The sequence below is a fragment of the Candidatus Persebacteraceae bacterium Df01 genome, from assembly GCA_030386295.1.
GTDB lineage: Bacteria > Pseudomonadota > Gammaproteobacteria > Tethybacterales > Persebacteraceae > Doriopsillibacter > Doriopsillibacter californiensis.
The window spans coordinates 230687-288357 of sequence record JANQAO010000002.1 but is presented as its reverse complement, the minus strand read 5'-3'; the positions used below and the strand labels follow the sequence as shown (position 1 = coordinate 288357).

The 57671-nt window shown below is 45.7% G+C and carries 44 protein-coding genes, 1 tRNA gene and 1 CRISPR repeat array (1 of these 46 cut by a window edge); of the genes, 21 read left to right on the top strand and 24 right to left on the bottom strand.

Translation table 11 applies throughout. The features are described from left to right. The 5 genes from NQX30_04470 to uvrB all read right to left on the bottom strand — a co-directional run. Nucleotides 1–51, bottom strand: partial view of a Na+/proline symporter gene (locus tag NQX30_04470; GenBank protein MDM5147624.1) — the 5' portion only. Its footprint begins 1344 nt before the window's first position; the window shows 51 of its 1395 coding nt (coding positions 1–51); its start codon is at nucleotides 49–51; its stop codon lies beyond the left edge, outside the window. 102 nt (nucleotides 52–153) lie between these two features. After that, nucleotides 154–2100 carry an acetoacetate--CoA ligase gene (locus NQX30_04465; GenBank protein MDM5147623.1) on the bottom strand — a complete coding sequence of 649 codons (1947 nt, stop codon included), beginning with the start codon at nucleotides 2098–2100 and terminating at the stop codon, nucleotides 154–156. 160 nt (nucleotides 2101–2260) lie between these two features. Further along, on the bottom strand, nucleotides 2261–2869 hold the full coding sequence (locus NQX30_04460) for a DUF924 domain-containing protein (protein MDM5147622.1): 609 nt from the start codon (nucleotides 2867–2869) through the stop codon (nucleotides 2261–2263). A gap of 191 nt (nucleotides 2870–3060) precedes the next feature. Next, complete coding sequence (locus tag NQX30_04455) at nucleotides 3061–3249, bottom strand: DUF2065 family protein (GenBank protein ID MDM5147621.1); 189 nt, start codon at nucleotides 3247–3249, stop codon at nucleotides 3061–3063. Nucleotides 3250–3264: 15 nt separating this feature from the next. Beyond that, nucleotides 3265–5295 (bottom strand): excinuclease ABC subunit UvrB, encoded by a 2031-nt coding sequence (gene uvrB, locus NQX30_04450; protein ID MDM5147620.1) that lies wholly within the window; start codon nucleotides 5293–5295, stop codon nucleotides 3265–3267. A gap of 131 nt (nucleotides 5296–5426) precedes the next feature. Between uvrB and fdhF the strand changes: the two genes are divergently transcribed. From fdhF to NQX30_04430, 4 genes are all read left to right on the top strand, one after another. Continuing rightward, a complete protein-coding gene (fdhF, locus tag NQX30_04445) occupies nucleotides 5427–8231 on the top strand; it encodes a formate dehydrogenase subunit alpha (protein ID MDM5147619.1) in 2805 nt (934 codons plus the stop codon). Nucleotides 8232–8411: 180 nt separating this feature from the next. Beyond that, a complete protein-coding gene (dctP, locus tag NQX30_04440; protein MDM5147618.1) occupies nucleotides 8412–9506 on the top strand; it encodes a TRAP transporter substrate-binding protein DctP in 1095 nt (364 codons plus the stop codon). A gap of 86 nt (nucleotides 9507–9592) precedes the next feature. After that, nucleotides 9593–10669 (top strand): TRAP transporter small permease subunit, encoded by a 1077-nt coding sequence (locus NQX30_04435; protein ID MDM5147617.1) that lies wholly within the window; start codon nucleotides 9593–9595, stop codon nucleotides 10667–10669. 3 nt (nucleotides 10670–10672) lie between these two features. Continuing rightward, nucleotides 10673–12037 (top strand): TRAP transporter large permease subunit, encoded by a 1365-nt coding sequence (locus tag NQX30_04430; GenBank protein ID MDM5147616.1) that lies wholly within the window; start codon nucleotides 10673–10675, stop codon nucleotides 12035–12037. 147 nt (nucleotides 12038–12184) lie between these two features. Here the strand turns inward: NQX30_04430 and NQX30_04425 are convergent, their stop codons facing one another. Beyond that, nucleotides 12185–13126 (bottom strand): c-type cytochrome, encoded by a 942-nt coding sequence (locus tag NQX30_04425; protein ID MDM5147615.1) that lies wholly within the window; start codon nucleotides 13124–13126, stop codon nucleotides 12185–12187. Further along, a complete protein-coding gene (soxC, locus tag NQX30_04420; protein ID MDM5147614.1) occupies nucleotides 13092–14399 on the bottom strand; it encodes a sulfite dehydrogenase in 1308 nt (435 codons plus the stop codon). The genes NQX30_04425 and soxC overlap by 35 nt, the downstream gene beginning before the upstream one ends. Before the next feature lie 391 nt (nucleotides 14400–14790). On the opposite strand from soxC, the gene NQX30_04415 reads away from it, so the two are divergent. The 3 genes from NQX30_04415 to NQX30_04405 all read left to right on the top strand — a co-directional run bounded on the left by NQX30_04415 (nucleotide 14791) and on the right by NQX30_04405 (nucleotide 17070). Beyond that, nucleotides 14791–14952, top strand: a complete 162-nt coding sequence (locus tag NQX30_04415; GenBank protein ID MDM5147613.1) for a hypothetical protein — start codon at nucleotides 14791–14793, stop codon at nucleotides 14950–14952. 83 nt (nucleotides 14953–15035) lie between these two features. Beyond that, nucleotides 15036–15749, top strand: coding sequence for a response regulator transcription factor (locus tag NQX30_04410; protein MDM5147612.1), 714 nt, complete (start codon nucleotides 15036–15038; stop codon nucleotides 15747–15749). 1 nt (nucleotide 15750) lies between these two features. Continuing rightward, on the top strand, nucleotides 15751–17070 hold the full coding sequence (locus NQX30_04405; protein MDM5147611.1) for a HAMP domain-containing histidine kinase: 1320 nt from the start codon (nucleotides 15751–15753) through the stop codon (nucleotides 17068–17070). A 13-nt stretch (nucleotides 17071–17083) separates the two neighbouring features. Here NQX30_04405 and NQX30_04400 read toward each other — a convergent pair whose 3' ends face one another. From NQX30_04400 to NQX30_04370, 7 genes are all read right to left on the bottom strand, one after another. Then, nucleotides 17084–17971, bottom strand: a complete 888-nt coding sequence (locus NQX30_04400; GenBank protein ID MDM5147610.1) for a phosphoribosylaminoimidazolesuccinocarboxamide synthase — start codon at nucleotides 17969–17971, stop codon at nucleotides 17084–17086. Next, nucleotides 17968–18471 carry a 5-(carboxyamino)imidazole ribonucleotide mutase gene (purE, locus tag NQX30_04395; GenBank protein ID MDM5147609.1) on the bottom strand — a complete coding sequence of 168 codons (504 nt, stop codon included), beginning with the start codon at nucleotides 18469–18471 and terminating at the stop codon, nucleotides 17968–17970. The genes NQX30_04400 and purE overlap by 4 nt, the downstream gene beginning before the upstream one ends. An 86-nt stretch (nucleotides 18472–18557) precedes the next feature. Continuing rightward, nucleotides 18558–20015, bottom strand: a complete 1458-nt coding sequence (locus tag NQX30_04390; GenBank protein ID MDM5147608.1) for a mannose-1-phosphate guanylyltransferase/mannose-6-phosphate isomerase — start codon at nucleotides 20013–20015, stop codon at nucleotides 18558–18560. A gap of 213 nt (nucleotides 20016–20228) precedes the next feature. Further along, nucleotides 20229–20837, bottom strand: coding sequence for a hypothetical protein (locus NQX30_04385; GenBank protein MDM5147607.1), 609 nt, complete (start codon nucleotides 20835–20837; stop codon nucleotides 20229–20231). Then, nucleotides 20834–23566 carry a 2Fe-2S iron-sulfur cluster-binding protein gene (locus tag NQX30_04380; protein MDM5147606.1) on the bottom strand — a complete coding sequence of 911 codons (2733 nt, stop codon included), beginning with the start codon at nucleotides 23564–23566 and terminating at the stop codon, nucleotides 20834–20836. Before NQX30_04380 ends, NQX30_04385 begins: the two co-directional genes overlap by 4 nt. Then, the gene (locus NQX30_04375; GenBank protein ID MDM5147605.1) at nucleotides 23563–23841 is read right to left on the bottom strand and encodes a sarcosine oxidase subunit delta; all 279 of its coding nucleotides are present in this window, start codon (nucleotides 23839–23841) and stop codon (nucleotides 23563–23565) included. The genes NQX30_04380 and NQX30_04375 overlap by 4 nt, the downstream gene beginning before the upstream one ends. Nucleotides 23842–23844: 3 nt before the next feature. After that, nucleotides 23845–25086, bottom strand: a complete 1242-nt coding sequence (locus tag NQX30_04370) for an FAD-dependent oxidoreductase (GenBank protein MDM5147604.1) — start codon at nucleotides 25084–25086, stop codon at nucleotides 23845–23847. 179 nt (nucleotides 25087–25265) lie between these two features. On the opposite strand from NQX30_04370, the gene NQX30_04365 reads away from it, so the two are divergent. After that, nucleotides 25266–26873, top strand: coding sequence for a GMC family oxidoreductase N-terminal domain-containing protein (locus NQX30_04365; GenBank protein MDM5147603.1), 1608 nt, complete (start codon nucleotides 25266–25268; stop codon nucleotides 26871–26873). 155 nt (nucleotides 26874–27028) lie between these two features. On the opposite strand, the gene NQX30_04360 is transcribed toward NQX30_04365, so the two are convergent. From NQX30_04360 to NQX30_04340, 5 genes are all read right to left on the bottom strand, one after another. Next, nucleotides 27029–28516, bottom strand: a complete 1488-nt coding sequence (locus NQX30_04360; GenBank protein MDM5147602.1) for a glycosyltransferase family 39 protein — start codon at nucleotides 28514–28516, stop codon at nucleotides 27029–27031. Nucleotides 28517–28519: 3 nt separating this feature from the next. Beyond that, nucleotides 28520–30259 (bottom strand): ATP-binding cassette domain-containing protein, encoded by a 1740-nt coding sequence (locus NQX30_04355; protein ID MDM5147601.1) that lies wholly within the window; start codon nucleotides 30257–30259, stop codon nucleotides 28520–28522. Next, complete coding sequence (locus NQX30_04350; protein MDM5147600.1) at nucleotides 30250–31005, bottom strand: glycosyl transferase; 756 nt, start codon at nucleotides 31003–31005, stop codon at nucleotides 30250–30252. The genes NQX30_04355 and NQX30_04350 overlap by 10 nt, the downstream gene beginning before the upstream one ends. Nucleotides 31006–31016: 11 nt before the next feature. Further along, nucleotides 31017–31091: transfer RNA gene (locus NQX30_04345), tRNA-Val, on the bottom strand. Between the two features lie 68 nt (nucleotides 31092–31159). Next, on the bottom strand, nucleotides 31160–32311 hold the full coding sequence (locus NQX30_04340) for a putative manganese transporter (GenBank protein ID MDM5147599.1): 1152 nt from the start codon (nucleotides 32309–32311) through the stop codon (nucleotides 31160–31162). 89 nt (nucleotides 32312–32400) lie between these two features. Between NQX30_04340 and NQX30_04335 the strand changes: the two genes are divergently transcribed. The 3 genes from NQX30_04335 to trpC all read left to right on the top strand — a co-directional run bounded on the left by NQX30_04335 (nucleotide 32401) and on the right by trpC (nucleotide 35112). Continuing rightward, the gene (locus NQX30_04335) at nucleotides 32401–33219 is read left to right on the top strand and encodes a hypothetical protein (GenBank protein ID MDM5147598.1); all 819 of its coding nucleotides are present in this window, start codon (nucleotides 32401–32403) and stop codon (nucleotides 33217–33219) included. Nucleotides 33220–33281: 62 nt separating this feature from the next. Continuing rightward, nucleotides 33282–34304, top strand: coding sequence for an anthranilate phosphoribosyltransferase (trpD, locus tag NQX30_04330; protein MDM5147597.1), 1023 nt, complete (start codon nucleotides 33282–33284; stop codon nucleotides 34302–34304). Further along, the gene (gene trpC / locus NQX30_04325; protein ID MDM5147596.1) at nucleotides 34285–35112 is read left to right on the top strand and encodes an indole-3-glycerol phosphate synthase TrpC; all 828 of its coding nucleotides are present in this window, start codon (nucleotides 34285–34287) and stop codon (nucleotides 35110–35112) included. Before trpD ends, trpC begins: the two co-directional genes overlap by 20 nt. A gap of 59 nt (nucleotides 35113–35171) precedes the next feature. Here trpC and hemH read toward each other — a convergent pair whose 3' ends face one another. Continuing rightward, a complete protein-coding gene (gene hemH, locus NQX30_04320; protein MDM5147595.1) occupies nucleotides 35172–36278 on the bottom strand; it encodes a ferrochelatase in 1107 nt (368 codons plus the stop codon). Nucleotides 36279–36494: 216 nt separating this feature from the next. On the opposite strand from hemH, the gene cas12a reads away from it, so the two are divergent. From cas12a to cas2, 4 genes are read left to right on the top strand one after another with little or no spacing between them, the layout of a single operon-like run. Further along, nucleotides 36495–40727, top strand: coding sequence for a type V CRISPR-associated protein Cas12a/Cpf1 (gene cas12a, locus NQX30_04315; GenBank protein MDM5147594.1), 4233 nt, complete (start codon nucleotides 36495–36497; stop codon nucleotides 40725–40727). Between the two features lie 45 nt (nucleotides 40728–40772). After that, a complete protein-coding gene (gene cas4, locus NQX30_04310) occupies nucleotides 40773–41333 on the top strand; it encodes a type V CRISPR-associated protein Cas4 (GenBank protein MDM5147593.1) in 561 nt (186 codons plus the stop codon). 15 nt (nucleotides 41334–41348) lie between these two features. Further along, the gene (gene cas1 / locus NQX30_04305) at nucleotides 41349–42329 is read left to right on the top strand and encodes a type V CRISPR-associated endonuclease Cas1 (protein MDM5147592.1); all 981 of its coding nucleotides are present in this window, start codon (nucleotides 41349–41351) and stop codon (nucleotides 42327–42329) included. Next, the gene (gene cas2 / locus NQX30_04300; GenBank protein MDM5147591.1) at nucleotides 42323–42595 is read left to right on the top strand and encodes a CRISPR-associated endonuclease Cas2; all 273 of its coding nucleotides are present in this window, start codon (nucleotides 42323–42325) and stop codon (nucleotides 42593–42595) included. Before cas1 ends, cas2 begins: the two co-directional genes overlap by 7 nt. A 153-nt stretch (nucleotides 42596–42748) precedes the next feature. Beyond that, nucleotides 42749–44374: direct repeats of the CRISPR family, unit length 36 nt; unit sequence GTCTAATAGGCACATATAATTTCTACTATCGTAGAT. Between the two features lie 125 nt (nucleotides 44375–44499). On the opposite strand, the gene NQX30_04295 is transcribed toward cas2, so the two are convergent. Further along, nucleotides 44500–45564, bottom strand: coding sequence for a homocysteine S-methyltransferase family protein (locus NQX30_04295; GenBank protein MDM5147590.1), 1065 nt, complete (start codon nucleotides 45562–45564; stop codon nucleotides 44500–44502). A gap of 272 nt (nucleotides 45565–45836) precedes the next feature. Continuing rightward, on the bottom strand, nucleotides 45837–46937 hold the full coding sequence (locus NQX30_04290) for an alcohol dehydrogenase family protein (protein ID MDM5147589.1): 1101 nt from the start codon (nucleotides 46935–46937) through the stop codon (nucleotides 45837–45839). Between the two features lie 505 nt (nucleotides 46938–47442). Here NQX30_04290 and NQX30_04285 point away from each other — a divergent pair. From NQX30_04285 to NQX30_04260, 6 genes are all read left to right on the top strand, one after another. Further along, nucleotides 47443–48006 carry a YqgE/AlgH family protein gene (locus NQX30_04285; GenBank protein MDM5147588.1) on the top strand — a complete coding sequence of 188 codons (564 nt, stop codon included), beginning with the start codon at nucleotides 47443–47445 and terminating at the stop codon, nucleotides 48004–48006. Between the two features lie 15 nt (nucleotides 48007–48021). Continuing rightward, complete coding sequence (gene ruvX / locus NQX30_04280) at nucleotides 48022–48429, top strand: Holliday junction resolvase RuvX (protein ID MDM5147587.1); 408 nt, start codon at nucleotides 48022–48024, stop codon at nucleotides 48427–48429. Between the two features lie 22 nt (nucleotides 48430–48451). Further along, the gene (locus NQX30_04275; protein ID MDM5147586.1) at nucleotides 48452–49780 is read left to right on the top strand and encodes an aspartate aminotransferase family protein; all 1329 of its coding nucleotides are present in this window, start codon (nucleotides 48452–48454) and stop codon (nucleotides 49778–49780) included. A 29-nt stretch (nucleotides 49781–49809) separates the two neighbouring features. After that, nucleotides 49810–52005 carry a DNA translocase FtsK 4TM domain-containing protein gene (locus tag NQX30_04270; protein MDM5147585.1) on the top strand — a complete coding sequence of 732 codons (2196 nt, stop codon included), beginning with the start codon at nucleotides 49810–49812 and terminating at the stop codon, nucleotides 52003–52005. A gap of 76 nt (nucleotides 52006–52081) precedes the next feature. Next, the gene (locus tag NQX30_04265; GenBank protein ID MDM5147584.1) at nucleotides 52082–53578 is read left to right on the top strand and encodes an aldehyde dehydrogenase family protein; all 1497 of its coding nucleotides are present in this window, start codon (nucleotides 52082–52084) and stop codon (nucleotides 53576–53578) included. A 19-nt stretch (nucleotides 53579–53597) separates the two neighbouring features. Then, nucleotides 53598–54488, top strand: a complete 891-nt coding sequence (locus tag NQX30_04260; GenBank protein MDM5147583.1) for a DMT family transporter — start codon at nucleotides 53598–53600, stop codon at nucleotides 54486–54488. 243 nt (nucleotides 54489–54731) lie between these two features. On the opposite strand, the gene NQX30_04255 is transcribed toward NQX30_04260, so the two are convergent. After that, complete coding sequence (locus tag NQX30_04255) at nucleotides 54732–56066, bottom strand: aminomethyl transferase family protein (GenBank protein MDM5147582.1); 1335 nt, start codon at nucleotides 56064–56066, stop codon at nucleotides 54732–54734. Nucleotides 56067–56105: 39 nt separating this feature from the next. After that, the gene (gene betI / locus NQX30_04250) at nucleotides 56106–57620 is read right to left on the bottom strand and encodes a transcriptional regulator BetI (GenBank protein ID MDM5147581.1); all 1515 of its coding nucleotides are present in this window, start codon (nucleotides 57618–57620) and stop codon (nucleotides 56106–56108) included. Nucleotides 57621–57671 lie beyond the last annotated feature (51 nt).

Here is a 57671-nt window from a genome sequence, read left to right as displayed (position 1 = left end):
GACAACCAGCATGTAGAAAAGACCTGAGGTAGCCAAAAAACCGATATTCATAAGTGAGAACTTTCGTTTAGTATCGTGATAATTTGATGAGATAGTAGCGCGTTGTAAGGGTGTTTGAATTTATAACAACGTGCAAAATATTTTATTTTTCGTTTAACCTTGCAATTCTGACAGGTTTTTAAAATAATCTAGCGTTTCCGGATTTGTCAGCGCTTCTAAATTTTTAATTGAACGATTGTGAATAATATCTCTAACTGCAATTTCGCTAATTTTTCCTGAGCGAGTGCGGGGCATGTCGGCAACGGCGATAATTTTGGCTGGTACATGGCGGGGGCTAGCACTTTGGCGAATGGCGGTGCGTAACCGTTCGCGCAATATATCATCTAGTACCGTTTCCACAGCCAAACGCACAAATAATATCACCCGCTGGTCATCCTGCCATTCTTGTCCCACCGCCAAGGCTTCGGCGATTTCATCAAAGGCTTCTACAGGGCGATAAATTTCTGCCGTGCCAATGCGCACTCCGCTGGGATTAAGTGTGGCGTCTGAACGTCCGTGAATTACAAGGCTACCGTGAGCAGTGAGCGTTGCCCAATCGCCGTGCGCCCACACATTTTGAAAACGGGAAAAGTAAGCGTTATAGTATTTTGTGCCATCTTCATCATCCCAAAACATAACCGGCATACTGGGAAAAGGTGTTGTGCACACAAATTCTCCCGGCGCATTGCGTAATGGTTGCCCAGCATCGTCGTACACATCTACCGTCATGCCCAGCCCTCGGCATTGAATCTCTCCCAATCGCACTTTATCTAGCGGATTGCCCAAAACGAAACATGACACAATGTCAGTTCCGCCAGAAATAGACGCCAATTGTACGTCTGCTTTAATGTTGCTGTACACATATTTAAAGCTGTCGGCTAGTAGCGGTGATCCAGTAGAACAAATTGTGCGCAACATTTTCAATTGGTGAGTATGTCGTGGGGCGATACTCGCTTTGCGTAACGTGTCTACATATTTGGCAGAAGCACCAAATACCGTTACCGAACAGGCATCCGCCATGTCCCATAATACCGCCGGTGATGGGTGTGTGGGATCCCCCTCAAAAAGCACCGGCGTCGCTTGTAAAGCGAGTGAACTCACTAACCAATTCCACATCATCCAGCCGCACGTAGTGAAGTAAAAAATACTTTCATTAGCGTGTAAATCGGTGTGTAACCCTAACTCTTTAAGATGTTGCAATAAAACGCCACCTACATTGTGAACGATACATTTAGGCGCACCGGTGGTTCCTGATGAAAATAAAATGACCAGTGGGTCGTTGAACGCACACGGATAAAAATCTGTTATCGGTTCGGTAGTTAAAGCGTCTTGCCAAAGACACCCCCCCGCTATTGGCGCGGCATTTTTGTGTAAATAGGGAACGGTTAAGACGGCACGTACGGAAGGAATGCGCGCCATAATATCGGCAACGGTGTCTTGCCGAGAAATGTCTCGACCAGCATAACGATAACCGTCAGCGGTAATTAATATGGTGGGTGTGATTTGTCCTAGCCTAGAAGTTACGCCGTCAGCACCGAAATCCATGGAGCAGGAAGAAAATATGGCTCCTAGCGATGTTGTTGCCAAAAAAGCGACGACAGTTTCAGGAATATTTGGCAGATAGGCACCCACGCGGTCACCGGGACCAACGCCATTGAGCCGCAACCAGCCGGCCAGTTGTTGTGCCTGCGTTAGCAGGTCGGCACGGTTGAGTGTTTGTGCTTGCCCGTTTTCGTTCCAAGCGATGAGTGCAGGACGCTCGTCCGCATGGGTAAGCAAGTTTTCAGCAAAATTTAATTTCGCATCGGGAAAAAACTGTGCACCGAACATGGATTTGGGATGTATCAGCCGCCGCTCGCCTTTATCGCCAATAACACCAAAGAAATCCCATACAGCCTCCCAAAATAATGCAGGTTCATTTACTGACCATTCCCATAGTGGCGCATATTGGCGAGGCAAGCATAAATTGTATCGCTGATTTATAGCATCAATAAATTCCACCATGCGGCTGTTTTGTTGACGTGCTTCCGAAGGTTCCCATAAAATAGGCGTGCTTGTCATTTGCGAATTATCAATACGTGGTATTTTGTGAAATTTACATTATCACTTTATTATTTTTTATTGAAGTGACTAAATAATGTGATAACCGCATTAAAAAAACGGTTGTCATAGTCATTGACTTTTTATTTCATTCAGTTGGCGAACAGAAAATCTGTCACAGTTATTTTGCTTGCTGACCAAAGCGTTCGTCAGTGCTTTCCAGGTACGTTCTTTCTTCTACTGTGTCGGTGCGGTTTAGTACTTCATTGCGGTGTGGGAAGCGACCGAATTGGGCGATGATATCACGGTGTTTGAGTGCGTAAACGTATGTTTGGGCAAGTTCACTTTCCCGTTCCGGCGTGCTTTGTCGCAAGGTGGCGTACAACGCAACACAGCGTTCCTGATGGGCAAGATTTTCACTGTGCTCTAGTGGCAGATAAAAGAAAATTCGGTACACTGGTGGTAGTTTTTGATCACTACCCGCGGTGATACCATCTTGACAAATTTGCAATGCCCGTGCATCGCCGGCAAACGCTGTTACCGTGCCGCGGCGTGTTGCGCGTGTCATCTGATCCAGTAAAAGGATAAGTGCCAACGTGCCTTCAGGTGTTTGTAGCCATTCCTCAAAATCGCCGTTTATGGCGCGAATAATGTCATTGCCAAAGCGTGCGAAAATGCGCGCATCATCATCAGCGCGTCCTAGGAACCAAAGTGTGCTGTGGTCTTCTGTTGTCCAGCCGTCAGCTATGTCGCCGAACCAAAAATCAAGAATATCCTGTGGTGTAGTCATGTTGCGATTGTATCCATTTTTTGTATAAGTTCAACGTGACTTGATATGGGATATAGGTAGGTTGTTCAGAAATATTTAAAAAATTTCCGGATTTGTAAAGATAGGGTAAGATAAAAAGTAGGTTAATTGAAACAATTTATTTTTTATGCGGTTTTTGTGAAATGCGTTGAACAACAAAATACGAAGAGCTACTAAAAAAACGCCAGTAACAATAAACCACAACAGACCATGATTATGCCGACAGTACGTACCTGGCCGACAGTTATTTCGGTGATTATTTGAGAAAATCGCCGCCATGATGATTCGCGTACAAACAGCAAAAATACGCCTTCAATCAGTAATAGTAAGCCGATAACCGATAACAGCGCGCTGATTGTCATTTTTGATACCGGCGGTTATGCAGCATTGTCTGTGGTGACGCCCAGTGTTTGGCGCTTGATAATGCGAATTTGATCGCGCACATCCGCCGCCTGCTCAAATTCTAAATCGCGGGCATGTTTATGCATTTTCTTTTCTAGGCGCCGTAATTCGCGCCCCGCTTCGGCCTCGCTGAGGCGGCGGTTGTTACGCGGTGCGGTAGGTTCCGTTACGTCTTCGCCCGTTTTAATTATGTCATGCACTGCTTTTTTTATGCTTTCGGGGTGGATGCCGTGGCGCTTATTGTATGCCACTTGTATGTCGCGCCGCCGCTGCGTTTCGGCCAGTGCCCTTTGCATTGATCCGGTTTCTTTGTCTGCGTACAAGATGGCCGTGCCATTGATATGTCGTGCTGCTCGCCCCATGGTTTGAATGAGTGATTGCTCGGAGCGCAAAAAACCTTCCTTGTCAGCATCAAAAATTGCAACCAACGACACTTCAGGCAAATCCAATCCTTCGCGCAATAAATTAATACCTACTAGCACGTCAAAAGTGCCTAGCCGTAAATCGCGTAAGATTTCCACGCGTTCTACGGTGTCTATGTCGGCGTGTAAATAGCGTGCCCGCACTCCCGTTTCAGTGAGAAATTCTGTAAATTGTTCAGCCATGCGCTTGGTCAACGTGGTTACCAGTACCCGCTCCCCACGCGCCGTTCGTTCTTTCAATTCACCACACAAATCATCCACTTGAGTGCGCGCCGGACGCACTAGCACTTGTGGGTCTACTAGACCGGTGGGGCGTAACACTTGTTGTACCATATGACTGGTGGTGCTAAGCTCATATTTCGCCGGTGTGGCTGATACATAAACTGCTTGTGGTTTGAGCTTTTCAAATTCTTCAAATTTTAATGGTCGGTTATCCAACGCTGACGGCAGGCGAAATCCGTATTGCACCAGCGTTTCTTTGCGCGAGCGATCGCCGCGAAACATGCCACCCAACTGCGGAATGGTCACGTGTGATTCATCAATAAATAGCAGAGCATCGGCGGGCAGATAGTCAAACAGCGTTGGTGGTGGTTCACCGGGTTGTCGTCCTGATAAGTGACGCGAATAATTTTCAATGCCTTTGCAAAATCCCATTGTTTCCATCATTTCCAAGTCAAAGCGCACCCGTTCTTCTAGCCGCACTGCTTCCAATTCACGTCGAGTGGTACGTAGCTCCTCCGAGTGCGTTACCAGTTCTTCTTTAATCGCTGCCATAGCGCGTAACAGAGTGCTGCGCGGTGCTACGTAATGCGATGAGGGGTACACCGTATAACGCTCTACTCGGCGGTGTTTGCGACCGGTTAGTGGGTCAAATAAAAAAAGGCTTTCTATTTCATCATCGCATAAATCCACACGCACCGCGTGATCGGCATTTTCTGCTGGGAAAATATCAATAGTGTCGCCACGCACACGAAAAACACCGCGTTTAAAATCGGCTTTATTGCGCTCATACTGCATAGTAACTAGACGTTTGATAATGCTTTCGCGTGACAGCGAGTCACCGTTCTTTAAATGCAAAATCATGCTGTGATAATCCACTGGGTCGCCGATGCCATAAATTGCCGATACGGTGGCGACAATAATGCAATCGCGTCGTTCCATCAGCGCTTTAGTTGCCGATAATCGCATTTGTTCTATGTGTTCGTTAATGCTGGAGTCTTTTTCAATAAACAAATCGCGTGCCGGTACGTAGGCTTCAGGTTGGTAGTAGTCGTAATAGGAAACAAAATATTCCACTGCATTTTGTGGGAAAAATTCTCGAAATTCGGCATACAATTGTGCCGCTAGCGTTTTATTGTGTGCCATCACCATTGTGGGACGCCCATGTTTGGCAATGACATTAGCCATGGTATAGGTTTTGCCGGAGCCGGTCACACCCATCAGCGTTTGTGCGGGTTGTCCGGCGGCGAGGCCAGCACTGAGTTGTGTGATTGCCTGCGGTTGGTCTCCCATTGGCGCATAAGGCGATTGCAAGTCAAACTGTGCCCGCGACAGCGATGAAGTGGAAGCGATTTTTTTATTCACTTGTGCGGTGTTGGCAGGGAGCAATGTTTTTACTACAATCCATCATGCCACACATTATAAATGTGTAATAAAAATTGCTATGCGGTTGCCGCATGACTGGTACAATTCCAGTCAAAGAAAGAGAGTTTTTTATGCCTCAACATACATTGTCACCATCGGCAGAGGCGGTGGAATTTGAACTGGATAATCAACCAGTTATCGCTTACGCCGGCGAAAATATTTTGGAAGCCGCACGCCGCTATGGCGTGGAGATTCCGCACCTATGTTACAAGCAGGGGTATCGTGCAGCCGGCAACTGTCGTGCCTGTATGGTAGAAATTGATGGAGAGCGTGCCTTGGCGCCGTCTTGCTGCCGCCAGCCGGCAGCGGGTATGAAAGTTTCTGCCAGCAACAACCGCGTTCGCCATGCACAAAAAATGATTGTGGAATTACTTATCGCCGATACGTCTACTACTGTGCGCAAAGCAGACTCGGAGCTTACTCGGTGGGCACAAGAATTGGATGTGAAGGAGACACGTTTTGCTGCCCGCCAACAACCGCCGCCAGATAAATCGCATCCGGCAATGACGGTGAATCTGGACTCCTGTATTCAATGTACTCGTTGTGTACGAGCCTGTCGCGAAGAGCAGGTAAACAACGTTATCGGCTATGCTGGACGTGGTGCAAGCGCTCGGATTGTGTTTGATTTTGACACACCAATGGGGCAGAGTACCTGTGTCGGCTGTGGCGAATGCGTGCAAGCTTGTCCGACCGGAGCGCTGGCGCCTTTTGGCGATATATTGTTGCAGCAGCAGGAAAAATCTGTACCTTCATTATGCCCGTATTGTGGTGTTGGTTGTCAAACTACTTACCATGTTAAAGACAATCGCATTTCGTATGTAGAAGGACGTGACGGACCGGCTAATCACAGCCGTTTGTGCGTGAAAGGCCGCTACGGTGCTGATTACGCGCACCATCCACATCGGTTGACAAGTCCACTGATTCGTCGTGATGATGTGCCTAAAGACGCAAACGGGCTGTTAGAACCTGATAATTGGCGAGACGTGTTTCGCGAGGTTGATTGGAAGCAAGCACTTGATTTTGCCGCTGATGGTTTGCGAGCGATTCGTGACGAGAAAGGTGGTGGTGCGCTCGCCGGTTTTGGTTCGGCCAAGGGCAGCAATGAGGAAGCATATTTGTTTCAAAAATTAGTACGCACAGGGTTTGGTGTTAACAATGTGGACCACTGCACTCGTTTGTGTCACGCCTCTTCAGTGGCAGCGCTGTTGGAGGGTATCGGCTCCGGTGCTGTTTCTAATCAAGTGTCGGATGTATTGCAGGCTGATGTTGCATTTGTCATTGGCGCCAATCCTACGGTTAATCATCCCGTTGCCGCGACAATGATGAAAAATGCTGCTGCGCGCGGTACGCGCCTTATTGTCGCCGATCCACGTCGGTCAGAATTGGCGGCGCATGCCGAAATCACAATGCAGATGAAGCCTGATTCTGACGTAGCATTGCTCAACGCTATGATGCACGTTATCATTACTGAAAATCTAACGGATGAAGAATTTATTCGTTCTCGCACTAAAGATTTTGAATTATTGCGGGCGCAAGCGTTGACTTGCCCGCCGGAAAAAATGGAAGACATTTGCGGTATTCCAGCAGAGGAAATTCGCCAAGCGGCACGCTTGTATGGTACTGCTGAGCGAGCGATGATTTTTTGGGGTATGGGTGTGTCACAGCATACACATGGCACCGATAATGCCCGTTGTCTGATTGCGCTGGCTATGATGACCGGCAATATTGGCCGTCCTGGATGTGGTTTGCATCCCTTGCGCGGACAAAATAATGTGCAGGGCGCTTCGGATGCAGGGTTAATTCCAATGATGTTTCCCGATTATCAGCGTGTGGATGATGAGAGTGCACGGAAACGATTTGAAGAGCTGTGGGGAATGCCGTTGGACAACAAGCCGGGACTGACTGTGGTTGAGGTAATTGACGCTGCTTGTCAGGGCGAAATTTGCGGCATGTATGTGATGGGAGAGAACCCCGCTATGTCCGATCCTGATGCAGCGCACGCACGTCAGGGGCTGGCATCTTTACAAATGCTGGTGGTGCAAGATATTTTTCTTACTGAAACCGCAGCGTTGGCGGATGTGGTGTTGCCGGCGTCGGTGTTTGTCGAAAAAACTGGCACATTTACTAATACTGATCGCATGGTACAGCTGGGGCGACGAGCGTTGGATGTTCCCGGTTTGGCGCGGCAGGACTTGTGGATTATTCAACAAATTGCGCGGCGGCTGGACTTAAAGTGGAAGTATCGTGGCGAAAATTCTGGTGTACGGCGAGTATTTGAAGAAATGCGGCGAGCCATGCCATCTATTGCCGGCATTACGTGGGAGCGGTTGCAGTCCGAACATTCGGTGACATATCCTTGCCGTGCTGTTGGAGATGCCGGAGAGCCGATTATTTTTACCGAAAAATTTCCCACTACTGATGGATTGGGGCGTTTTGTGCCGGCGGCATTTTCGCCTGCCGCTGAGCGTCCTGATGCTGATTATCCATTAGTATTGATCACCGGACGTGAACTGGAGCACTGGCATACTGGCGCGATGACTCGGCGAACGCGGGTGCTAGATGCTTTGGAGCCAGCGCCAACGGTGTATATAAATCCACAAGAATTGTCATCTGCACAACTACAAGCAGGTGATACCGTGACTGTGCGTTCGCGGCGCGGCGCGGTTAGTTTAACGGCTCGTGGAGATGGTGGTGTACCGCGTGGTGCGGTATTTATACCGTTTTGCTACTACGAGGCGGCGGCCAACATGCTGACTAATCCGGTGTTGGATCCGGACGGAAAAATTCCGGAATTTAAATACTGTGCGGTAAAAGTGGAAAAGGGCGGCGAGCCAACAGTGGCATTGTCATTTGGCGGCGGTGTGGCGGCGCATTAGAAAAATACCGTAATCGTTATCTTCGGAAAAACCGTTTTTCGGAGGAGCTCCTTGTCATAATTTTTGTTGGGGCGTTGCCCTAATTTCCACACATGATTTGTGTTATATTTCACACGAGAGAGTGGACGGACGCGGTTTGCGTTATCGTTTGCATATTTAAATATCAAACAGGAGAAAAAAATGGAAAAATCTAACGCAAAACATTCCCGTCGTCGCTTTTTGGGTGCCGCTGTTGGTGCTGGGTTGGCGATGCCTTACATACGTAATGCCAAAGCTGCGGAAACCACTACTTGGAAAATACAAACATCGTGGCCGGGTGGTTTGGGATTGCAGGTTTTTAAAGATTGGTGCGGTACTATCGCGGAAAAAACTGGTGGTGAATTAGCTTTTAAACCTTTTGGTGCCAAAGATGTAGTCGGCGATTTTTCGCTTTACGATGCGGTCAAAAATGGTGTTTTGGAGGCGGCTAATCCGTTCACGATTTATTATCAACAGAAGCTGCCATTAGGTGCTTTTTTGAGTTCTTACCCTCTGGGCTTGCGCCAACCGCACGAGTGGGATGTATTTTATTATGGTTTGGGTGGTTTGGAAATTGCGCGTAAAGCGTATGCCAGATTGGGAATGCATTTTGTTGGTATTATTCATCATGGTGCAAACATTATTCATTCTAAAGTTCCGATTAATTCTATTGATGACTTTAAGGGGCGCAAACTTCGGGCTCCGGGTGGCATGGTGGCAAAGCTATTTGAAGCGGCGGGTGCTAAAACCACTTTGTTGCCGGGCAGCGAGATTTTCCCGGCGTTGGAAAAAGGCACCATTGACGCTGCTGATTATGTTGGTCCAGCTCTTAATTATGAATATGGTTTTCATCAAGTTACTAATTACGTGTCTACAGGACCGCAAGGGTTTATGTCCATTTATCAGCCGGTTGACTTGATGGATTTGACGGTAGGCATGGAACCCTGGAATGCATTGTCTCCGAAAATGAAGCAATTTTTAGAAGCCGAAGTGTACGCTTATTCCGTCCATCATCACGCCGCCATTCAAAAAGCTGACCAAGAGGCGTGGCCCAAGCTTACTGCTGCTGGAACTCGCGTTACGCGTTTGTCCGAGTCGGATGTCGAAAAATTCACTGCGTTAGCGGTGCCTATCTGGTTTGAGTGGGCCAAAAAATCTCCCGAGAGTGCCGAAGCTTTCAAAATCCAATTGGATTACATGATGTCTGGCTCTTTAGGCTATGTGACGCCAAAAATGGTTAAAGGGTATTCGCTCTAATCATCATTACTTCTTGTAAATAATGCCCGCTGCTATAAAGGCGGGCATTTTTGTTTGCCTTTTGCCAATTTTGTCGCCACTAATTCGTGCCTGAGCTAACTTTTGTTTTGCCACACTGGCTGTACTGGGGTAGCATTTTCTTGTTGCCGTTGTTGTTGATGTTGGCAACGCGACATTTTCCGGCGCGCGAATCTGCATCGCGAAAATCATTACCGTTAGCGTATTTTTTCCTCCTGACAGGCGGTTTAATGGGAGTGCATCGGTTGTATCTTAAAAGTTGGTTGGCGGCGATTTTTGTTGCTTTGTTTGTGGCAATTATTTTGTGTAACCAAGAGGCACGGCTAACGCGAAACCAGCATTCAGTGGCGCACAATGACGTTGTAATTGCCCAATTTGATTTGCGTGAGGCCGAAGAGGAAGAAGCTGAAGCGACTATTACCGCGTTGCGCGATGACATTACAACAAAAACGGCGATTGAAAGAAAATTAGCTGTCACTTTGGATGGTTGGCGTAGCGCATCTTATTATCTGGCGATTTTAATTTTTATTATTTTGTTGTGGGAATGCTTTTTGTTGCCGCGTAGTGTGCGGTTGGCCAACGTATCACAAGCTTCGCCAGCACCCGTATTACCGGAGCCAGAAGAGGAGACGGTAGTTAACAATGATTTTTTTTCGCGCACCGTATCTGCCATAAACAAATTCGTGGGGGAGTTTATTGCTTATTGGACGCTCTTGGCGGTGTTTGTTTTTTATTATGAAGTTATCGCTCGCTATATATTTAATTCGCCCACCACATGGGCACACGAAAGCATGTATTTGATGTTTGGTATGCAATATCTGTTAGCAGGTGGGTTTTGTTTGCGCGAAAAGGCTCATGTTCGTGTGGATGTAGTGTACATGCATTTATCGTTGCGGGCACGAGCTATCGCTGATGTCGTAACTTCTGTTTTTTTCTTTATTTTTACCGGTGCATTATTGGCAACTGGCTGGATTTTTTTTCACGATTCTTTTGTAATCAAAGAAGTATCATTTACCGAATGGGCAATTCCACATTGGCCAATTAAGTTTGCCCTACCTTTGGGTGGTTTTTTAATATTATTGCAGGGAGTTGTTCGTCTGCTCAGTGATATTGCGGCGTTACGCCGCCTTGATACGGGCGTATAAATTATGGGCTTTGAAATAGATATTTTTTGGTTAACCATTCTTATGTTTGGTTCGCTGGCGGTGCTTTTGATGCTCGGGTTACCGCTGGCTTTTGTTACTGGCGGGCTGGCCTGTATTTTTCTGTTTATCTTTGGCAACGCCAGTGCGCTTAATATTATTCCATCACGGCTGTATCCGCTGATGACTGATTATCAACTCACGGCAATACCAATGTTTATTTTTATGGCGTCCATGTTGGAGCGCGCTGGCGTGATTGAAGAACTATTTGACATGGTGTACAAAATGTTGGGAGGCCTGCGCGGCGGTTTAGCCAGTTCTACCGTTATTGCTTCTACATTACTAGCGGCTATGTGCGGTGTTATTGGTGCTACCGAAGTGACAATGGGACTTATTGCTCTGCCAGCGATGCTTCGGCGTCGCTATGACACTACTATCGCTTGCGGTTCTATATTGGCCGGTGGCACATTGGGCATTCTTATTCCACCATCGATTCTTGCAATTTTATTTGCGGTGGTTGCGCAGCAATCGGTGGGAGAACTGTTTATTGGTGCCGTCATTCCCGGGCTGCTTTTGTCGGGCATGTATATTGCTTATATTTCCGTGCGTTGTTATCTCAATCCAGCACTTGGACCAGCGTTACCGCCGGATGAGCGATTGACGAGCAGAGAAAAATTACGATTGCTAAAAAATCTTGGCGCGCCTATCGCGTTGATTGCCATTGTATTAGGAATTATATTTACTGGTGTAGCGACGCCGGTGGAAGCCGCCGGAGTAGGCAGTTTTGGTGCTATTGTGGTGTCGGCTATACATGGGCGGCTGACGCTCGCCAATATGCGCGCTGCTGCCGTTTCTACGCTCAAAGTTACCGGCATGGTGTTGTGGATTATTTTTGGCGCTACCTTATTTGTGGGGTTTTATATATTTAACGATGGACAAGAATTTATCAATCGTACTATCACAGGATTGGGTCTTGGGCCTTACGGCATATTAATACTGATGATGGTTGTGTTGGTGGTATTAGGCATGTTTCTTGATTGGGTGGGAATTTTATTATTGGCTGTGCCAATTTTTGTGCCGCTGATGAAAACGCTGTCATTTGATGGAGTATTTGGATTGCCCGGCGTTGCGCCAGACGACTTGGCACTGTGGTTTGGTGTGGTGTATATGGTTAACATGCAAATGTCATTTTTGAGCCCCCCCTTTGGTTATGCGCTGTTTTATCTTAAAAGTGTAGCACCGCCGGAAGTCACGATGGCACAAATCTATCGTTCTTCGTTACCGTTTTTACTTTTACAGATTGTGGGGCTGGCGCTGTGTATTATTTTTCCCGAATTAACACTGTGGCTGCCGCGCCAAGTGTATGGATAATTAATCAAACGAGGTACGGCATTTTATCGTTGTCGCGGAGAGTTTTCCGTATTTGTACGAATGAGCGCAAAATATGGATGCGATATTAAGGAGCAAAGTTTTCCTTTGGTTGAATAAAGTTCGTTAGGTTTTGACGCTGCTACCAAATCAATTAGATTTTTCTAATCTAATCAAATACCGTGCGGCGGCGGTAATGTCTTCATCGCTAAGATGTGCACCGCCACCGCGTGGTGGCATAAGCCCTTTACCGGAAATCACCGAGTCAATTAGCGCCGCTTCGCCGCCGACCTGTAAACGTCGCTTCCATTCGACGCTATCTCCTTCACGTGGTGCTCCGGCGACACCGGCGGCGTGGCAGACTGCGCATGACGCCTTGTAGTGTACTGCACCTACATTTATTATTTTTTCTGCCGACGATTCTTTGTTAATACCAAGATGTTCGCTTGGAGTCACGCCGGTAATGGATTCAATCAAGCGTAATGTGCCGGTATCGACACAATCTTCCATGCAAGCAGTGTTGGGGGAATCCGGTCTCGGGTCGAAAAAAAAATTATCGCGATTAGGCATAACTATTTGCGGTAAGCTTTGCGCATTGGCGGTAAAATTATCACCAACAATTTCATTAAGTCGTAATACATAAGCCACCAAAGCATATGTTTCTTCGTCGGTTAATGTTTTGGGGGCAGCATAGGGCATGGCGCGGCGGATATAATCAAATAGCGGTGGAACATAAGGCCAATAACTACCGACCGTTTTTTCGGGGCGCCCATCAGCGCCTTGATGACGCAAAGTATCGTTTCCACCAGCTAAGGGAGGCCAACGTCCCTCGCCTTGGCCAAAATCTCCATGACAGGCTGAGCATTTGGCATCAAACAGCATTTCCCCTTGTGCTACGTTACCGTTTCCTGCTGGCAAACCAGCTCCATCAAAACGGACATCAATATCCCAGACGGCTATATCGGTTTCTGTTGCCGCTCGCCCCAAACCATAAGTGCCGGCATCTTTGGCCATTGTCGGCAAGCATACTGCCGACAGCACCACTATCCAGCAGAGATTAAGAAATTTGTACATTGCGAACCGCACCATCATTACTGAGTGCCCAGGTGTGAATAGAATTTTTATGGTAGATGGACTCCACTCCGCGGATATCCCGTAATTGTGCCAACGTTGGTTGTACATAGCCGGTTTCGTCAACGGCGCGGCTTTGCAACAATTTGGGGGAGCCGTCCCATTCATACGGTAAGACAAACCGGGTGAGTGCTTTGCTGAGAACTGGTCCTTTAAGTTGCGCCGGACGCCAGTTGACTCCGCCGTCATCTGATACATCCACACGTTTGATGCGTCCTCGTCCTGACCAAGCAATCCCCCGTATCTCATGAAAGCGTCCGATCATGCCAGTCCACGGCTTTTCTGGGCAAGGACTTAAAATTACCGAATTGGCGTCTTGTACCCAAGTAAAACGCCGCGATCGTCCGTCGGGCATGAGGTCGGTGTATTTGGAAGTTTCTTCACGATGGTGCCACGGTAGTTCACCGACTTTTAGCCGCCGCAGCCACTTAACGGAAGTATTGCCCTCCCAACCCGGATTGAGGAGGCGTAGCGGATAGCCTTGTTCCGGACGTAATCGTTCGCCGTTTTGTGCGTACGCCAACAGCGCATCATCTAAAGCTTTTTCTATGGGAATGCTACGCGTCATGCCAGCACCGTCAGCACCTTCGGCTAATATCCATTTTCCTTCCGGTTTCAAACCCGCTTCTTGTAGCACCACAGATAACGGCACGCCCGTCCATTCGCAACAAGAAATCATCCCGTGCGTAAATTGTAGTGCTTCCATTTGTGCGCCACGCCATTCCATACCGCCATTGGCTGGACATTCTAAAAAGTGAATGACCGATACTGACGGAAAGCGCATGAGGTCATTCATCTCTAGCACCAGCGGTCGCGTTACCAAGCCGTGAATGAGCAACTGGTGTTGTTCCGGTGGAATTTCTGGTACGCCTGCATGATAACGTTCAAACACCAATCCATTGGGTGTAATAATGCCGTGCAACTCGTGTAGCGGTGTGAAACTTATTGAAGATACCGTGTCTGCCGTCAACCAAGGGACATTGCGTCGTACGACATGCGCCTCGTGGCGTGAGGGTGAGCCGTAAGGTGCTGAAACTACGCCGCGTCCGAGCTGCTTGCTCCATGCTTTTACTTGAAGCGTATCGGCAACCGTACGTGGTGTTTGTGCAATACCTGCGGCAGTACCCGCAACAATCATTCCAGCTTGTAAAAAACGCCGCCGCTGAGGAACGGACATGGATGTTGCCTTTCGGGCAACGGCACTTAGTAATTCTTTATCCGATAACCGCTTCATATCGTTTTCAGGTAATGGGAAAATTATTCATTATTTACACCTAAATTTCAGTTAAGTATTGTAAAAGAAAACTATTTTAGTATATTTTTACTGTTCAATTTGAGTATAGAATTTAACATTATGATGCAAAAAAAAGAAAAATAACGAGTGCTATAAAAATGCCGAATGTTCATATCAAATTTTCCGAGTCCTAAATAGATGAGCGAGGTTATTCTTTATGATTTTTTCCCAAAGTCATCTTTACAAGTGATAATTTGGGAAAATAAAATTACCGGCCGATACAAATTGAAACATTATGTTTCTGTGGTGACAATAGTAATAGAATGGTTCAATTCATAATAGCAATGTAGCGAAAGTTGAAATCAATTATTTTAATTTGGCAATATTATTTATGAATAAATTACGTTGGAAAAAATCGGTTGATATGTTTATGAGAATGTTCGCTGTCAGTTTTTCTCTGGCGATTGGTAAGAGAGCAGTGGTGTATGATGTTAACGGCGGTGATAATCACGCTTGCCATCGTTCCGCTTTGCTTAGAGGCAATATTAATTAATGGTTTTCTTCTCCTACGGGCAGAGTCTATTTTGACCTGCCCGTTTTTTTTATAAGGCTGTGCAGTCTGATAACATTGTTAGCATGGATGAAGTTAATCCTCTTTTGCTGGTGGATGACGATGTCGGTTTGGGCGATTTGCTATCTACTTATCTCGGCCGCTTTGGTTTTTCTCTGACCGTTGCACAGACGCCTTCCGAAGGGTTGGAGTTGTTGGCCAGTGGCGAATACAAAGGCGCTATTTTTGATGTGATGCTGCCAGAAATGGACGGTTTTGAGTTGTGCAAAATCGCCAGGCGAAAATACCCACGCTTGCCAATTATGATGCTCACGGCGCGCGGTGATATGACTGACCGTGTGGTTGGGTTAGAAATTGGAGCAGACGATTATTTACCTAAACCTTTTGAGCCGCGGGAATTGGCGGCGCGTCTGACGGCGTTGTTGCGTCGCGCTGTTGCCAATACCAGTACTGGCGATGGTGAGGTATTGTATTTTGAAGGAATTAGCGTGCATTTGTCAGCGCGTCGCGTGTGGTTACAAGGCAATAAAGAAATAATATTGACTAGTATAGAATTCCGAGTGCTGAGTGAACTAGTACGACGGCGACCGGCAGTAGTCCATCGTGATGTATTGATTGAAGAGATTCGCGGTTTTGAACGCGACGTGTTTGATCGTTCTATTGATATTGCCATTAGTCGTTTGCGCGCTAAACTGCATGACACGCCGCAGAGTCCGCGTTTTGTGCAAACCGTACGCAGCGAAGGTTACGCTTTTATCGCTCCACCAGCGTCTGCGTAAAGTGAAAGCCGGCTGGCGTTCCTCACTTATTGTCAAAATCACTTGGATGGCGATTGTCGCATCCTTGCTGACAATTGTCATCATCATCATATTTATGTCATTTTTATTTGAGCAGACCAACCGCCGCCATCACGGCTATTATGCGCGGACAGTGCGCGCTGTAGCAATGCGCGTGTACGAAAATCCGACACCATTCAGTATTAACCATATTACTCACGAGACCGGTTTAGGATTGCGCTATAGCGGCCCTTTTTTTGATCATGTCAGTGACGTTGATATGCCAGGTTTTGGGGAAGTGCTGTTTTTAAAAAGAAGCCGTGGTGTTGTGTTGGCGCAGGGTAATGAACGACTGGTGGCGTTGCACACCAAAGGACCGCATAAATTAATGATTAACTTGGATGATTATCGCAGTCCATGGGAAGTAGCTGCTGGCTCCGTTGTATTCTTGGTGTTGGTACTGTCACTATTGTGGGGGCTATTTTATTTTTATCAACGTCGTCTGTTGATGCCTTTGCAAGTGTTGCGCAATGATATGGAAGCGGTGGGACGCGGTGAGTGGAGGCAAACAGTAATTGGGCGGAATGATGAAATTGGAGATCTGGCAACGGGGTTTAACCAAATGCAGGAAAAATTGCGAGTCCTAGTACAAGCCAAGTTGCGCTTTTTGGCTGACGCCTCGCACGAATTACGCTCACCATTGGCGCGGTTGCGATTAGCTGCAGAGTTTGTTCAAGACGATAACTTACGTGCTCGCATGTGTACGGATGTTATGGAACTTGATCGCTTGACTGGTGACATTATGGAAAAAACACGGTTGGATAATTTTCGGCAGCGGCTGAAAAAAACACGATTGCAATTGACAGATGTGTTTAGCAATTTACAAGAAAAATATCCCGCCGTTATTTTTCGCGTTACGGTTGACACTACTATTGAAGCCGATGTGGAAGTCTTACTGCGGGCACTTTCCAATTTGCTGGATAATGCTGTCAAATTTGCTTCCGACAATGTTTGGGCAGACGGGACAGCAGCGGATGGTGGCGCGCTAATTAGCATCCGCGATGATGGTCCCGGAGCCAATGAAGAAGATTTGCCGAATTTATTTGAGCCTTTTTACCGCGCTGACACTTCGCGCTCGCGTAAGACCGGTGGTTTTGGTTTGGGGTTATCTATTGTCAAAGCCACTGTAGAGGCTCATAATGGAAAAATAACTGCTAAAAACGCTTCTAGTGGCGGATTGATTATGGAATTATGGCTGCCGGAAAAAAATGACGAGAGTCAACAGAACATCGTTGACGAGACGACTGTGTCAAACGAGTCTTGATAGTAAATAAAAGTTATGCGGTATCGCCTAGCAATCGATTGCGGATGTCTTCGTATTTGGCGATGGTGCTAGCAATAATTTCCGGTGGCAACGTTGGTGGTGGTGGTGATTTATCCCAATCCAGCGTTTCCAGCCAATCGCGTAAAATCTGCTTATCAAAGCTTGCCGGATTATGCCCCGCTTGCCAGGATTCTGCTGGCCAAAAACGTGATGAATCAGGTGTTAGTGCTTCATCTATCAATATCAGTTCACCATCATCATCCAAAGCAAACTCAAACTTGGTATCGGCGATAATAATACCGCGTGCCAAGGCGTATTCCGCTGCTTCTCGATAAAGCCGCAGTGTTGTCTCCCGAACTTTTTCGGCGGTGTCAGTACCGACAATACTAGCCATTTGCGAGTAAGAAATATTTTCGTCATGCTCTCCCTGTTCGGCTTTAGTGGCGGGTGTGAAAATGACTTCTGGTAGCTTGCCGGCCAATGGCAAGCCAGCGGGTAGTGACACTCCGCAAACGGAGTTGGTGCGCTGGTAATCTTTCCAGCCGGAGCCGATGAGATAACCGCGGCAGACGGCCTCTATTGGTAAGGGTTTCAAACGCTGCACCAGCATGGCGCGTCCTATGACTTGTTCCTGCTCATCGGCGGCAACTACCGACTCCGGTGCTTCTTCGGTAAGATGATTCTTTACTACATGCGCTAGATGTGAAAACCAAAAATGCGACATGGCGGTAAGCACCGCTCCTTTGCCCGGTAAAGGCTCTTTCATAATCACGTCAAAAGCCGATATACGATCACTCTGTACGATGAGTAATCGGTTATCATCTACTGCGTACATATCGCGCACCTTGCCGCGCCCAATAAGCGGCAACGAGTGCAATGAACTTTGCCACAAACCGCTCATGATTCTAATGTTGGTGGTGGTGTATTGCGGATTTTTTCGGCTTGGCGAATGCGAAAATCCTTGAGCTGCTGTGCGATGGCGGCATCGCTACCGGCCAAAATAGCGGCGGCGAACAATGCCGCATTGGCCGCGCCTGGTTCTCCGATAGCGAAAGTAGCTACTGGAATACCGCGTGGCATTTGCACAATGGCGTGAAGTGCATCAACGCCGCGCATTGGCGTGGCATCAATGGGGACTCCCAATACTGGTAGCGTAGTTTTAGCTGCTAGTACACCGGGCAAATGTGCTGCACCGCCAGCGCCGCCAATCATTACTCGTAACCCTCGTGCTTCCAACCCAACGGCGTATTCAAAAAATAAATCCGGCGTGCGGTGTGCTGAAATCACCCGTGTTTCATAAGCAATGTCGAAATCACGCAACACCTCAGCGGCGCGACGCATAATTGGCCAATCATTGGCGCTGCCCATCATAATTCCCACTAATGGCTGTGTTGTTGTCATGTTTTTAGGTGTTCTCCTTTCCGGCAAGTCTGGCGAAAGCGTTATGATACTAGAAAAAACGTCATCCGCTATACATAGCAGTGGACTCAAATTCTTCCATAAAGGTCTTCATAACGAATAATATCGTCTTCTCCAAAATAATCGCCAACTTGAACTTCAATAATAGATGCAGGTTGGTCGGTACGGTTTGCCATGCGATGCTTTTCGCCTTGCGAGATGTAGCAAGATTGGTTTGTTTCCATGTCAAACGTGCGCTCACCAATAACAATGGTCATCGTCCCCGTCACCGTTGTCCAGTGCTCGCTACGGTGTTGGTGTGACTGCAGGCTAAGTTGAGCTCCGGGTAGCACTTCAATGCGCTTGACTTTGTGACTATGGGATTCTTCTAGCACAGTGTAAGTCCCCCAAGGACGGTGTACTGTAGCCGGTGTTGTTGCCTCATCGCGATTGGTGGCACGTAGCTGATCAAATACTTCACGGGTACGTTCGGCACTGTCAGCGTTGGCAACAAGCAAAGCATCGGGACTGTCAATAATGTGCAAATTTTTGAGTGCAATGCCGGCTATCAGTCGTCCACCGCCTGCCACCAAGCAGTTGTCGCAATCAATCAACAGAGTGTCGCCGTCTGTGCGATTGCCGCGAGTGTCCGCCGGTAGCGTCTCACCCAGCGAGTGCCAAGAGCCAACATCATTCCACTCTGCACCGGCAACAACAGCCATAGCTGCTTTTTTTGTTTTTTCCATTACGGCATAATCAAAAGAAATGTTGGGGAACTGCGCGTGCAAGGGGGTATCTGGCAGCCAGCGGTTGTTGTCGGTGGGTGCGGTCTTAGCCAGTGCCTGCAGTGGTGGCATAATGTCGACAGCAGTTTGCGGCATTTCTTCCATCAATGTTCGCGGTGTGAAGCAAAAAATACCGGTATTCCAATAAAAATTGCCATCTTGTACAAAGGTAGTGGCATCTTCAAGTGGTGGTTTTTCAACAAAACGGCGTACGGGAAAGCAGTCTTCGGTGTTGGCAATGGAAATTTGCGGTGCGCACTCAATATAACCATAACCAGTGGCGGGATAAGTTGGCGTAACGCCGAGCAGTGCCAAATGTCCTTGTTTCGCTGCTTGTAGTGCGCTATCGGCAGCGCGCCAAAAAGCGATTGTGTTTTTTACCAAATGGTCGGCAGGTAGCGCTAATAAGAGAGCGTTGTTGCCAAAACGCTGCTGTATCCATACTGCTGCCAAAGCAATAGCTGGTGCCGTATTGCGTCCTGCTGGTTCGCCGATGAAAAAATGTGGTGCTTGTGGGGCGTTGTCGGAGGCGCTTTGCTCACACATAAACATGCTATCAGCAGCAGTTACCGTAAGCACTGCTGCGGGCTTTATGGAAGCATTGCACAAACGTGCATAGGTCATGTCAAGCAATGACTTGCCGCCGCCAAGCGGGGAGATAAATGGTTTGGGATGTGTTATTCGTGAGCGTGGCCACAAGCGTGAACCGCTGCCACCACAGATAATAACGGGAATAAAAGGTGTGTCTATGGATGTAATCATGAACAAATTATATGGTGGAAAAACAAAGCGTGTTTTTTAGTAGTTAACATTTTTTTCTGTAGATAATGAATTTTCTAAAATTCATTAAATAGCATTTCTCGCCACAGTAACATAAAACATAAGTGCCGAATTTTTTTTAATAAGCAAAAAATTAAATTGGCTGTCACAAAGCGACGTAAATTCGCTTGTATGAGAAAATATTTAAGTTTTAAATTAGGAAAACAATTCTCGCCACTGTCGCCAGCCGATAACACTACCGTTCCGAGCTGTTGCTGCGTGTCTAATTGCATCCCATAAGTGCATGGCATAACCGCTGTCCACGAGTAAATTAAAAGCAGGAACGTCGGTGCGGGCGTCCCTGATAACCAAGGCACCAATTTCTGCTACTCGAGTTTGTAGCAATTCATCCTTCTCCGGTGGTGCCACCGCGCATAATAATGACAGCATTTCTGGCGCACGCCACCCGCACAAGCCGAGACAGCAATGCGAATCACGACGTGGTAGCAGTAGGCGTGGTTTCGGCAAAACTTCGGACAGTTCCGGTGCCGTGCCGTCCGGCGCGGCTAATAATAAAAACTCGTCCGCCGACAGCCGGCAACAGAGAGAGCCGGTTTTCATCACTGCGCTGTGGTTAATATTAGGCACTCGTTTTTCGGTATCGCCCTTAGCACCCAATCGCGGTAACGGTGACAAGTCACAAAAACCCAGCGTCATCGCTGTGTCGCTACCGGTGTCTTCAACAATATCAGAATCCGCTACCGCGCACCATTCGGCGTGTTTGCCAAATACTCCCGCTAGCGGACTGCGCCACCGCCAACTCATTGCTGTCTTTCTCCTTTGGGGTCGTAAAACGGTAGTAACCGTACCTGTGCTTGCATAATTTCACCGCTTGCCGTGCGAATGCGCAGGTCACCACTATCTCGCGGCGTTTGTGGTGACGCATAAGCCAGCCCCACCATACAATCCAGCGTCGGCGAATACGATACTGATGTGACATGCCCCACCGCGTGGCCTTTGTCGTCCAGTACTAAATCGGCTTCGTTGAGCCGGTTTCGCCAGCATGCCGTTATTGTGAAGCCGCGTAATTGTCGGTGAATACCGCGTTGCCGGTGAATCTCCAAAGCTCGCTGACCTAGATAAAAATCTTTATCGCGTCCTAGTGACCACGCCATGTCTGCTTCTAGCGGTGTAGTCAACCCGTCGGTATCTTGTCCAACGATAACGTGTCCTTTTTCCAATCGCAACAACCGCTGGGCTTCTACGCCAAAAGGCTGTGCATGCGGTAATAGTTCTTTCCACAAATTTCGCATGTGACCCATCGGCAAATGAATTTCATAGCCTTTTTCGCCGACGAATCCGACACGTAATAATATTGCTGGAATTCCCTGCAAATTAATTTCCGCTGTCTTCATGTAGTTTATATTAATAGATTGACCGGCTATTTTTTCTAATAGCGGCGGTGCTTCCGGACCAGCTAAATTGATGGCGGCATAGGCCGATGTCATGTTGACAACATCTACCCGTAACTGCCAGCGAGCGCACCATAGTAACATTTGCCGGTAAATAGCATCGGCGTTGCCAGTTGTGGTTGTAACCCAAAAACGTTCTTCGTCTAGCCGTGCCACTACGCCGTCGTCGGTAATAATGCCACTTTCGTCCAACATTAAGGCGTAACGAACGGCACCGACAGCCTGTTTTTGGAATTTTCCAGTGTACAGGCGCTCTAAAAGCACGGCTGCGTCAGGGCCGGTAATTTGCATCTTACCCAATGTGGAAATGTCAATCATACCTATATGTTGTCGTACCGCAAGAGATTCTTTTTCGGCTCCGATATAATAGGCTGGCCGTAACCAAGCACTAGCGGGCATGAACTGAGCTGACAAATGCGTGTGCTGACCGTGCAGTACGGTGCGCTTGATAGGATGTTCTTCACCGGCCAGTTGAGCTAGCGTTTCTGCTGCCGCTGGTGGACGAGCTGTGACCTGTCCTACCATGCTCACTGCGCAGTTTAGGCGCTGAGCCAGATGACGAGCAGCGTGAATATTGGTCAATTTCCCTTGTGCTGGACCCATTCCTGCGGTGGTATAGCGTTTGAGTAGCTGAATATCGTCAAAGCCTTCATCTATGGCATCATCCAAATCGCGTGGTTGTAAGTCTTCATCAAAATCCACAAAAGCCTTGCCTTTACCATCCCACAACACGGCGGATGCGGGCGATGGTGTGGTATCGGCGGGCGGGCGGGTGCCGCCATTCATTGCCTCGGCACCGTCGGCAATAGCTGCCGACAAAGACGGGCGGTTGTGTACTGCGCCAGCCAATGCTGCGTGCTCAATAACCGGGCGGCACAATACGTCATCATATGGAAAAGTGATACCGATAGCCGCTGGCAACTCGGAGGCGGGAATACTACCAGCGTTCATCAACACGCAGTCGCAGGAAAATTTTTCCTGCGTGCCGTCAATAATAGCGTTTGCGCCACTTACGCTTTGAGTTCCGGTGGCAGTAAAAACAGTTACATTGTGGCGAACATCAAAACCGTCGGCGGTCAACTGAGCTGCCCATGGGGCGTCTTTGGCAGCAAGATTTAGTATGGCAGTAATAGATACGCCGTAGTTTGTTAATGCCCGTGCGGCATCGGCGTCGGCGGAGCAAGATGCCAGTATGACAGCGCGCTTGCCACATGCCAAATCATATAAAAATGCCAATCGGAGTGCCGCAGATACTAGCATCACGCCCGGCAAATCATTGCCAGTAAATACCGCTGGCAGCTCGCGGGCTCCAGTGGAGTAGATAATCTGTTCAGCGCGCAAACGCCAAGCGCAATTGGGTTGCGTGGCAACAATCAGGTTATCTTCAAACACGCCGGTCACATCGCATTGCAACAGTACTTTTATACCCGTTTCTGCCTCAACAGAAGCCAGCAATCTTTCACCGTCGCCACTTTCATCTGGACGCCAATTGAGTGAGCCGCCGAGAAGCGGGTTTTTATCTAGCAACCGTACACTTTTGCCCGCGCGGGCTGCCGTCAATGCAGCACTTAATCCTGCTGGACCGCCGCCAATAATGGCGACATCACAAAAATCGTGCGCTTTTTCTATATGTGACGGTGTCGCTGTTTGATTGACAACGCCAAGACCGGCTAGATTACGGATGAGTGGTTCCCATTTTGACCATATTCCGCGCGGTTTGAAAAAAGCTTTGTAATAAAAACCAGGAGGTAAGAAACGGGAAAATTGCCCCAAAATTGCCATTTTGTCATTTTCCAGCGTTCCTAAGTAATGGCGCGGACGAACCACCATATTGGGGGCGATGGGGGTACGGTCAGCTTGGGCGTTGGGATGGTCATCTATATCCATCAGCGTGTTGGCGTCGGCACCGGACAAAGACAACAGACCACGCCGGCGATGGTATTTGAAAGAACGAGAAAGCGTTTTGGTTCCAGCGCGCCACAAAGCCGTGGCAATAGTGTCACCAGAAAAACCTTCCATTTGCCGTCCTTCAAAATTGAAAGACACGCGGTTGCTGGTGTCAATAAACCGCCCCGCCTTCATAATGTTCCCGCCTCCAACTGTTTTTGTGCTTCGCCTACTGTCATCGTGGCACTGATAACGTCTGAGTACGTGTCACGACGTGCGGCAAACCAATATACACTAGGTGTGTGACACCACCATTCCCACACTTCGTTAGGCAAATTGGCGTCAAAAAACAAATAATCACGCCAAGTTGCATCATCAGCATCCGACGGCGGAACGGCGCGAATAGAGCCGCCACAGACAAATTCATCTTCTGGGCGTGGACCGTTGAGCGGGCAGGGTATCAATTTCATAGATTAGTGCCCAACCGCGGCAGCGCCTTTTTCGCCGACAAGTGACAAATTATCAAAACGTGACATCGCATAAGGTGTAATCAGTGCCGGTGGCTGACCGGTGGCGACGGTTTCTGCCATGGTAACTCCGCATACTGGTGTAGCTTTAAATCCCCATGTTCCCCAGCCGGCATCAATATAGTAATTGTCTAGCGGCGTTTTACCCATTACAGGTGAAAAATCTGCCGTCATGTCGGCGACGCCAGCCCATTGTCGCAGCAACCGTACTCCGCCCAAAAATGGGAACAATTGCAAAATATCGCCTGCCAGTGATTCTTTGAAATGCAATGTGGAGCGCGAACGGTGTAGTGGCCGCGGGTCTACACTACCGCCCATAACTAATTCGCCACGTGCTGATTGCGAGATGTATACGTGTAACGAACCGGAAACAATAATGGGGTCCAAAAATGGCGCTAACGGTTGTGACACCATTGCCTGTAAAGGAATGCTGGTGATAGGCACTTTAAAACCAGCCATCGCCGCGACCTGTGAGCTTTGACCAGCGACCGCCTGCATGACCGTGCCGGCACCAATTTCGCTGCCGTCGGCTAGACGAACACCAACTGCTTTACCACCTGCTTGGAGCACTTCGGTTACTTCGGTGTGGGAAAAAACGGAAACTCCCATTTCGGCGGCGCGGATGGCATATCCCCAGGCTACCGCATCGTGGCGGGCGATGGCTCCGGGCGGATGGTACAGCGCTCCCTGAATGGGATAGCGTACTGTTTCCGACATGTTGAGTTGCGGGCAGAGTTCGGCTAATTCGCGGCGGTCAACAAAGCGTGAGTCTTCACCCAAGTGGCGGTTCATGTTGGCACGCCAGCGGGCAGTGCGACAAGCGGCGTCGGTATGTGCCAAAGTTAAATGACCACGCGGTGAATACAGCAAATTAATATCTAGTTCAGAGGATAAATTTTGATACAGCCGCATGGATTCGCCATAAAAGCGAACGGCTTCGGCGGTTAGATAGTTGGAGCGGATGATGGTGGTATTGCGTGCCGTATTGCCGCCAGCCAGCCAGCTTTTATCTAACACTGCAACATTGCGAATGCCGTGATTTTTAGCCAAATAATAAGCACACGCCAGCCCATGACCACCGCCACCGATAATCACCACATCGTAATGTTTTTTGCGTGTTGGTGTGGGCGGCATCAGACGCCGTAATGGGCGACGGCGAAAAGCACAACGGAGTAAAGCAAGTGGCATATCGTTGATTATACTGTCCATCTTAAGTTAGGATACAACAAAATAAATTAGCCATGCGTTTACGCGCTTACCAAGAAGATTATGTGCAATGAAAATCCGTTTTTGGTGTCAATAGGGTGCGAATAATGGAGAAAACGGTAAGAGAAATTTCAAAAATAGCTATAAATATATAATAAGAAATGCGAAAAATTTACGATTACATTGTAGTAGGTGGCGGTAGTGCGGGTTGTTTGCTGGCTAATCGGCTAAGCGCCGGTAGCGCGCGGGTGCTGTTGTTGGAAGCAGGCGGTACGGGACGGGGCAATATTTGGCTAAAAATTCCCATTGGTTACTTGCAGACAATGGGCAATCCAGCTACGGATTGGTGCTTTGTGCTCAAAGAAAACCCGCATCTCAACGGTCGTCGCTTGCCTTATCCGCGAGGGCGAGTGCTGGGCGGTTCTTCTGCTATTAACGGGATGATTTATATTCGCGGTCAAGCGCGTGATTATGATTTGTGGGCGCAAGCTGGCTGTGAAGGTTGGGAATGGAATAGCGTGCTACCTTATTTTTTACGCCACGAAAATAACGCCATACTGGGTGGCGCATTACACAACCAAAGTGGTGAGGTTTGTGTACAACCGGTGCGTAGCAACTGGCGTATTTTGGACGCTTTTGCGGAGGCAGCTGAAACCTGTGGTATTCCTCGAGTGGAGGATTTTAACGGTGGCGATAATTTGGGTGTGTCCTATTATCAGGTTAACCAAAAAAACGGAATGCGACAGACGTCGGCGGATGCTTTTTTGTGGCCGATCAGACAAAGACCAAATTTGACTGTGGAAACCGGCGCCCGTGGTCGGCGGTTGTTGTTAGAAAATGGAAATGTTGTGGGTGTGGAATATCAAACACTAGACGGAGTGCAAACGGTACATACTGATGGTGAGGTTATCTTGTCGGCAGGTAGCATTGGGTCACCGCAGATTTTGCAGTGTTCAGGCATTGGCTCGCCAGAACTGCTCAGTGAAGTCGGTGTGGAAACAGTTCACGCCTTGCCAGGCGTTGGTGAAAATTTACAAGACCATCTGCAAATTCGTATCGCTTTTTCCGTTAACGGCGTGCGTACTCTTAATGAAATGTCATATAACCCGTTGTGGAAAGTTGGCATGGGACTGCAATATGTTTTCTGTCGGCGAGGTCCGCTAGCATCGGCTCCCAGCCAGCTGGGATGTTTTGCGTACAGCGATGACAGTATGCCAGCACCTGATTTGCAATATCACCTGCAACCGCTGTCATTGGATAATTTTGGTGACCCGCTACATCGCCATCCCGGCTTTACAGCGTCGGTGTGCGATTTGCGTCCACATAGTCGCGGTTATGTGCGCATTGCTTCAGCCGACCCACTCGCCACGCCGGTGATTGATGCACAACATTTATCTCATCCGCAAGACCGTCTAACAGCGGCTCGCGCTATTCGTCATTCCCGCCACTTGTGTGCCGCCGCTCCTTTGTCCAAATTTGTATCAAAAGAAATTGCTCCGGGTACAGGGATGCAAAGTGATGAAGAGTTGGCATTGGCGGCAGGAGAGCATTCCACTACTATTTTTCATCCTACTGGCACTTGTAAGATGGGGCGGGAAGATGACGATACTGCGGTCGTGGACTCGCGCTTGCGAGTGCGTGGATTGTCAGGATTGCGTGTCGCTGACGCCTCTATCATGCCAGATATTATTTCGGGAAATACCAACGCGCCGACGCTGATGATTGCCGAAAAGGCAGCTGCTCTTATTTTGGAAGACGCAGTTAATTAGCGGCTTACCTGCCGTTATTTCGTCTTTGGTGGCTAATTTACTGTTCAGTATTTTTTGCTTTGGTGTTGCACATCGCTCATAGTTTTGAATAAAGCGCTGGCTGGGTTTTAGAGAAAAAGCCGCTTGGTCGCTTATTGGAATGCGAACCTGATACGTTATCTCGGCGGTAATATCGCCCATCCCATTTCTAAAGCCGGTAAATTAGCACCGCTTAACCAATCAACCTTGAAGTTAGGTTGCCGCTGTAACAGGGGAGTGCTTTGAGAAAAAACAAAAGGCTGGTTTTGTCTGCCTTTGCCATTATCCACTACCCACACAATAACAGCACCTGACTGATGAATATCGTCTGCTTTTACCCAAAAACTCTTTTTTAAATCTCCGTCTATCACTGCCGACGGTCGCCATTGTGAGTAATATGAAACCATAGAAGCTGTATGTTTTTTACCAATAACATAGGACAGAGGCTGTTCCGGAAATTGTTGCGCCCATTCGCGGTCTATGTGTGAGGCAATTTGGGCAGCGGGATAGTGTACACGCTTTGCTTTTCCGGTGAGATAAGGACCTCCTATAAAAATAGCGGTATGAATGATAACGGTCAATGCTGAGATAATAATAAAACCACGACGCCAAAAACGTATATTGAGTTTGCCATCACCATGCCACATTAATATTAACAGAGGCCACAAAGAACACATAGCTGCCCCCCACGTGGATTTAAAGCGCAATCCACCAACAGCCGAAATTAACATCGCAAGTAATAGTGGCGAGAAAGCGGCAACGATAATAAAACGGTTTGAAAAAGTGGGTGTTGCTGTTGACCATCGTGGTAACCAACGCCCTGTTGCTAACCGACATAACGCTACGGCTAAGATAGACGCCATTACTTGCGCTAGCATAAAGTGCAGAGGGAATACGGCTGACTGCCACCATGCAGTTGATTTTTTTGCCCGGTTAAAAGCAAATTCTACCGGTTGAAAATCAGTTGCTGTTAACGCCCAAATATTGGGAAGGATCAAAATGGTAAAAACTGCCATCGCTGCGTATGGTCCCCAGCTACGATAAAACCCTCGCGCTTGCCGATCCCACAAACTCCACAAAAATATACTTACGAGCACTAGCAGTGAAGAATATTTGGCCCACATGGCAAAAGCCGCTATCATACCGGCTACCGGCCACCAATATTTTCCTAGTGAAAATGCGCGCCATACAGTCAAAAAAAACAAGGTAATTGCGGTTAGTTGGGCGACATTGTGATTGAATTCTATGGCGCTGATATTAAAATAAAACACTCCTTCCAAAGATAAGGCAGCAATTGCTGCGGTATTATTGTTTTTGAGTGTATCTCGCGCCAATTGCCAAACTGCCCATATCGCCACACAAGAGAAAAAAGGTGATATTGCCGACAATGCCAAATGATTGCCAGAAAATGTGATATGGACTGCCTCATTAATCCATGCTGGCAGTCCGGGATGACTGGAATATACTAGACGCCACTCTTTCCCCCAAGCTAAATGTTCCAGCACGTCCAGCGGCAGCGTCGGTTGTGTCAGCCATATAACTACTGTCCAAATGACAAAACGTGCTATTAAATATATAGCAACAAAACGATTTGGATAGTGCCAAAGTTGACACATATTGTTCATTAATTAAATGATTTGCGCATCATACAATTCTGCAAACAGAGGGCAAGTATGGCGTAAAGTGGCGACCGTTCCCGAAGCGATAATTTTACCGCCGTCCAACACAATAATACGGTCAGCAAAATCAATTGTAGAAAATCGGTGAGCAATGATAATTGCCGTGCGCCCGATAAGCAGGCGCCGCATGGCTTCTTTAATTGTGGTTTCGGTTTCACTGTCCAGTGCCGATGTCGCCTCGTCCAAAATAATAATGGGTGCGTCACGGTAAAAAGCTCGTGCCAATGCCAATCGTTGTCGCTGCCCGCCCGATAAATATGCGCCATTTTCGCCTATCCGCGTTTGTATACCATGTGGCAAGGCGGCGACAAAATCATTGGCAGCAGCATTTTTTAATGCTCGCTCAACTTTATCAATATCCGCCGCGCCTCCGTCGGGATACGCTACGTTTATCGCCACGGTGTCATCAAACAACAGCGGTTCTTGTGTGACTAGCGCAATTTGGTGGCGCAATGACGCTAAAGAGATCTCTCGTAAATCGTGGTTGTCTAACCGAATTACGCCCGCCGTCGGTGTGTAAAAGCGCGGTAATAGATTTGCTAAAGTCGTTTTGCCGGCACCGGAGCGTCCCACCAACGCTACCGTTTCACCGGGCGCAAGAGTCAGCGACACGTCGTCCAGTACCAATTGCGTATTTTGATTGTAAGCAAAAGAAATGTTTTCAAAAGCAATTGCTCCCTGTGCTCGCGCTATTGTTGTTTTGCCGTTATCTATTTCGGTATCGGTCCCTAAAAAATAAGAAATTTCACGCGCCGCCACGATCAGTTCTTCAAATATTGACGTTGATCGGGTAATTACACGCACTGAACGCGGCATCAGCAGCATCACACCGACAAACGCGGCGACATCGCCGCTGCTCATTTGCGCATTGAGCAAAGCGTCTACCACGTACACAAGAATAACCGCGCTGGGAATGGCGATAATCATCTGTGATAGCGGTTGTCCCGCAGCTATTACGATTTGTTGACGTAGCTGTGCACCTCGTAATGAAGAAAATTTATCTCGTAATGAATGCTCGGCGGTACTGTCGCTAGCAAGTTTGATAATTGGTAACAGCCGCACTGTTTCATTTAAATGACTTTGGCTTGCAGCAATATCTCTCTGGGCACGAGTTGCAGCAATTTTCATTTTTGTCCCCAATATTTTAATCAACAACGACACAAACGGCACTGCTACTAATACAATGCATGCCAATTTCCATTGCAAATAAAACATCCAGCTAAGATAAACCGCGGTTTTAACGGTTTCTTGCACCAGTGCCGTAAATACTGGCAGGACGGGCGAAGCCAATGCCGGTACAAAAGCCATAAAGCGAGATGTGGTTTTCCCCAGCGTTTCCGTTTGCCGATGGTTGAGCGGCAGGCGCAATAAATGTGCCGTCATATCATCGCGCAATTTTTTTTGCATGGTGACGTTCAGCCAGCCACCTAAATAGGAACGACCATAGCTAAACAAGGACAATAATGTAATTAAGCCCAATAAAACGTAAGGTAGCCACGTTGGCTGGACAAAAAAATCGGTATTTTCGGCGGAATCCAACAGTGGTTTCATCATCATCGGCAACAACGGTTCCAAAGCTGCTACCGCTAGCATGCACGTGACCATGCCGATAAAGGGAGCGCGATGGCGAAGCAAATACGGGAGATAAAGGCGTGCCAGCCGCCTCCGTTCGCTTTGGGTTATTTCCAATGCTTTGCGAGTTGCGGCATAGGCAACGTCCGTTTGTACCAGTTGCCGACGGTGCCTTTAATCACTTTATCCAGCTTGGGCGTACCACCATGGAAAGCGATAATTTTTGTGCCCGCTTCCATTTGTGGACGCCGCAGCCAGTTCAGAGGAAATATCGGCAAGCAATGACGCTTAAAGCTTCTTACCCACGATTCCGGCCGCCAAGTAATATTATTTTTTTCTATGGCATGAGTTATAAACGCTTGTTCGGTAGGAAAAATAAGACGATTATTTGCGTGTGCTGGATTTTGTAAAAATAAATTTGCTACATGCGAATTCGTTCCGGTCTCAAAACGAAATACAGACGAATTTCCTACTTGGGGGCGTGCGCGAAAAATTTGTTTGCGTCGCTCAATCCAATTGCGAATAATATAAAAACGTCTCGGATACGAAAAAAAATCATCCATGTTGTCTACAATTACTGTGTCTAAATCCAAAAACAGACAGCGACCAGAAAGCTTGGCGTCAGGGTGCATAACTGCCAGCTTCCACCAGATACCGGATAATTCCGACCCTAATGTTAGTGATTGTATGTTGCGAGATTCGATTGCTGGTTCCATGCCGGTTGGTTCATCCGTAAAACAAACAAAACGAAACGGTGGCGATAAATGCCGCGCCACTCCCCGATACAGGCGATTAACCCACTCGGCGGTATGAGGATGATTTCCCCACTTTAGACAAACAACAGTTTTTTCAATAGTAGCCATAGGGTTATAAATGGTGGGCGCTGCTGGGATCGAACCAGCGACCTCTGCCGTGTGAAGGCAGCGCTCTCCCACTGAGCTAAGCGCCCGAAAACGTTATTTTATCGCACTGTAGGCGTGCCATCATTTATCATGGACGGGTTTGATAAATGTGAATTCAACGCTCAAACAAAAACATCCAACCATATCCGGCAATCAAAGCCGGTATTGCAGTGTACAGTGTGGCAATGACGGAGGCTTTGGGAGCAATAGCGACGGCGGGAAACAGTGCATCACCGTCGTTGGAAATGGCATTGGCTAGTTGTGCCGACAGCGGAATTACACCGTTTACAAACAAAGTGGCGACTACTACTTGCGGACCACAGCCGGGAATAAAGCCGATAATTACCGCTACCAGCGGCGTTAGCCAAACCCAAGATTGCAGTAATCCTGCTAAATTAAGATGGAAGTAACTTTCTAGTACCCCATAGCCGAAAAAACCACACAGCACCCAAAAGGTAATAAAGTTGGTGGTATCGGTAACCCGTCTTGTCATAGTGCGTCGCTCTGAAATACACAGGCGAATGTCGGATAGTGGATTAAGTGTCCACATAACAATAGCAAATAGTGCCGCGGCGGCGCCAAAAGGACTAACCCAATCTACTCCGCCAATTTGTGAGACTTTAGCGACATCAACCTGAAAAGCGTAGGAAATGCCAATAATTGCACCGGGGACAAACAGTACCATCCACAAAAGGTAAAATGGCGACAATAGTGGGTTTTCCTCAATATCGGAGTCAACGTCTACATTTTTAGTATCAGGGCGTAAAAAATCACGACCATGAATACGGTCTACTATAAAACCAAAAACCAATCCCATGACAAAACAAATAGCGAATATTTTTATTGCTACCAGCGGCGTTTTGGCGAGTAACAAAAAGGCGGCATCTCCCATAGTGGCGGTAAGCGTAGCTACTACGCCACCAAAACTCATGGCGCCGCGAATGTATTGGGTGACCACAAAAATGGCACCGCCGCAACCGGGAATAGCACCAAAAATAGCGGCAATGGGAACTTGCCAGCGCGCATGGCGGCGCAAAATTTCCCGCATTTCGCGCTTTTGGGCACGCTCAAACATAATCAATCCAATAAGCGTAGCAGCGACAAAGATGCTTACTTGATAATAAGATTCGCTCAATGCCGTGAACGCGATATCTCGGGTGGCTGGATAAAGGATAAGAAGAACACTAGCGACTAGAGCAACGATTTTGCCCAAGGCAAGATTGTCAACAATATTGTGTAAGCCGCGTTTGATAACAACTGTGTTCATTAATTCTTATTATAATTCAAGCAATCGTGGTTGTACGATGTCGTTTGATGCACACGGCAATTTTTATTTTTCAATAGATAAATTCGACAATGAAAACAATTAGCGTTATTTCTGTGCGTGAAGATTTGGACGCGCGCCAGCTGGCAGCTCTGTTACCCGCTGCGCAAATGGCGACAATTGTGCCATCGGCGGGAATAGCTGTATTGCTCACTACATATGTCGTATCAGACATAGAAGCAGCGGTTGAATTAGCAAAAGGTAATAACTTTCCAATTGTTGCACAGGTGCCGTCGCATTTTTCTTATTTGTCTGCCTTGCGCCGGCGAGCCGCAGAAAAATGGCCAGATTTTAATATATTGGAATGGAATACTGCGGCTGATGATGTCACGTTACAAGAATTGGTAACAGCGATTGTGCAGCAGCTTTTTTCGCAGACATCACCCCAAAATTCCACCATTGCGCTAACTCACAAATCACAAATTGCCACCAGTTCGTCCAACTCCCAGCACCATATTTCTACACCTTCTTCAAAAACCGACACTATCCGACCTCAGGGCGATTTTGTTTCTGGGATTGATTGGAAGCGGGCGCGTCATCTTGTTGGCGCGTCGCCGATATTCAATTATTTGGAGGAAGCGGAAAAAGCCATCGCCGCTAATGAAATTGCTAACATTTTGCCGTTGTTAGACATGGCACAACAACACATCAATGTGGCGTTGCCTGAACGTCAACCGTTTTTGCAGACGCTACTGTTGCGTCTTAGCGCGACAGTGCGTGATGACATTATCGTTGTAGTTGATTCTTTGAAGGCAATTTCCTTGTCCGCCGAAGAAGAGGAAATTGCTTGCATTAAGCCATTTCTGATGGCATTCAAAGCACGTTGTGCATTGGACGGGATTTTAGATTGATTGCATTGCTTTTGGATGGTTGAAAGAAAATACCGTCTGACGCTCGTGTTAGAATAATTTTCATGTCTGAAACCACCTATTCCTATAAGCAGCTTTTGGAAAAAGCTACTTCCCGCTGCGACTTATCCGCCACTGAAATGGCTACGGCCGTGTGCGGTATATTAGAAGGGGAATGGACTCCGGTGCAAACAGCTGGTTTTTTGGTGGCAATGAAAATTAAAGGCGAAACGCCGGAGGAATTAGCGGCGGCAGCAGATGTTATGCGCACTATGATGATTCCGGTATCCTTAGCTGACGACAATGCGGTGGATACTTGCGGCACTGGCGGTGATGGGGCTGGATTGTTTAATGTTTCTACTGCTGCCGCTTTTGTTGCTGCCGCAGCTGGTGTGTGTGTGGCAAAACACGGTAATCGTGCGTTATCCAGCACTTCAGGCAGTTCAGATTTGTTGTCAGAACTTGGTGCGTCGCTGGATACGGAGCCGGACAAAATTGCCGAGTTGATTCAGCGCCTTGGCATTGGCTTTATGTTTGCACCTAATCATCATCCGGCAATGCGCCATGCCGCACCGGTGCGGCGCGAGCTGGGTGTGCGGACAATGTTTAATTTGCTGGGACCATTGTGTAATCCCGCTGGTGTGCGGCGGCAAGTTACTGGTGTTTTTAATTTGCAATTGTTAGTTTCATACGCAGAGACTTTGGCTGCTTGTGGTGCCCAGCGGGCGATGGTAGTTCATGGCGAAGGACTGGACGAAATTACCATTGCCGGTGAAACTGCCATTGCGGAGTGGCGCGATGGCGCTATTGTTCGTTATACGATTGCGCCGACAGATGTCGGACTCAGCGTCGCGTCGCTTGATTCTTTGCGAGTTTCGTCAGCGGCAGAATCGGCGGCATTAATTAATGCGGTATTTGCTGGTAACACCGGTGCCGCGCGAGATATCGTATTGCTCAACGCCGCTGCCGCTTTGATGGTCGCAGACAAGGCCGTAGACTTTGCAGACGGTGTACAACAAGCGGCGGTGGCGGTAGACAGTGGTGCGGCGGCGCAAAAGTTGAGCGATTTTGTCGCTGCGTCCTCCTAATTTTCTGTTGAATACACCGGCTTTCTTGCAGCGTATCGTTGCCGACAAGCGTTGCGAAGTAGCGCGCCGACGACAGAACGAATCATTAATCACAGTGCAACAAAGAGCTTCTGCGGTGCCGCCACCGCGTGATTTTGTTGCTGCTTTGCAATCGCCAAATAGTCGCTTGCCAGTCATTGCCGAAATCAAGAAAAAAAGCCCCAGTAAGGGGTTATTGCGTGCTGATTTTGATCCTGCTACGCTAGCATCTCAATATGAAGCTGGAGGTGCTACCTGTTTGTCGGTTCTCACCGACACGCCATACTTTGGTGGTAAAGATGCACACTTACAACAAGCGCGCGCTGCTTGTATGTTGCCTATATTGCGTAAAGATTTTATGCTGGAAGAATGGCAGATTTATGAATCTCGGGCGTTGGAAGCGGATGCGGTATTGTTAATTGTTGCCGCATTGACGCCGGAACTCATGCACAGCATGGCACAAGCAGCACACAAACTGGGCATGGCGGTGTTAACCGAATCGCATACTGCAGAAGAACTGGAAATGGCGCTGACCGTACCGAACGCACTTATCGGCATTAACAATCGCAACTTACACACTTTTGAAGTGTCGTTGCAAACATCCATAAATTTGTTACCGCTAGCGCATGCTACTACTCCGCGTCCGCTCACTGTAGCCGAAAGCGGTATTGCTAGCAATGCAGATATTAAATCGCTTACTGCTGCTGGCGTCGATGCTTTCTTAATTGGCGAGACTTTTATGCGAGCATCAGATCCCGGTACTGCTTTGCGGCAATTGTTTGCCGATTAATTATTTATTAATCGGCGTTTGACGGCCATTTATACATTCGCAATTAAACGAAATAATATTTAATTTGAACGAGTTAACAAGGTGTGCATAAATTCTTTTGCTTGCTGTTGTGTTTTGCGTACGTCAGGTGCATTTTCGTGTAGCACTGTCTGCAGCCAATCATTAATATTGTCAATTATCAAATCACGCAAAAAATCTATATGTGGTGGCGAGTCGTTGAGTGCTGGCAGATAATGAAACTGCTTGCCACCTGCTTGCTTAAAAAAATCGCCGTTTTCAATAGCAATTTCTTCCAGTGTTTCCAAACAATCGGAAGCAAAAGCAGGGCACACCACGTGCACATGATGAACGCCTTGTGCAGGCAATTTTTTTAGTGTTTCGTCTGTATAGGGTTGTAGCCACTTGGCAGGACCAAAACGCGATTGAAATGTCGTCATCCATTCGTTATCGTGAAGCCCCAATGCTGTCGCCGCCAATCGCGCTGTTTTGTGACACCAGCAATGATAGGGATCGCCTGCCATCAACATGGCGAGCGGTGTACCATGAAAAGAAAATATTAATTTGTCTGGACGACCGTGTGCTTGTTGTGCTGTGCGGATGGAATCGACCAGTGTCGTAACATAACGCGGGTCGTCACAATAGCCGGAAACAAAACGCATATGTGGCGTCTCTCGCCATTTTGATAATTCACGCGTGACATCGCAAAAAACCGAACCGACGGTGCTGCTGGCATATTGTGGATATAACGGCAGCACCACAATGCGCCGGCAGTTTTGTGCTTGCAGTGCTTGTAATGCGCTGGCAACAGATGGCTTGCCGTAGCTCATTCCTAATTCCACAACAACGGGTTCTTTGGCAAAAGCGGCGGCAAGTTTTTGTTGTTGCGCTCGAGAAATAACCATTAGCGGAGAGCCTTGGTCTGTCCACACTGATTGATAAGCAGTCGCCGAGCGTGGCGCGCGGCGTGGCACAATGATGCAGTATAGCAATGGCAGCCACCACCAGTGCGGCGCTTCTACCACGCGGCGATCGCTCAAAAATTGACGTAAATACGTCCGCAACATTTTAGCGGTGGGTGCTGTTGGGGTACCTAAATTAACCAGTAATACACCAATATTTTCGGCTGTGCCGTGCTGGTACCGTTGATTGGCGGTAAGTGTGCTCATGATAGTATGTTGTGGGGTGTATAGGAGAAAATAAATAGACAGCAGGTTATGACATTCGGAAAGATGTCTAATTGCATCATATTGTGCCATTAAAAAATGTTACACAAGAAAATTGTTGTTTAAAAAGACATTAGCATAAAATATGAAATTAATAGGATGGCATTTATTTGATTTAGGTATCTTTGATTGTAAACTTAATTTAATAAGGGAAAAATCATGAAAACATCTATTTTTGACGAATTCACAAATCAGTACAGTGTTCAAAAAACACTTCGCTTTGCATTAGAGCCAGTAGGAGAAACCGCTAAGCATATTAAAGACGGCGAATTGTTGAAAAAAGACGAAGAGTTAGCTAGAAAATATAAACTAGCCAAAATAATAATAGATGAATATCACAAAGATTTTATTCATAAGCGGCTTTCCGGATTTTCCTTCAAAATAGAGGATTTAGAGGATTTTAAAAGTGCGTACGAAGCACTTAAAGCGGATAAGAAAAATAAAGATGAGCAGGATAAACTAGGCGAGAAACAGGAAGCGCTTAGAAAACTAGTTAGCGAGGTATTTAAGAATGACAGACTTTTCCAAAAAGAGTTTATTAAAGAAGATTTACCTACATGGCTAGAGCAGCATCCTGATAAAGTGGAAAATAACGAGGAAGCAATAGGAATTGTTAAAGATTTTGAAAAATGGACTAGCTATTTTGACGGGTTTAATGAAAACAGAAAAAATATTTATACAGCAGAAAGCCATAGCACATCAATTAGTTATCGGTTGATTCACGAAAACCTACCGCGGTTTATAGATAACATCTTACGTTATGAAAAGGCAAAAGAGTTGGGCGTGGATTTTTCAGAAGTGGGAAATTATTTTGATGTTAAATTAGATAATGTTTTTTCGCTTTCTTACTTTAATAATTGCCTAACGCAACGCGGTATAGACGAGTACAATAAAATTAGAGGTGGGCAGAGTAAAAGAGGAAATATAAAAGAACAAGGGGTAAATGAAAAAATTAATGAATATGCTCAGCAATTAGCGAGTCAAAAAAATAATACTGTGGATGAAAAAAAGAAAGAGCTTAAAGATAAAAGAAAAACAGTACTCTCATGTAAGTTGGAGAAATTGCACAAGCAAATATTGAGCGATAGAACAGAAATTTCATCCCGGCTGCAAAATATAAATAATGATGGCAATTTATGTGAACAAATTCAATTATTCCAATTAAATGAAAAGGATGAGTTAATTGGCAGAGAAGAAATTGAAGATGAGAAAGGAAATAAAAACACTGAAGATTTTAATATTACTAAGCAGTTAAGAGAGATCCTTGAAAGCATATCAGAAGCAGATGCTCAAAGTATTTATATCAAAAACGGCAAAGAGCTTGCTAACATTTCTCAGTTTTTATTTGGTGACTGGGATGTCATAAAACGAAGCTTAGAAAATTATGCAGAAAATAGATTACTGGGGAAAAATAAAAAAGGTGAGTCTAAGCGATTTACTGAGCAAGCAAGAGAATCATGGCTTAAGAGCACTTATTTTTCATTTGATACTATTCATAAAGCATTAAAAAAAGATTTTGAGCAATATAAAGACGAAGATCTTGTAGATAATAAGGATGAAGGTGTTACTATAGAAATGAAAAAAAAAGCAATGAGCGAACCGCTTTTTCGCTATTTTGAAAATTTAATGTTTAGAAAAAAGAATGAAGAAACCGATGTTTTTGAAGAGAAAGAATTGCTTGATGAAATTATAAAATTAGCGCCACCCGCTTTTAATGTGTTAAAACAATATAAAGGCGAAAAAACAGAAACGTTAAAAAATAATAAAAAAGAGGTATCTAAAATCAAAGTATATTTAGATGCAGTGCAAGATTTACAGCAGTTTTTAAAACCGTTATTTGTCAAGCAGAAAGAAAAAGAACATGCTGATGTGCTAACGGAAAAACAACCACACCGCAAAAAAGTCAAGCAGAAAGAAAAAGAACATGCTGATGTGCTAGATAAAGATAGTGCTTTTTATGGGGATTTTGATCGTTTGTATGAAGTGCTAGAACAGATTACGCCACTTTATAATCAAACACGTAACTATCTTACAAAAAAGCCGTACAACATAGAAAAATATAAGTTAAATTTTGAAAATATCACGTTAGCAGATGGATGGGATAAAAATAAAGAAACTGATAATACTTGTGTGCTTTTACGCAAAGGCGAAAAATATTTTTTGGGTGTTATGGATAGACGAACAGCAAAATTATTTGAAAGTGATAATTTAAGTCCAAAATCAATTGAAGATAGTATGGCGGAAAACATAAAAAAAATTGAAGAACATAAGGCAATCTTATTAAACAAAAAAGAAGGCACAAAAGCTTATGATGATTTGAAGAATAAATTAGAAAATATGGAAAAAAACATAAAGAAACAAGCAAAATCTTTGGAAGCGCTAAAAAACACATCTGATAATTACCAAAAAATGGAATATAAACTTCTTCCTGGGGCAAGCAAAATGTTACCGAAGGTATTTTTCAGTAAAGAAAATATAAATTATTATAATCCGTCTGATGAGATTTTGAGAATTAGGAACCATGCCACTCATACCCAAAAAGGCACTCCTCAAAAAGGTTATGAAAAAGAGGAATTTGATGTAAAAGATATGAGAAATATAATTGATTTTTTTAAAGAATCAATTAATTCTCGTCCAGAATGGAGAGGTTTTGGATTTAAGTTTTCAGACACAAGTCAGTATAACGACTTAAGTGGGTTTTATAAAGAGGTAGAGCATCAGGGTTACAAAATATCTTTTCAAGATATTTCGGTGAGCTATATAGATCAATGTGTGGAAGAAGGGGAATTATATTTGTTTGAGATTTATAGCAAAGACTTTTCGCCACATGCAAAAGGAAAACCTAGTTTACAAACCTTGTATTGGAGAAATTTATTTACCCCTGAAAATTTAAAAAATGTGGTTTATAAACTTAATGGAAAAGCAGAACTATTTTTTAGGAAAGCATCTATTAAGTATGATGAAAAAATTTGGGAACAGGGGCATCACTACGAAGAATTGAAAGGAAAGTTTGACAAGAATGGCAAGCGCCTTCCTATTATCAAAGACAAACGTTATGCCAAAGACAGATACTTGTTTCATGTATCCATTGGGTGTAATTTTAAAGCTTTAGGAGCACCTCACTTTAATGACAAAATTAATGCATTTCTAAAAGATAATCCAACCGTCAATATTTTGGGGATAGATAGAGGAGAGCGTCACTTAGCTTATTACACGCTGATTAACCAAAAAAGGGAAATACTTCAAGATGTGAATGGTAAGTATTTGCAGGGCAGTTTTAATGTAATAGAAAGTGATAATAAAGGAAAAATTTATTCAAAAGACTATCATTATCTTTTGAATAAAAGAGAAGTTGAGCGAGATAAATCTAGAAAGTCTTGGGGAAGTATTGAACGGATTAAGGACTTGAAAGAGGGTTATTTGTCGCAAGTCGTGCACAAAATTTGTCGGATGATAGTAGAACACAACGCTATTGTAGTACTTGAAGATTTAAATTTTGGTTTCAAAAAAGGCCGCTTTAAGGTAGAAAAACAAATCTATCAAAAACTGGAAAAAATGTTGATAGACAAACTTAATTATTTAGTGCTAAAAGAGAAAGAACCAAGCCATGCTGGCGGAGTGCTAAAAGCATTGCAGCTGACAGCACCATTTAAAAGTTTTCAAAAAATGGGCAAGCAAACTGGAGTTGTTTTTTATGTCTCTGCCTACCACACGTCCAAAATTTGCCCAGTGACAGGGTTTGTGAACTTACTATATCCTCATTATGAAACTGTTAAGAAGGCACAAGAATTTTTTAACAAATTTGATTTGATAAAATTTAATACTGAAAAACAATATTTTGAATTTCATTTGGATTATAAAAAATTTACGGATAAGGCTGAAGACAGTAAACAAAAATGGACAATTTGTTCCTATGGTAAGCGGCTTGAGAATTTTAGAACCTCTAAAAATGATAAATGGGACACAAGAGAAATTAATTTAACCGAAAAATTCAAAGAATTATTTAAAAACACGGTTATTGACTATGAAAATAAAGAAGATATTAAAAGCGATATTGAAAATCAAAATGACACAGGTTTTTTCAAAGAACTTATTCGATTGCTCAGGTTAACTTTACAACTTCGTAATAGCCGTATTAATTCAGATGAGGATTGGATGATTTCGCCGATACCGGATGCGAATGGAAATTTCTTTGACTCTCGCGATGTGGGTGGCGATGTCCCGCAAAATGCTGATGCTAACGGAGCGTATCACATTGCACTAAAAGGGTTATGGGCGTTAGAGCAAATTAACAAAGGAGAAGAGAGATTAAACATTACCAACAAAGAATGGTATCAATTTGTGCAAGAAAAATCTCCCGATTTAGATAACGAAAAAATATTAACTGTTTAGTAAACATGAATAAAAACCGAGTTAATCTATATTATTAGGAACACAATGGAATCGTATATACAAATATCTTTTCTGAATGATTTTCTTTTTTGCCCGCGCTCTATTTATTTTCATCAGCTTTACGGCAAAATGTCAAAACGTTTTTATCATACGACTCATCAAACGGCAGGATTGAACGCACACCGAACTATAGACAACAAAACATATACTACCGCCAAAGCGGTAATGCAGGGAGTGGAGGTGTACAGCGATACTTATGGGCTATGCGGCAAGGTGGATACTTATGACCAAAATAAGCGGTTGCTAACCGAGCGTAAAAAGAAAATAAAAATGCTATATAACGGCTATGTTTTTCAACTATATGCTCAATATTTTTGTTTGACTGAAATGGGTTATCCGGTGCAAAAAATCAAACTCTACAGCATGGACGACAACAAAAGCTACTTTGTGCCGCTACCACAAGACGCTCCAGACAAATTGCGGGACTTTGAGGTACTTATTCAACAAATGCGGGATTTTGAACTAAATGCACCGTTTGTTGCCAACGTTAATAAATGTCGGCAGTGTGTCTACCGGGCATTGTGTGATTACTCGCTGGCCGATTGAGGGTTGATTGAGACCATGCTTAGCGCGCCAGATTTTAAACAAAAACAAATTGTGCTGGCATTGCTAAGTCGGGGGGACAAGCTGAGTTTTAAAAATGACAATATTATTATCAGAGGTGAAGATGAAAACATTAAACATCAGTCTACCTGTTACCGACTTTTTGCTTTGTTTATTGTTGGTCATGTTGTTGTTACTTCGGGATTGTTGCAGCGTGCGAAAAAATTTGGTTTTAGCCTGATATTGATGGGACACAACCTGACAGTGTATGGTCAATTTAATAATAAAACTGAGGGTAATGTAGTACTTCGGAAAAGACAATATGACTATGAAAACACTGATCTTGCCCAACACTTAGTTATGAACAAAATTCAGCAACAGCGAGAAGTGTTAAAAAATATTCGCAATAAAGATGAAAAAAAACGGATAGCAATTCAACACCTGCAAAATCATGAAGCGCGACTTCCTTCTCCTGATTTGGATTTACAAAATTTATTAGGATTAGAAGGTAGTGCTGCGCGGGTTTATTTTCAACAACTATTTGGACGAGAGAGTTGGCACGGCAGAAAACCTCGAGCTAAGCAAGATCCGACCAACACGTTACTAGATATCGGCTATACGCTGCTATTTAATTTTGTGGAAGGCTTACTTAATCTGTATGGCTTTGACCTGTATAGGGGTGTGTATCATCAGCAGTTTTATCAGCGCAAGTCGTTAGTTTGTGATTTGGTGGAGCCTTTTCGTCCTATTATTGACAGCCGTATCCGCAAGGCTTTTAGTTTGGGGCAGGTTAATGTAGAAGATTTTGATGTGATACAGGGGCAATATCGTTTGTTTGGAGAAAAATCGCGTAGCTATTTGAAATGGTTGCTAGAGGAAATTTTGACACACAAGCAGGGCATGTTTTTGTACACTCAACAGTATTATCGTTGCTTTATGCGACAGAAACCAGTTGACGAATATCCGTTATTTAATAAATTTTTGAATGAAAAATGCTGATTGTTTCTTATGACATTAGCGATACGAAACTACGTACTGAGTTTTCTAAATATTTAAGTAAATTTGGTTATCGGTTGCAATATTCTATTTTTGAGATAAGAAATAGCGCGCGAGTTTTGGCAATTATAGAGTCGGAAATCAAGGGACGATTTGAAAAAAGATTTTCTCAGCGCGATAGCATCATGATTTTTAGTATGAGCAAACAATGCAAAATTACCCATTATGGTTATGCACTAAATGACGATACGGATTTAATTGTCTTATGATAGAATCTGAATCGTGCTAGAAAAAGCGTTTGCAAACCTTGGTCTTAATGAAAAAATCTTCCGAGAAAAAGCTTACTGTTCATTAAAAACAGCGATAAAAAGTAAAAAATCGCGTTCGTTGAATGCGAAAGGCGATGTTTTTATTAAATAGCTGTCTAATAGGCACATATAATTTCTACTATCGTAGATTTCATTTTTACTTCCTTTTCATTTTTACGTCTAATAGGCACATATAATTTCTACTATCGTAGATACACCCTTCGGCTTGACAGGTTTTATATGTGTCTAATAGGCACATATAATTTCTACTATCGTAGATTATAACCTTTTATTGTCTTTTCTTGACGTCTAATAGGCACATATAATTTCTACTATCGTAGATTTAACTTCTACGAGTAATTTTTCTTTTGTCTAATAGGCACATATAATTTCTACTATCGTAGATTCCGACCACATGAATAAATGACCAGAGGTCTAATAGGCACATATAATTTCTACTATCGTAGATCGGCTATGCCGTTCCACCCGGTTAGTCTCGTCTAATAGGCACATATAATTTCTACTATCGTAGATTTCATGGCATTCCGGGTATTAAAATCGTCTAATAGGCACATATAATTTCTACTATCGTAGATATTAAATCTGCATGAGGGTCATCCCCAGTCTAATAGGCACATATAATTTCTACTATCGTAGATTGAGTGAATTAATTGTTGAGATTGATGGTCTAATAGGCACATATAATTTCTACTATCGTAGATCCTCCCTCCGAGATGCAATTAATTAATGTCTAATAGGCACATATAATTTCTACTATCGTAGATCCTCCTTAGTAAGTATGGCTATTTAAAAGTCTAATAGGCACATATAATTTCTACTATCGTAGATAGTGAGCGTAGTTAATATTCTTGGCAGTCTAATAGGCACATATAATTTCTACTATCGTAGATTGTTATGAGTTTTCAGCGTCTTGCGCTGTGTCTAATAGGCACATATAATTTCTACTATCGTAGATGCCATATAGCCAGCCGCTTTGCTTCCGCGTCTAATAGGCACATATAATTTCTACTATCGTAGATCGCGCGTGATGATTTATTACTGTCCGAGTCTAATAGGCACATATAATTTCTACTATCGTAGATTGTTTCTGATTATATTCTGCCGGCTAGTCTAATAGGCACATATAATTTCTACTATCGTAGATAGGTGCGATAACATTAGGCACGCGAATGTCTAATAGGCACATATAATTTCTACTATCGTAGATAATAAGGATTACGTAATACTGTTATGCCCGTCTAATAGGCACATATAATTTCTACTATCGTAGATTTCGGTTAACCCGTCTTCGCCTATTATGTCTAATAGGCACATATAATTTCTACTATCGTAGATATTACGATGGGTTTATATCCGTTCGTGAGGGTCTAATAGGCACATATAATTTCTACTATCGTAGATTTATGAATTTTCGGCTTCTTGCGCTGTTGTCTAATAGGCACATATAATTTCTACTATCGTAGATTGTGATGCTACTTATTAGGTTTATACGTGTCTAATAGGCACATATAATTTCTACTATCGTAGATTTCTCTGACCGTTGATTTTTACACCGGGTCTAATAGGCACATATAATTTCTACTATCGTAGATACGCGGTTACCGACTGGTCTCATGGTTGTCTAATAGGCACATATAATTTCTACTATCGTAGATCTTTTTTGGAAGTGATTTTTCTTTTGTCGTCTAATAGGCACATATAATTTCTGCTATCGTAGATTACTAATGTCGTTACTACCCAAGTAATCGTCTAACATGAGATGTGGCGTCGGCTTATTAGATTGCCAACGCTACTTAATTGCTACCAACAGTAAGCGGGAAGGTAATCCTCCCGCCCATCTAAAATTATGCTCGGTCGCCGTAAGATGTAATGTGGTTGGCAAGGCGTTCGTGTGAGCCATAAATAAAATGGCGTGACATATCTACATCATAGCGGCTTGCTGGAGGACGCCGTCCCATCGCTTCTGCTACTTCGCGGATGTAAATCGGCACGGCACCGCAACAGACACCCAGATAATTCACCCCCAACGCCCACGCTTCGTCAGCAAAGGCGCGAATTTCATAACGGTTGCACGACATCGCTTCTAATGCGGTAGGAAACGACCGGCCGTGTGGTGCTGGGCAGGTGCAGCCGTTGTTATCTGGCAGATTAAAAAATGTCGGGTGCTCTGGTGTGGTCCGAAAAGTTATCGGTAGTGCTGCGACATGGCACTTTACGCGCTTGCGAATCTCGTGGATATAAGGCATCATCGTTTGTGGACCACGAAAACAGTTCATGCCGGTTACTGTAGCACCGCGTTGTTCCAGTTCGGCGCAGGTGTCTACAACATCCCAGTCATCACGCATTTTGTTTTCACCCATCGGTGAAATCGTCACCACCGCTGGCAAGCCACTTTGTTGAATGGCTTCTAGTGCGGCAAAGGCTTCGCCGGCATAATAAAAAGTTTCGCCGATAATCAAGTCAACGCCAGCGTCAACCGCCCAGCCAATCATTTCGTCAAACATTTTGCGCACTTCTTTTTGTGCGTTTTTATCATCTGGATGCCAAAGGTTAGTATTGGAGATATTTCCGGCGACGAGATTGGGTTCGATGCCTTCGGGGACGTCATTTGCCACGTCGGTAGCAATTTGTAACGCTGCCTTGTTGAGTGGCTCCAATAGCTCTTCTTTGCCTAAAACCCGCATTTTTTCGCGGTGGCCATTGTATGTAAAAGCTTGTACAACATCGCTGCCAGCATGTTGAAAGTCTTTGTGTAGCGTACGCAGAGCATGGGGGTTTTCCAGTGCTACTTCGGGAACAAAAGCACCAGATGCCATATAGCCGCGCCGCTCTATTTCAAATAAAAAGCCTTCAGCACATAACACGCCGCCATCATCTAAGCGGGTGACTAAGTCTCTTTTCGTTGTCATGGTAGTGATTCCTTCAAGATTAGATTGTTTTAATATTAACCGGTCACAAAACGCGGAACCATAAATAATACCATAAAAAAACATTCAAAAATTGGAAAATCAGTTGTACTTACACTTGGCAGAGCTGTTGTAACCTAAGGATATGAAATAAGTTGTCTTTTCCAACACCCAATTTTCGGTATTTTTAGCGATTTATTAAGCATCGCGTCGGTGGTTTTGCTCTCAGAGTTCAGCACTCAAGTGGGTGATTTATAAACACCCCCAAATACGATTTACGCCATGGTCACTACAATATTGCCGATGTGTTTTTTTGCGACAAACATCTCTTGTGCTTGTGTCAGCTCTCGTAGCGGAAAAGTTTTTGCCAGTAGCGGTTTGATCTCACCGCGAGTGATGTAGTTTACTAAATTAGAAAATATGAGTGGTGGAGCAACGGTGGCACCGTAAAAAATTAAGTCCTGCAAATATAGTGTGCGCAAGTCTAACTCCACCATCGGACCGGCAATAGCGCCAGATACTACATAGCGTCCGCTACGGTGTAAAACATTAATCCATTGTCGCCATGAGTCACCGCCTACTACATCGGCAATCACATCGACATCGGCGCGTCCGATGGCTTGTTGTAGTGCCACCTTTAAATTTTCTGGTTCGCGCGGCAGCAACGGACATCCCAGTGGTGCTAGTGCCGCATGTTTGTTTTCTGTTGCCATACCTACTGGTATAGCACCGCGGCGGGCGGTAAGTTGTATTAACGCCGAACCTACGCCGCCAGAAGCACCGGTAATTAACACCGCATCGCCGGTCTTTACTCCGGCACGAGTGAGCATGTTTTCGGCAGTCACATAAGAAGTAGCAAAAGTGGCTAATTCTGCATCGCTCAACGGGCAGTCGATGGGATGAATATTGCGCACTGGTGCAACCGTGTAATCGGCATAGCCACCATCACATTCCGAACCAAAGTAGCCGATGCTGGAAGTACCTGCATTATCCGAACACAGCCAAGTTTCTATCATCACCCGCTGCCCCAACAACGATTTTGGTGCTCCGTTGCCTAGTGCGACTACCGTACCAACTGGATCCGCTCCCTGGATGCGTGGGAAAGTGATGGCGTTGCCTCCCCAGCTGGCATCTTGTTCGGCAGTGTCGGCAGACTCTGTTTTGATACCGTCATTCGTCGTGCCGCTATTTACCGCTTTGGAATACCACGCCGTCCGAGTGTTAATGTCGGTATTGTTAAGCCCGCAAGCGGCAACTTTAATTAACGCTTCGCCGGCTTGCGGTGTGGGAGTTGGCCAGTCTTCCCGATAAGATAATTTATCTAAACCGCCGTGACCGGTAAGGACGACGGCGCGCATGGTTGATGGAATATTCATGTCCGCTGTCCATCAATAAAGCCCAAAAAATAATTTGTATCGCTCATGTTTTTTCTTTTTCAATATAAAAAATTGGGGACGCTAGATTTTATTTATATCTAAGAATCGGACACACTAAGCTCAGCCTCTTGAGGTGGCGTCAAGTCTAATTTCTAGCGAAATTTATAATTTTCATTATTATAAGATAACAAAATACGATTGTGCCAAAAGGTAAAAACTCTCGTAAATCAGCTTCGTAAAGGGGCTCAAATATTGGTGGCGGGCATTGAAAATTACAGGATAAGCTGTTATTAAAATGATGTGTTCTTTACTAATTATTCTATAAAACTGAAGGAGACGGAGACTAGCAAAAGCAATAAAAGCCGAAAAAGAAGTTTCGGCGGATGGTAGTAAGAAACGATTCGCATTACGGCAATATTGACGGTCATTTCAGTATCACGGACTAACTCGAATTTTTCGGCTATTTCTCCCTAGTTTTTTCGCGCTTTTTGCTACAATGGGAGCAATGAAACCCGCTAAAGAATTTCTAAATATGACTAATCACTTCCTTATTGCCACAAGCAATTTGGATCGTTCCGTTTTTGAGCAATCGGTGATTTATGTTTGCCGTCACGATGATGATGGCGCTTTTGGTTTGGTTGTCAACAAACCCAGTGATACGTCGGTAACGGAGCTACTTAGTTCACTTGAAATTGGTGGTGTTGGCGGAAAAACGCCGGTGCTCAAAGGCGGGCCAGTCAAGCCCGAACAAGTGTTTATTTTGCACAGTCCACCAGAAGAGTACGACGTTACTATCAAAGTAGACGACAAAATCGGCGTTACCATGTCCAAGGATATTTTAGCTGCCATTAGCGAAAATCGAGCGCCGCAAAAAATGCTTTTTGCCTTTGGTTATGCCGGTTGGTCCAAAGGTCAGTTGGAAAGTGAAATTAGTGACAACGCCTGGCTGGCAGTAGAAGCCAGCCCCGATATTATTTTTGACATGCCGCCACCACAACGCTTGCACGAAGCGGCGCGCCGCTTGGGATTTGACATCACCAGTTATTCTAGCGACATAGGTAACGCTTAATGAGACAGACCTTTGGTGTTGCTGGCCATTGATGTGGGACGTAAGAAGTCGGGTATTGCCGTCGGCAACACCTTGACTGCCTCCGCCCGTCCTCTTACTACCGTGCGCGGTGGGCGCAGCAGTCAGCTTACTGCTATCGGCGAACTTATTCGGCAATGGCAACCACAACAAATTATTGTCGGTCTGCCCCGACATATGGATGACACAGAACACAGTATGACTACCTATTGCCGCGATTTTGCCCGTCGTTTGCAAGAACAAGTTAATCTGCCGGTCGCATTTGCCGATGAGCGTTTGACAACCCAAATTGTTGCGCATCATGCCGATACCGATAGTGCGGCGGCTAGTGTGATTTTGCAAAGCTGGCTGGACGCGCAAGCGCGGAAAGAAATAGCTAACCGCCATTTTATGGCAATTTTATAATCTGTTGAGAAAGGAATTATCAATGACGATACAACCCACTATGGATGCTTTTTGGATGCCTTATTCATCTAATAAAAATTTTAAATCAAAGCCACGATTACTCGCTTCGGCAAAAGACATGCACTGTTATGACATGGACGGACGGAAGCTGCTGGATGCAACTTCTGGCTTGTGGTGTAGCAATGGAGGACATTGCCGTGAGCCCATTGTGCGTGCTATTCAAGAACAGGCGGCCGTGTTAGATTTTGCCCCAACTTTCCACTTGGGACACCCGAGTGTTTTTGAATTTAGCGAACGATTGGCGACATACTTTCCCGACGAACTCAACAGCGTTTTCTTGACTAATTCTGGCTCGGAAGCCGATGACAGTGCGCTCAAAATGGCCTTGGCCTATCACAAAATTCGCGGTAACGGCGGCAAACAATTATTAGTAGGTCGTGAGCGCGGCTATCATGGCGTGGGCTTTGGCGGAATGTCGGTGGGCGGTATTGTAAAAAATCGTCTGTGGTTTGGTAATCAAATGCTCAGAGTTGATCATCTACCGCACACTCATAATCCACAAAAAAATGGCTTTTCTCGCGGTATCCCCGAACATGGCGGCGAATCCTACGCCGATGCTTTACAACAAATTATCGCTCTACACGATGCTTCTACTATCGCTGCGGTGATAGTAGAACCGGTATCCGGCTCTGCCGGCGTGCTACCGCCGCCTCAAGGATACTTAAAACGATTGCGCGAAATTTGTAGTGCCAACGATATTTTGCTTATTTATGACGAAGTAATTACTGCCTTTGGGCGGTTGGGCAAAAAGACAGCAGCAGAATATTTTGGTGTTACTCCAGATATGATTACCTTTGCCAAAGGTGTTACTAGCGGTTGTGCGCCTTTGGGTGGCGTGTTGGTGCGTGATGATATTCGCCAGACTTTTATAGATGCCGCTCAAGAAAAGGAGATTGATTTTTTCCATGGCTATACCTATTCCGGTCACCCGCTTTCTGTTGCAGCCGGTCGTGGTGCTTTAAATTTGTACGAAGAAGAAGGTCTGATGGAGCGCATTGATAGCGAGGGGCTTAGTGCGTATTTTGAAGAAGCTATTCATTCGTTGCGTGATTGTCCAAATGTTAAAGACATTCGCAATATTGGCTTTATGGGTGCAGTGGAATTAGAAAGCATTCCGGGTAAAGTGGGTGATCGAGCATTTAATATCTTTGAACGGTGCTTTCATGAAAAAGACATTATGATGCGCGTAACTGGTGATACCTTGGCATTTTCGCCACCGCTTATCGCTGAAAAAAGCCACTTAGACGAGATTTTTGACAAAACGCGAGAGGCATTGCGCGATTACCAATAGTCTTTGTTATTGCGGTGCGGTGTGGCGATATGCCTAGCCGCGCTGTTCGTGAAATTATCCTGATTGCCGGCTGTTTTGGCATTGGGTTGCTATTTGTCACGCTGTTTTCCTATTCACCCGATGATCCTGCGTGGTCGGCGAGCGGTGGTGATAGCGATACTATTCTCAACTGGGGAGGGCTTGTCGGTGCTTATACCGCCGATATTGCGTTGTCGGTGCTCGGCAATTCAGCTTATTTATTGTGTGCTATTGCGTTTGCTGCTTTGTATGCGGCGTTGCATCCGCCGTTGATAGAAAGCCGTCTGGCATGGCATTGGTGCTTGCTGGGAATCATATTGTTTATTATTTCGTCAGCGGCATTAGAAAATATTCGCTTTGTGCGTTATGCAGAATTTTTGCCTTCCGGTGCCGGCGGCGGATTAGGTGGGCTGGTGGTAAACAGCATGCGGTATGCTTTTGGAGAAACCGGCACCATCATGTTGTTACTGTGTTTTTGGATTATCAGCTGGAGTTTGGCTGTGGGCATGTCGTGGTTTGTGTTTTTTGAATCCATCGGCGCAGGATTAGAAAAGGGTCTTCTGTTTTTTATCCGTGCAGTAAAAAAAATTAATGACCATCGCATACAACAAAAAGTAAAACCATCGTCCAGTACGACGTTATCAAATCCGGAGCAGCACTTCACCGCCATCACGCGCCGTCGGAAATTAAAAAATAAACCCAAGGCGCCGCCGCCACAAAAATTGCCGGAACCGTTGTTGTTAAAAGAATCTTCTTCGGAGCTTTTGCCGCCAGAATCATTACTGGATCCAGTAATTGATACTGATAGTGGCGTTTCCCAGGAAGTGCTGGAGCATAATGCCACACTCATTGAACAGACGCTGGAAAATTTTGGCGTGCGGGCAAAAGTTCTTGCTTCACATCCCGGACCGGTTATTACCCGCTATGATATTCTGCCTGACACCGGTGTCAAAGGTGCGCAAATTGTTTCTTTGGTGCGAGACCTCGCCCGTGCCTTGTCCGTAGTCGGTGTGCGTGTATTAGAAACCATTCCCGGCAGTAGCTGTATGGGATTGGAAATCCCTAACAAAGATCGCATGACGGTGTATTTCGCTGACGTCATTCACACTTCTTCTTATTCCACAAACACCTTACCACTGGCACTGGGAAAAGACGCTGCCGGTAAGCCGTTAATTTCTGATTTGGCAAAGATGCCGCACTTGTTGGTGGCGGGCGCCACAGGCGCCGGAAAATCAGTGTGTATTAACGCCATGCTACTAAGCTTGCTGTATTCTTCGTCGCCAGATAATCTGAGGTTGTTGCTGATTGATCCTAAAATGCTGGAATTGGCGGTTTATCACGATATTCCGCATCTACTGGCGCCGGTGGTGACGGATGTGAATTTAGCGCCGGCAGCACTGAACTGGGCAGTACAGGAAATGGAAAACCGTTATCGTCAAATGTCTACCGTTGGCGCTCGCAATATTGTCGGCTACAACGCTAAAGTTCGTGCTGGCGAAGTTAAAAATGAAGAAGGTGAAAACGTAACGCCATTTCCGTACATTGTTATTGTCATTGATGAACTAGCGGATTTGATGATGACAATTGGCAAAAAAGTAGAAATTACCATCAGCCGTTTGGCGCAAAAAGCGCGCGCTGCTGGCATTCATCTGATTCTCGCTACGCAACGGCCTTCGGTTGATGTTATCACTGGCGTTATCAAAGCTAATGTCCCTTGTCGTATCGCTTTTCAAGTGGCTTCGAAAGTGGATTCACGTACCATCATTGATCAAATGGGTGCTGAAGTGCTGCTTGGTATGGGTGATATGCTGTATTTGCCGGCGGGTGCGCCGTTGCCGATGCGAGTCCACGGTGCTTATGTTTCGGATAACGAAGTAGTGCGCGTGGCGAGTCATTTGCGCAAACAAGGAAAAAGTAATTACGCTGTGGACTTTAATGTACCGCTTACTGATAACCCGGCGATGAGTTATGGCGGTGGCGATAGTGTCGGTAACGGTGGCGAGTCCGATGATTTGTACGATCAGGCGGTGGAGGCCGTACTCTGTCACAAACGTCCTTCTATTTCGCTGGTTCAGCGCAAACTGCGTATTGGTTATAACCGTGCCGCCCGCATAATAGAAGATATGGAAAAAGCGGGTCTTATTTCCGCCCCGGACAATACCGGAGCCCGTAAGATATTGGCGCCGAATGCGCTGCGGGATGATTAACTCTGCCGACAAAAACAGAACAGTCAATCTTTTATAAAACTGTCGTTTTTTACCTGCGTAAAGATACAATAGCGGCATGATTATCCCCGAACAACATGATTGGCAGGAAGCGGCAGCGACGCTAAACATTGAAGCACGATTGTTTATTAATGGTGCTTACCTTGATGCCGTTGACGGCGGGCGTTGTGCCGTTGTCAATCCAGCGACTGGCGAAACGCTGATAGAAGCCGTCGCCGGTAACCAAAAAGATATTGATCTCGCCGTCGCCGCCGCTACCACCGCACACAAAGACGGTGTTTGGCGTTGCCTTGCTCCTCGCAAGCGGGCTGCCATTATGTGGCGTTTTGCCGATTTGATTAAACAAAATGCCGAAACGCTTGCATTACTAGAAACACTTTGTATGGGTAAGCCTATATGTAGTGCCTATGACGGTGATATTCCCGAAGTGGTTAAAACTATCCGATTTTTTGCCGAATGCATTGACAAAGTGGAAGGTAAAGTTACGGCTACTAAGCATGACGTTCTGCATTATGTATTGCGCGAGCCGCTGGGAGTTGTTGGTGCTATTTCTCCGTGGAATTATCCGGCGTTGATGGCGGCGTGGAAATTTGCGCCAGCACTGGCGGCAGGCAACACGGTAGTATTAAAACCAGCGGAACAAGCGCCGTTATCGTGCTTGTTGTTGGCGCGGCTGTTTGTAGAGGCTGGTGGACCGGCAGGAGTTTTTAATGTGGTCAATGGTATTGGCGAAGTGGCTGGGCAGGCACTGGCACGCCACCCGAATGTGGCTAAAATCAGTTTTACCGGTTCTACGGCGGTAGGAAAGAAAATGCTCATCTACGCGGGTGAATCCAATATGAAGCGCGTGGGCTTAGAATGTGGCGGCAAGTCGCCGCAGGTTTTTTTGGATGATATGCCCGACATGGATGCTGCAGTAGCGGCAGCGGCAGAAGGTATTTTTTCTAATTCAGGACAGGTGTGTAATGCCGGTTCACGGCTACTCATTGATCGTTGCCGGCATGATGAATTTGTAGAAAAACTTGCTTCGTTGGTGGGGCAGTTTGCACCGGGGAACCCGCTGGCATGGGAAACGCCGCTTGGGCCACTAGTCACTCATGCCGATCAAAAACGAGTGTTGGGCTGCATTAAAGATAGCGCCGATGTTGGCGCTCACGTTGTTGTTGGCGGCGGAGTGCCAAAAAATCTTGCTGATGGAGCTTTTGTTGAACCAACTCTTATTACTAGAGTTAAGCGCGATTCAGCACTGGCGCGTGAGGAAGTGTTTGGACCGGTTGCTGCGGTATTACCATTTGATGGTATTGATGACGCCATTCAGCTGGCTAATGACACTATTTATGGGTTGGCTGCATCTGTTTGGACTCGCGACATTGGTCGCGCTCACCGTGCCGTACGCGAGATTGAAGCCGGTGTGGTGTGGGTGAATACTTATTTTGAAGATGATATGACACAACCTTTTGGCGGCTATAAACAATCAGGAAACACCCGTGACAAGTGTTTTGAAAGCTTGTTGGAATATACGCAAATGAAATCAGCTTGGGTTAATTTGTACTAAACGGTTTTTGATTTTATTAATGAATGCGCGTCATTGGGCGTTGGTAACATTGCTCGCTGTGTTGTGGGGTAGTTCTTTCTTGATGGCGGAAATTGCACTTAAGGCACTTGCTCCATTTACTATCGTTTTTTTTCGCATTGGTACAGCGGCAGTACTATTGTGTATAACTTTGCGAGTTCGTGGCATGTGGTTGGGCGTGATTTGGCAACGAAGGCGCAAGTATATTGTCCTCGCTTTTTTTGGTAGTGCTTTTCCTTTTGCAGGATTTTCTTGGGGACAACAATACATAGACAGTTCTTTGGCAGGAGTGCTCAATTCCACCACACCCTTGTTTACGCTGGTAATGGCGTGTATGGTCGGTGAAGAAACCATGCGCTGGCGGCGATTGGTAGGATTGTTTATCGGTGTCGTTGGAATTACGGTTCTTTTTCAACCGGGACTGGAAACTGATGATGCCTTTTTTTGGGGGAGTATGGCGGGGCTGGCAGCATCAGCTTCTTATGGGGTAGTAGCGATTTTTGCCCGCCGTTATACTGCTGATTTTGCGCCTATGGAAAACGCTTGTGGCCAATTGATTTGGGCGACATTGTTGTTGTTGCCATTGTGTTTGTGGGAAGCTCCGTGGCAAATGCCGCTACCGCCAGCTGGTGCTTTGTTGGCCGTGGCGAGTATGGCAATGTTCAGTACGTATTGTGCGTTTTTATTGTATTTTTATCTAATACGAACAATCGGTGCGGTTAACACGACACAAACAGCATTTATTATTCCGCTGGTGGCGGTGATTTTGGGTGTGATGTTGCTGAACGAGAATATCGGAACTGCCTTTTTTGTCGGTGCCAGTTTGGTGATGTTCGGTTTATTAATCGCTAATCGGCGAACTGAGCCTGGTGACGATAACTGTAAAAAATAATTATTAATGTCTGAATAAGTAAGGATAAAAAAATAACCCTAGCATAGTTAAATTAACTTGATACAACGAAATAAATGTTCAGCTTTTATCGTATCTTATGTGTTGTGTTTCTATAACAATATTTTCCGAGTGCTAAATTATTTTTATTACTATATAGCTGGTACTGTTTTATGTTTTACTCAGGTAACAGAGGCACAAAAAAAGCAGGTCGGCTATTTAGCCGACCTGCTTGAGAGGAAATGATTACAATTTTTTTCCGGTTTCTGCCAATCCGGTACCTGGGTCATAAGGCTTTTTGAATGGAGTTGAAACTACTTCAGCTTCCACAGGTTTATTATCGGGATTGTAAATTTCAGGCAACGACACATTCAGGTTTGTTCCTAATTGTGTGTATTTCACCGGTAAAAAGGCAAAGCCGATGTTGGACTTTTGTGCTGGTGAATACCACGCTGACGTGATATAACCTACCAATTTTTTGCCATCAGAATCAAAGACATGATAAAAATCAGACGGATACCAAGTAATGTCTTTGCCGCCCATGCGCACACCACATAGTTTGTGGGTCACACCGGCATCTTTGATTTTTTGTAATGCGGCTTTACCGATAAAGTTATCCTTGCCAAAATCTACCTGCCAGTCAAGGCCAATTTCAAATGGGTTTATTTCTTGGTCCATATCTTGTCCCCAAGAAAGGATACCAGCTTCAATGCGGCGATGATGACCGGGAGCGATAACTTTGAGGTTAAATTCTTTGCCCGCTTCCAATACAGAATTCCACATTTTTTCGGCATTTTTTGTGGCATCGTACAGGTAAATTTCATAACCTGCCTCGGCGGAAAATCCAGAACGAGAAATAATAACTTCGCAACCACCTATTTCCCCGCGCATAAGACCATAGTAGGCTACGTCATCAATGGCGGCACCAAAAATTTTGCGCATGAGCGGCGTTGACTTGGGGCCTTGAATTTGCACTGGTGCCACGTCAATTTCGTGAATTTCTACGTCGTATTGACCAAAGGCGTTTACGCCTTGCAACCAAAATTCCAAATCTGAGTCTGACAATGAAAACCAAAATTCATCTTCGGCAAGACGTAGCATGACGGGATCGTTGAGTACACCGCCGTATTGATTGCATAGAATCACATAGCGTGCTTTCATTACCGCACATGACGAAGCTTTGCGGGTGATAACCATATCTACGAATTTTTCAGCATCTGGACCTTTGACTTGAATTTGGCGTTCTACTGCAACGTTCCACATGGTTACATGCTCGGTAAGATATTTGTATTCTTCCATCAAGCCACCGTCTTCGGGTTTGATATAGGCGCGAGGATGATAAATCCGGTTGTACACCGAATGGCACCAGCAACCAGCTTCCTGCGACAGATGCCAGTAGGGGCCCTTGCGAATGCGCTGATCAATCAGCATTCTTGAGCCTTCGGCACTAATGCCTTCTAGCCCCGGGGTGGCATGGGAATCACCACTTTGCCGCAATTGAATAGGTACGCGGCGCGTTTTCAGTAAGGATTGATCGGCCGGCCAAGTGGCTTCGGCTTCTGATAGTTTTTTAATGGACATGTTTTTCTCTCTCTCAATAAGAATAAAGTTTTATTAAAATTAAGCCACCTCAGCGACGCCGTTGATTTGCGCCTCTGAGATGACCGCCAAGGTTTCTCGAACAGCTCCAAATGGATAGAAATGGAGACTGATGGGAAAATCGTATTGACGCACTGCTACGCGTCCTGCTAATTCGGCAATAATGCCTTCGGGGGAGAAATTAACTAGTCCCAACGTTTTGCCAAATTGTCGGCGAAAAAAGCCGACTGAACGACCAATTCCACAAAATGCAGCATATTTAAATAGTTTTTTGGCACCGACCCGCCCAGCAATACCTAAACGCACCGGCACGGATATTTTTTCGCTTTTGAGCCAGTCCAAAAAATCAAAATAAGGAGTGACGGCAAAGCAAAATTGAGTGACAATAAAAGCTTCCATGTCGTGTGCAGAGGCATAACGAAGTTTGTCTAACAACGCCTGGCGCATAATATCTCGCGGCTGTGCTGGGTGTTCTTCAGGATGACCGGCAAACCCGACTTTGCGAGCGTTGTAGTGTTGAAAAATACCGGTCTGTAACAACTGCATGGAATTTTCGAATTTCCCCGCCGGTGTTGCCTCGCCGCCGCCAAGTAACAAAAATTCGTGTACTCCAACACCGGTAAATCCAGCAACAATGCGCTCTAATTCGTTTTCATCGGCGATATTACGCGCCGCTACATGCGCCACGGGAGTCATGCCTTGGTCAATAATTTTGCCGGCTGTACGGGTGCTTTCTTCCATATTAAGATTGCGAAAATGTGGCACAAACATCCGTGAATCATCATTCAAGGTACCATGCCAATTTTGGGCTTGGTCAATGTCGGCACTAAGCATCTCCAAACTCACGCCATTTAGCAAGCGCGATGAAGTAGCTACCATACCGCGATCTCCTACCAGATTTTCACGAGCACGCGAGAGCAACATTTCCAAGCATTCCCAAACCATCAAGCGGCAACGTTCCAAATCTTGTGCAGCTTCTTCTTTTAAGGCAAAACTGAGCCACGAGCCGTGCAGTACGGAAATAATCATTAAAGTGCCGTATTCCGTCCGTTCAAACGGATTGGGCGCGCCGATTTCCAGAAGTATCTGGCGTAAATAACCGCGGACATTGCTGTACAAACGGCGGGTGTAAATGTTGCGTACTCGGCGCAGTGATTCAAAATGCTCTGCCGCAACCCAAAACGCCAGCCATACATTGGCAGCGCGGTCATTGCTTTGTTCTTCGCCGAGTACGGCTTGAATAACCGCCCACAGTTTGCCGCGAGGGCCTTCAGCCTGTGTACAGCCATTCACCACTTTGTGGCGCATTTGTTCCAGCAACACTGACATCGCTTGTTCCAGTAAATCTTCTTTGTGAGTGAAATGATGATGCACGGTAGCAGTGGAAACATCGGCTATTTCACTGATTTTTGCTACCGTTGTATCGGAAAAGCCGTTTCTGTAGACGGATTCAATTGCGGCATCAATAAGGCGATCACGCATGCGGTCGGCTTTGCCAACAGGGTTTCCGACTACATTCGTTTTTTCTTTTAACATCAAGGCACTCTCCAATTTACTAACTCAATTATATACAAAACTATAAAAACT

What these genes read in the sequence shown, in the direction of transcription:
- NQX30_04465 (MDM5147623.1), bottom strand. Translation starts at nt 2,100, where the DNA reads ATGACAAGCACGCCTATTTTATGGGAACCTTCGGAAGCACGTCAACAA.
- NQX30_04460 (MDM5147622.1), bottom strand. Translation starts at nt 2,869, where the DNA reads ATGACTACACCACAGGATATTCTTGATTTTTGGTTCGGCGACATAGCT.
- NQX30_04455 (MDM5147621.1), bottom strand. Translation starts at nt 3,249, where the DNA reads ATGACAATCAGCGCGCTGTTATCGGTTATCGGCTTACTATTACTGATT.
- fdhF (MDM5147619.1), top strand. Translation starts at nt 5,427, where the DNA reads ATGCCTCAACATACATTGTCACCATCGGCAGAGGCGGTGGAATTTGAA.
- dctP (MDM5147618.1), top strand. Translation starts at nt 8,412, where the DNA reads ATGGAAAAATCTAACGCAAAACATTCCCGTCGTCGCTTTTTGGGTGCC.
- NQX30_04430 (MDM5147616.1), top strand. Translation starts at nt 10,673, where the DNA reads ATGGGCTTTGAAATAGATATTTTTTGGTTAACCATTCTTATGTTTGGT.
- NQX30_04425 (MDM5147615.1), bottom strand. Translation starts at nt 13,126, where the DNA reads ATGATGGTGCGGTTCGCAATGTACAAATTTCTTAATCTCTGCTGGATA.
- soxC (MDM5147614.1), bottom strand. Translation starts at nt 14,399, where the DNA reads ATGAAGCGGTTATCGGATAAAGAATTACTAAGTGCCGTTGCCCGAAAG.
- NQX30_04415 (MDM5147613.1), top strand. Translation starts at nt 14,791, where the DNA reads ATGAATAAATTACGTTGGAAAAAATCGGTTGATATGTTTATGAGAATG.
- NQX30_04410 (MDM5147612.1), top strand. Translation starts at nt 15,036, where the DNA reads ATGGATGAAGTTAATCCTCTTTTGCTGGTGGATGACGATGTCGGTTTG.
- NQX30_04400 (MDM5147610.1), bottom strand. Translation starts at nt 17,971, where the DNA reads ATGAGCGGTTTGTGGCAAAGTTCATTGCACTCGTTGCCGCTTATTGGG.
- purE (MDM5147609.1), bottom strand. Translation starts at nt 18,471, where the DNA reads ATGACAACAACACAGCCATTAGTGGGAATTATGATGGGCAGCGCCAAT.
- NQX30_04390 (MDM5147608.1), bottom strand. Translation starts at nt 20,015, where the DNA reads ATGATTACATCCATAGACACACCTTTTATTCCCGTTATTATCTGTGGT.
- NQX30_04385 (MDM5147607.1), bottom strand. Translation starts at nt 20,837, where the DNA reads ATGAGTTGGCGGTGGCGCAGTCCGCTAGCGGGAGTATTTGGCAAACAC.
- NQX30_04380 (MDM5147606.1), bottom strand. Translation starts at nt 23,566, where the DNA reads ATGAAGGCGGGGCGGTTTATTGACACCAGCAACCGCGTGTCTTTCAAT.
- NQX30_04375 (MDM5147605.1), bottom strand. Translation starts at nt 23,841, where the DNA reads ATGAAATTGATACCCTGCCCGCTCAACGGTCCACGCCCAGAAGATGAA.
- NQX30_04370 (MDM5147604.1), bottom strand. Translation starts at nt 25,086, where the DNA reads ATGCCACTTGCTTTACTCCGTTGTGCTTTTCGCCGTCGCCCATTACGG.
- NQX30_04365 (MDM5147603.1), top strand. Translation starts at nt 25,266, where the DNA reads ATGCGAAAAATTTACGATTACATTGTAGTAGGTGGCGGTAGTGCGGGT.
- NQX30_04360 (MDM5147602.1), bottom strand. Translation starts at nt 28,516, where the DNA reads ATGAACAATATGTGTCAACTTTGGCACTATCCAAATCGTTTTGTTGCT.
- NQX30_04350 (MDM5147600.1), bottom strand. Translation starts at nt 31,005, where the DNA reads ATGGCTACTATTGAAAAAACTGTTGTTTGTCTAAAGTGGGGAAATCAT.
- NQX30_04340 (MDM5147599.1), bottom strand. Translation starts at nt 32,311, where the DNA reads ATGAACACAGTTGTTATCAAACGCGGCTTACACAATATTGTTGACAAT.
- NQX30_04335 (MDM5147598.1), top strand. Translation starts at nt 32,401, where the DNA reads ATGAAAACAATTAGCGTTATTTCTGTGCGTGAAGATTTGGACGCGCGC.
- trpD (MDM5147597.1), top strand. Translation starts at nt 33,282, where the DNA reads ATGTCTGAAACCACCTATTCCTATAAGCAGCTTTTGGAAAAAGCTACT.
- hemH (MDM5147595.1), bottom strand. Translation starts at nt 36,278, where the DNA reads ATGAGCACACTTACCGCCAATCAACGGTACCAGCACGGCACAGCCGAA.
- cas12a (MDM5147594.1), top strand. Translation starts at nt 36,495, where the DNA reads ATGAAAACATCTATTTTTGACGAATTCACAAATCAGTACAGTGTTCAA.
- cas4 (MDM5147593.1), top strand. Translation starts at nt 40,773, where the DNA reads ATGGAATCGTATATACAAATATCTTTTCTGAATGATTTTCTTTTTTGC.
- cas1 (MDM5147592.1), top strand. Translation starts at nt 41,349, where the DNA reads ATGCTTAGCGCGCCAGATTTTAAACAAAAACAAATTGTGCTGGCATTG.
- cas2 (MDM5147591.1), top strand. Translation starts at nt 42,323, where the DNA reads ATGCTGATTGTTTCTTATGACATTAGCGATACGAAACTACGTACTGAG.
- NQX30_04295 (MDM5147590.1), bottom strand. Translation starts at nt 45,564, where the DNA reads ATGACAACGAAAAGAGACTTAGTCACCCGCTTAGATGATGGCGGCGTG.
- NQX30_04290 (MDM5147589.1), bottom strand. Translation starts at nt 46,937, where the DNA reads ATGAATATTCCATCAACCATGCGCGCCGTCGTCCTTACCGGTCACGGC.
- NQX30_04285 (MDM5147588.1), top strand. Translation starts at nt 47,443, where the DNA reads ATGAAACCCGCTAAAGAATTTCTAAATATGACTAATCACTTCCTTATT.
- NQX30_04275 (MDM5147586.1), top strand. Translation starts at nt 48,452, where the DNA reads ATGACGATACAACCCACTATGGATGCTTTTTGGATGCCTTATTCATCT.
- NQX30_04270 (MDM5147585.1), top strand. Translation starts at nt 49,810, where the DNA reads ATGCCTAGCCGCGCTGTTCGTGAAATTATCCTGATTGCCGGCTGTTTT.
- NQX30_04265 (MDM5147584.1), top strand. Translation starts at nt 52,082, where the DNA reads ATGATTATCCCCGAACAACATGATTGGCAGGAAGCGGCAGCGACGCTA.
- NQX30_04260 (MDM5147583.1), top strand. Translation starts at nt 53,598, where the DNA reads ATGAATGCGCGTCATTGGGCGTTGGTAACATTGCTCGCTGTGTTGTGG.
- NQX30_04255 (MDM5147582.1), bottom strand. Translation starts at nt 56,066, where the DNA reads ATGTCCATTAAAAAACTATCAGAAGCCGAAGCCACTTGGCCGGCCGAT.
- betI (MDM5147581.1), bottom strand. Translation starts at nt 57,620, where the DNA reads ATGTTAAAAGAAAAAACGAATGTAGTCGGAAACCCTGTTGGCAAAGCC.